The 57,671-nt window shown below is 72.0% G+C and carries 42 protein-coding genes (1 of these 42 running past the window's edge); 19 read left to right on the top strand and 23 right to left on the bottom strand.

Annotated features, from left to right (window positions below):
• Positions 1 to 895: the 5' portion of a polyprenyl synthetase family protein gene (locus VMS22_04435; GenBank protein ID HXJ33267.1), read on the bottom strand. The gene continues 143 nt to the left of window position 1, outside the view; 895 of the gene's 1,038 nt are visible here — the first part of the coding sequence; its start codon is at positions 893 to 895; its stop codon lies beyond the left edge, outside the window.
• Positions 896 to 1,011: 116 nt separating this feature from the next.
• On the opposite strand from VMS22_04435, the gene VMS22_04430 reads away from it, so the two are divergent.
• On the top strand, positions 1,012 to 1,635 hold the full coding sequence (locus tag VMS22_04430) for a sterol desaturase family protein (protein HXJ33266.1): 624 nt from the start codon (positions 1,012 to 1,014) through the stop codon (positions 1,633 to 1,635).
• Here VMS22_04430 and VMS22_04425 read toward each other — a convergent pair.
• Genes VMS22_04425 through VMS22_04405 form a run of 5 tightly spaced genes read right to left on the bottom strand, consistent with a single transcriptional unit; the run spans position 1,613 to position 6,843 of the window.
• A complete protein-coding gene (locus VMS22_04425; protein ID HXJ33265.1) occupies positions 1,613 to 2,185 on the bottom strand; it encodes a hypothetical protein in 573 nt (190 codons plus the stop codon). The two genes, VMS22_04430 and VMS22_04425, sit on opposite strands and share 23 nt — an antisense overlap.
• Positions 2,182 to 3,129, bottom strand: a complete 948-nt coding sequence (locus VMS22_04420) for a phytoene/squalene synthase family protein (protein HXJ33264.1) — start codon at positions 3,127 to 3,129, stop codon at positions 2,182 to 2,184. Before VMS22_04420 ends, VMS22_04425 begins: the two co-directional genes overlap by 4 nt.
• A complete protein-coding gene (locus tag VMS22_04415; protein HXJ33263.1) occupies positions 3,113 to 4,624 on the bottom strand; it encodes a phytoene desaturase in 1,512 nt (503 codons plus the stop codon). Before VMS22_04415 ends, VMS22_04420 begins: the two co-directional genes overlap by 17 nt.
• Before the next feature lie 42 nt (positions 4,625 to 4,666).
• Positions 4,667 to 5,926 carry an ABC transporter permease gene (locus VMS22_04410; protein HXJ33262.1) on the bottom strand — a complete coding sequence of 420 codons (1,260 nt, stop codon included), beginning with the start codon at positions 5,924 to 5,926 and terminating at the stop codon, positions 4,667 to 4,669.
• Complete coding sequence (locus VMS22_04405; GenBank protein ID HXJ33261.1) at positions 5,923 to 6,843, bottom strand: ABC transporter ATP-binding protein; 921 nt, start codon at positions 6,841 to 6,843, stop codon at positions 5,923 to 5,925. The genes VMS22_04410 and VMS22_04405 overlap by 4 nt, the downstream gene beginning before the upstream one ends.
• Positions 6,844 to 7,053: 210 nt before the next feature.
• On the opposite strand from VMS22_04405, the gene VMS22_04400 reads away from it, so the two are divergent.
• The 5 genes from VMS22_04400 (at position 7,054) to VMS22_04380 (ending at position 15,271) form a co-directional block, all read left to right on the top strand.
• Positions 7,054 to 8,373 carry an acetyl-CoA hydrolase/transferase C-terminal domain-containing protein gene (locus VMS22_04400; protein ID HXJ33260.1) on the top strand — a complete coding sequence of 440 codons (1,320 nt, stop codon included), beginning with the start codon at positions 7,054 to 7,056 and terminating at the stop codon, positions 8,371 to 8,373.
• Complete coding sequence (locus VMS22_04395; GenBank protein HXJ33259.1) at positions 8,360 to 9,184, top strand: alpha/beta hydrolase; 825 nt, start codon at positions 8,360 to 8,362, stop codon at positions 9,182 to 9,184. Before VMS22_04400 ends, VMS22_04395 begins: the two co-directional genes overlap by 14 nt.
• 3 nt (positions 9,185 to 9,187) lie before the next feature.
• Complete coding sequence (locus VMS22_04390) at positions 9,188 to 10,612, top strand: wax ester/triacylglycerol synthase domain-containing protein (GenBank protein ID HXJ33258.1); 1,425 nt, start codon at positions 9,188 to 9,190, stop codon at positions 10,610 to 10,612.
• Positions 10,613 to 10,651: 39 nt separating this feature from the next.
• Positions 10,652 to 11,875, top strand: a complete 1,224-nt coding sequence (locus VMS22_04385; protein ID HXJ33257.1) for a hypothetical protein — start codon at positions 10,652 to 10,654, stop codon at positions 11,873 to 11,875.
• 81 nt (positions 11,876 to 11,956) lie between these two features.
• Entirely contained in the window at positions 11,957 to 15,271 is a 3,315-nt protein-coding gene (locus VMS22_04380) for a hypothetical protein (GenBank protein ID HXJ33256.1), read from the top strand.
• 7 nt (positions 15,272 to 15,278) lie between these two features.
• On the opposite strand, the gene VMS22_04375 is transcribed toward VMS22_04380, so the two are convergent.
• From VMS22_04375 to VMS22_04350, 6 genes are read right to left on the bottom strand one after another with little or no spacing between them, the layout of a single operon-like run.
• The gene (locus VMS22_04375) at positions 15,279 to 16,160 is read right to left on the bottom strand and encodes a transglutaminase family protein (protein HXJ33255.1); all 882 of its coding nucleotides are present in this window, start codon (positions 16,158 to 16,160) and stop codon (positions 15,279 to 15,281) included.
• Entirely contained in the window at positions 16,157 to 18,721 is a 2,565-nt protein-coding gene (locus VMS22_04370) for a circularly permuted type 2 ATP-grasp protein (GenBank protein ID HXJ33254.1), read from the bottom strand. The genes VMS22_04375 and VMS22_04370 overlap by 4 nt, the downstream gene beginning before the upstream one ends.
• A 50-nt stretch (positions 18,722 to 18,771) precedes the next feature.
• Entirely contained in the window at positions 18,772 to 21,855 is a 3,084-nt protein-coding gene (locus tag VMS22_04365) for a transglutaminase family protein (GenBank protein HXJ33253.1), read from the bottom strand.
• Positions 21,852 to 25,145: a transglutaminase family protein gene (locus VMS22_04360; GenBank protein HXJ33252.1), complete on the bottom strand. Its 3,294-nt coding sequence runs from the start codon at positions 25,143 to 25,145 to the stop codon at positions 21,852 to 21,854. Before VMS22_04360 ends, VMS22_04365 begins: the two co-directional genes overlap by 4 nt.
• 1 nt (position 25,146) lies before the next feature.
• A complete protein-coding gene (locus tag VMS22_04355) occupies positions 25,147 to 26,109 on the bottom strand; it encodes an alpha-E domain-containing protein (protein HXJ33251.1) in 963 nt (320 codons plus the stop codon).
• Positions 26,109 to 27,557, bottom strand: coding sequence for a circularly permuted type 2 ATP-grasp protein (locus tag VMS22_04350; GenBank protein ID HXJ33250.1), 1,449 nt, complete (start codon positions 27,555 to 27,557; stop codon positions 26,109 to 26,111). Before VMS22_04350 ends, VMS22_04355 begins: the two co-directional genes overlap by 1 nt.
• A 237-nt stretch (positions 27,558 to 27,794) precedes the next feature.
• On the opposite strand from VMS22_04350, the gene VMS22_04345 reads away from it, so the two are divergent.
• Positions 27,795 to 28,193 carry a hypothetical protein gene (locus VMS22_04345; GenBank protein ID HXJ33249.1) on the top strand — a complete coding sequence of 133 codons (399 nt, stop codon included), beginning with the start codon at positions 27,795 to 27,797 and terminating at the stop codon, positions 28,191 to 28,193.
• Between the two features lie 80 nt (positions 28,194 to 28,273).
• Here VMS22_04345 and VMS22_04340 read toward each other — a convergent pair whose 3' ends face one another.
• Positions 28,274 to 28,915, bottom strand: coding sequence for a hypothetical protein (locus VMS22_04340; protein HXJ33248.1), 642 nt, complete (start codon positions 28,913 to 28,915; stop codon positions 28,274 to 28,276).
• 465 nt (positions 28,916 to 29,380) lie between these two features.
• On the opposite strand from VMS22_04340, the gene VMS22_04335 reads away from it, so the two are divergent.
• Complete coding sequence (locus tag VMS22_04335) at positions 29,381 to 29,620, top strand: hypothetical protein (GenBank protein ID HXJ33247.1); 240 nt, start codon at positions 29,381 to 29,383, stop codon at positions 29,618 to 29,620.
• Positions 29,621 to 29,826: 206 nt separating this feature from the next.
• Positions 29,827 to 38,436, top strand: coding sequence for a glucoamylase family protein (locus tag VMS22_04330; protein HXJ33246.1), 8,610 nt, complete (start codon positions 29,827 to 29,829; stop codon positions 38,434 to 38,436).
• Positions 38,437 to 38,442: 6 nt separating this feature from the next.
• On the opposite strand, the gene VMS22_04325 is transcribed toward VMS22_04330, so the two are convergent.
• Together VMS22_04325 and VMS22_04320 are read right to left on the bottom strand one after the other, a co-directional pair.
• Positions 38,443 to 39,237, bottom strand: a complete 795-nt coding sequence (locus tag VMS22_04325) for an ABC transporter ATP-binding protein (GenBank protein HXJ33245.1) — start codon at positions 39,235 to 39,237, stop codon at positions 38,443 to 38,445.
• A gap of 1 nt (position 39,238) precedes the next feature.
• Positions 39,239 to 40,015, bottom strand: a complete 777-nt coding sequence (locus VMS22_04320; GenBank protein HXJ33244.1) for an ABC transporter permease — start codon at positions 40,013 to 40,015, stop codon at positions 39,239 to 39,241.
• Between the two features lie 206 nt (positions 40,016 to 40,221).
• Here VMS22_04320 and VMS22_04315 point away from each other — a divergent pair, with 206 nt between their 5' ends.
• From VMS22_04315 to VMS22_04305, 3 genes are all read left to right on the top strand, one after another.
• Positions 40,222 to 40,902 carry a hypothetical protein gene (locus VMS22_04315; GenBank protein HXJ33243.1) on the top strand — a complete coding sequence of 227 codons (681 nt, stop codon included), beginning with the start codon at positions 40,222 to 40,224 and terminating at the stop codon, positions 40,900 to 40,902.
• Entirely contained in the window at positions 40,890 to 42,284 is a 1,395-nt protein-coding gene (locus VMS22_04310; protein HXJ33242.1) for a glycosyltransferase, read from the top strand. Before VMS22_04315 ends, VMS22_04310 begins: the two co-directional genes overlap by 13 nt.
• 154 nt (positions 42,285 to 42,438) lie before the next feature.
• Positions 42,439 to 44,010 carry a hypothetical protein gene (locus VMS22_04305; GenBank protein ID HXJ33241.1) on the top strand — a complete coding sequence of 524 codons (1,572 nt, stop codon included), beginning with the start codon at positions 42,439 to 42,441 and terminating at the stop codon, positions 44,008 to 44,010.
• Between the two features lie 42 nt (positions 44,011 to 44,052).
• On the opposite strand, the gene VMS22_04300 is transcribed toward VMS22_04305, so the two are convergent.
• Positions 44,053 to 44,364, bottom strand: a complete 312-nt coding sequence (locus VMS22_04300; protein HXJ33240.1) for an RNA-binding protein — start codon at positions 44,362 to 44,364, stop codon at positions 44,053 to 44,055.
• A gap of 214 nt (positions 44,365 to 44,578) precedes the next feature.
• Here VMS22_04300 and epsC point away from each other — a divergent pair, with 214 nt between their 5' ends.
• From epsC to VMS22_04280, 4 genes are read left to right on the top strand one after another with little or no spacing between them, the layout of a single operon-like run.
• Positions 44,579 to 45,511 (top strand): serine O-acetyltransferase EpsC, encoded by a 933-nt coding sequence (gene epsC / locus VMS22_04295; GenBank protein ID HXJ33239.1) that lies wholly within the window; start codon positions 44,579 to 44,581, stop codon positions 45,509 to 45,511.
• A gap of 13 nt (positions 45,512 to 45,524) precedes the next feature.
• Positions 45,525 to 46,466, top strand: a complete 942-nt coding sequence (gene cysK / locus VMS22_04290) for a cysteine synthase A (GenBank protein HXJ33238.1) — start codon at positions 45,525 to 45,527, stop codon at positions 46,464 to 46,466.
• Positions 46,467 to 46,474: 8 nt separating this feature from the next.
• Complete coding sequence (locus VMS22_04285; GenBank protein HXJ33237.1) at positions 46,475 to 47,227, top strand: DUF1232 domain-containing protein; 753 nt, start codon at positions 46,475 to 46,477, stop codon at positions 47,225 to 47,227.
• A complete protein-coding gene (locus tag VMS22_04280; GenBank protein ID HXJ33236.1) occupies positions 47,227 to 48,360 on the top strand; it encodes a serine hydrolase domain-containing protein in 1,134 nt (377 codons plus the stop codon). The genes VMS22_04285 and VMS22_04280 overlap by 1 nt, the downstream gene beginning before the upstream one ends.
• On the opposite strand, the gene VMS22_04275 is transcribed toward VMS22_04280, so the two are convergent.
• The 5 genes from VMS22_04275 to VMS22_04255 are packed head-to-tail and all read right to left on the bottom strand — an operon-like array spanning position 48,345 to position 53,491.
• A complete protein-coding gene (locus VMS22_04275; protein HXJ33235.1) occupies positions 48,345 to 48,857 on the bottom strand; it encodes a copper resistance protein NlpE N-terminal domain-containing protein in 513 nt (170 codons plus the stop codon). The two genes, VMS22_04280 and VMS22_04275, sit on opposite strands and share 16 nt — an antisense overlap.
• Entirely contained in the window at positions 48,823 to 49,599 is a 777-nt protein-coding gene (locus VMS22_04270) for a glucose 1-dehydrogenase (GenBank protein HXJ33234.1), read from the bottom strand. Before VMS22_04270 ends, VMS22_04275 begins: the two co-directional genes overlap by 35 nt.
• Positions 49,600 to 49,630: 31 nt before the next feature.
• A complete protein-coding gene (locus tag VMS22_04265) occupies positions 49,631 to 50,278 on the bottom strand; it encodes a class I SAM-dependent methyltransferase (GenBank protein HXJ33233.1) in 648 nt (215 codons plus the stop codon).
• Between the two features lie 10 nt (positions 50,279 to 50,288).
• On the bottom strand, positions 50,289 to 51,131 hold the full coding sequence (locus VMS22_04260; GenBank protein ID HXJ33232.1) for a peptidylprolyl isomerase: 843 nt from the start codon (positions 51,129 to 51,131) through the stop codon (positions 50,289 to 50,291).
• The gene (locus VMS22_04255; protein HXJ33231.1) at positions 51,131 to 53,491 is read right to left on the bottom strand and encodes a DUF3604 domain-containing protein; all 2,361 of its coding nucleotides are present in this window, start codon (positions 53,489 to 53,491) and stop codon (positions 51,131 to 51,133) included. Before VMS22_04255 ends, VMS22_04260 begins: the two co-directional genes overlap by 1 nt.
• A gap of 64 nt (positions 53,492 to 53,555) precedes the next feature.
• On the opposite strand from VMS22_04255, the gene VMS22_04250 reads away from it, so the two are divergent.
• Positions 53,556 to 54,545 carry a HupE/UreJ family protein gene (locus VMS22_04250; protein ID HXJ33230.1) on the top strand — a complete coding sequence of 330 codons (990 nt, stop codon included), beginning with the start codon at positions 53,556 to 53,558 and terminating at the stop codon, positions 54,543 to 54,545.
• 3 nt (positions 54,546 to 54,548) lie between these two features.
• Here VMS22_04250 and VMS22_04245 read toward each other — a convergent pair whose 3' ends face one another.
• Positions 54,549 to 55,136, bottom strand: a complete 588-nt coding sequence (locus VMS22_04245; protein HXJ33229.1) for an START domain-containing protein — start codon at positions 55,134 to 55,136, stop codon at positions 54,549 to 54,551.
• Between the two features lie 49 nt (positions 55,137 to 55,185).
• Positions 55,186 to 55,368 carry a hypothetical protein gene (locus VMS22_04240; GenBank protein ID HXJ33228.1) on the bottom strand — a complete coding sequence of 61 codons (183 nt, stop codon included), beginning with the start codon at positions 55,366 to 55,368 and terminating at the stop codon, positions 55,186 to 55,188.
• A gap of 168 nt (positions 55,369 to 55,536) precedes the next feature.
• Between VMS22_04240 and VMS22_04235 the strand changes: the two genes are divergently transcribed.
• Together VMS22_04235 and amrA are read left to right on the top strand one after the other, a co-directional pair.
• The gene (locus VMS22_04235; protein HXJ33227.1) at positions 55,537 to 56,937 is read left to right on the top strand and encodes a deoxyribodipyrimidine photo-lyase; all 1,401 of its coding nucleotides are present in this window, start codon (positions 55,537 to 55,539) and stop codon (positions 56,935 to 56,937) included.
• Positions 56,938 to 56,985: 48 nt separating this feature from the next.
• Positions 56,986 to 57,552: an AmmeMemoRadiSam system protein A gene (amrA, locus tag VMS22_04230; protein HXJ33226.1), complete on the top strand. Its 567-nt coding sequence runs from the start codon at positions 56,986 to 56,988 to the stop codon at positions 57,550 to 57,552.
• The last annotated feature ends 119 nt before the right edge of the window (positions 57,553 to 57,671 follow it).

The following is a 57,671-nucleotide window of genomic DNA, read 5'->3' as shown; positions in this document are numbered from 1 at the left end:
GCTCGCGCACGAAGAGGTTGCGCAGCTCACGGATGTCGCCGTCGGCGAGGGTCGGTCGTCCGAGGCGGGCGCTCAGCGTCGCCGCACCGGGGCCGCCCTGCTCGAGGATCAGCAGGAGCGGGTAGGTGGGCCGGCAGGCCATGACGTCCTGCATGTCGGAAGCGAGATCGTCGAGATCGTTGTCGATCTGGTAGGCGACGCCGAGCTCGCTCGCCCACTCGCCGAGCGCGGTCTCGTGGGCGGCCGTCGCGTCGGCCGCGATCGCCCCGAGGCGTGCCGCGATCCGCACGAGAGCCCCGGTCTTCGCACGGGCGAGCACGAAGTAGTGCGCGCTCCGCAACGTCGTGCGACGGAAATGGGGCGCCAGCGCGAGGTCGAGCGCCTGGCCGAGATGCGCCGCAAACAGCTCTTCGGCCAGCATGTCGAGCGCCCGCAGCCGCAGGTCGTCCGGCAGCGCACGGCGCAGGATCTCGAGGGCGCGAAAGTAGGCGGCGTTCGCCGCGTTGAGAGCGGTGGGCATGCCGAAGGCGACGTGCGCCGCAGGGCCCCCGCGCCGCTCGGTGGCGCCGTCCTGGATGTCGTCGACGATGAGGCTCCCCGTGTGCAGGACCTCGGCCACCTGGCAGATCGCTTCCGGGACCGGCGGTGCGCCGCCGACCGCCTGGAATGCGAGCCGGGAGATCGTCGGTCGCCAACGCTTCCCGCCGCGATCGGCGAGACTCCAGATGGGGGCGTTCACCCGGCTGGCGAGGACGTCGCAGAGCGCCTGATCGGCCTCGGCGCCGAGCAGGGCGCGGATCGGATCGAGATCGAATCGCCGGGGCCAGACGGCCTCGAGCTGCGCCGTCTCGACCGCCGGCGCCGCGCCTTCGCGCACGTTCGGGCCCAGCTTCATGCCGCCTGCACCAGCTTCATGCTCTCGACCGCGGGACAGTAGGCGGCGCCCCCGGTTCTGTCGAGGGCATCGACGCCCTTGCTTCGAGCGGGTCGAATCCCTAGCAGGGGAGGTCGGTGGAGCACGACCTGCGTCATTCGATCGTGACGCTCGCCCTCGTGACCGCGACGGGGATGGCCACGACGTTCCTCGTCCTGGGCGGCGTGCTCCACGTCGCCACCGAGTGCCCGACGGGCCTCGCCTTCGCGGGCGAGGTGCTCGGATACGTGCTGCTCTTCGACGTCTATTTCTACGTCCTGCATCGCCTGCTGCACACGCGGGTCCTGTACCGGAGCATTCACGCCGTCCACCATCGCTCCACCGCGCCGACGGTGCTGACCGCGTTCGCGTTCCACCCCCTCGAGGCCCTGCTGATCATCGGCTTCATGCCGGTGGCGATGTCGCTCGTCCCGATCCATCTCGTCTCCCTCGTCGTGGTCAGCGTCTTCCTCTCGGGAAGCATCGTGCTGGCGCATTGCGGCCGCGAGGTGCTCCCCGATTGGTGGCAGCGGGTTCCCGTGCTCAACTGGTACGTCACGCCGCGCATCCACGAGGCGCATCATCGGCGCCGCGACTGCAACTACAGTGCCACCCTGTCGATCTTCGATCGCGCCTTCGGGACCCTGCGCATCGACGTCCCATATCCGAACCGAGTCGTCCCTGGGGCGCCGCCGTCCGTCACGGCGTCGCGGCGGTCGTGATCGCGTCGGCGAGTCGGGTGACCGTCGCGTCCGTCGGCGCGCCGCGCGCATCCACGAGCCGGCGTCGATCCGCCGCCAGCAGCACGACGAGAGCCTCTCCGCGCTCGGCCCCGAAGCGCTCGGCGAGGAGCCCGCTCCAATCGAGCAGCAGTGGCGAGCGCTGGCGTCGCTCGTCCTGGCTGCGACCCGTCTCCTCGTCGCGCACGCGTTCCCGGGCGGAATCGCGCGCGTAATCCGGGACGCGGCGCAGGTCGGCGACCGAGAGCCAGACGACCTTGCCGTGGTCACGCCAGGGAGCCACGGGCAGCGCCCGCGCGGCCAGGCGCTCTCCCCACTGGGTCGCCTGTTCGGGAGCCCTGCGGTCGGCGATGATCAACAGGACGGGCGCGTTCCGAAGCTCGTCCAGATGCCACGAGCGGCCGGTCGTGTCGTCGAGCACGATGCCGGCGAGCGGATCCTCGGCCGCCGCCCCGCTGCCGACCAGCGCGCCGGCCGTCACCACGACGGCGCACACGGCGGCCCGCAGCGCCTGGAAGCGCGGATGTCTCATGGCAACACGCCAGTGCGACGGAGCGATGCATCCAGGTGCGACGCGTCCGGTCGCGTCGTGCGCCGGCGCAGCCGCGGATCGATTGCACAGCGCACCGCCGCGACGGCGATGAGACCGGCCTTCCCGATCCCGCTCACGCGAGCTCGCTCGGTCACGCCGTCGCCGTCGCGAGCGGCGACCCGCCGGCCGATCGCGCGGTAGAGCAGCGCGGCCGACAGGATCGCCGGGCGACACGACGCGGGCAGCATGCCGATGCCCGCGATGCCACTGTCGTAGTAGAGCTCGGCGAGCCCGAGGACCCGGAGCGTCACGCGCCGAACCGCCGGCGTCGCCCGTGCAGCCAACACCTCCGTCTCCGAGCCGCCGGCCTCGGCCAGCCACCCCGACGGCAGATAGATGCGATCGCGCGTCGTGTCCTCGCCGACGTCGCGTGCGATGTTCGTGAGTTGCATGGCGATGCCGAGGTGCGCCGCACGTCCGAGCGCGGCGGCGTCGCTCCTGCCCATGATGCGGCTCATCATGCGCCCGACGACGCCCGCGGCCCGATAGCAATAGAGGAGCAGGGCGTCCTCGTCGGCGATGCGGACGGGGCCCAGGTCCTGGGCCATGCCGGCCAGCAGAGCTTCGGGCTCCTCGCGCGGAATGCGGGCGGCCGCGACGACCAGCGCGAAGGCACGACCCGAAGCGGTGTCCACGGGCTCCCCGCGGTAGATGCGATCGAGCCGTCGGAGGACGGCCGCGTGCCGGATACGCGCGTCGATCGCGCTCCCGGCCTCGTCGACGGCGTCGTCGGCGGCGCGGCAGAACGCATAGGTGGCGACCGCGGCGTCCCGTACCCGCGCGGGCAAGAGCCGCGACGCGGCGTAGAAGCTCCGCGAGTGCCGGTGGATCGCCGCGCGGCAGTGGGCCAGGTCGGCCGCCGCGTTCTCAGCCGGCTGCAGCACGACGCTCGGCCGGTCGCACACGGGCATCCGGGGCCCGCGGTATGAGCGAGTCGGTGACGCGCGCGCTCGACAGCACTCCCGGGAGGCCCGCGCCCGGGTGGGTGCCGGCGCCGACGAAGTAGAGGTTCTGGACGTCGGGGCACCGGTTGTGGCCCCGGAAGTAGGCGCTCTGCATGAGCGTGGGCTCGAAGCTGAACGCCGCACCCAGGTGGCTCCAGAGCTCGCTCCGGAAGTCGTCCGGCGTGAACAGACGCTCGGTCACGACGTGGTTGCGCAGATCCGGGAGGCACGTCCGCTCGAGCCGATCGTACACGGCGTCGCGATAGCGCTCCCTGATCGTCGCCCAGTCCACGTCGGCCGCGAGGTTCGGCACGGGCGAGAGCACGTAGAAGGCCTCACAGCCCGGCGGCGCGAGCGAGGTGTCCGAGCGCGTCGGCGCGTGCAGGTAGAGGCTCATGTCCGCGGCGAGGCGCCGGTGCCGGAAGACGTCGTCCAGGAGCCCTTCGTAGCGCGGCCCGAGCACGATCGTGTGGTGGGCGAGGTCCGGGTACGTCCGGTCGGTTCCGAAGTAGATGAGGAAAAGGCTCATGCTGTAGCGCATGCCCAGCAGTTTGCGATCGCTGTTCGACGGACGATGGCGGGGATCGATCAGGTGTTGGTACGTCCACGACACGTCCCCGTTGCAGACGACGAGATCCGCGTCGATCCGCTCGCCGCCTGCGAGTCGCACACCCCGCGCCCGTCCGGCGGTGATGTCGATCTGTTCGACGGGGGCGCCGAGGCGCAGCACGACGCCGAGCTCCTCCGCGAGCCTCACCAGTGCCTGCACCACGGCCCCCATACCACCCTCCGCGAAGTGCACGCCCCACGTACGCTCGAGGTGGCAGATGAGTGCATAGATTGCCGGCGCGTGCTGCGGGTCGCCGCCCACCAGCAACGGATGGAACGAGAAGACCTGCCGCAGCTTCGGGTTCCGGATGTGCCGTCGCACGAGGCCGAGGACGCTGCGGTAGCATTCCAAGCGAACGAGGCTCGGCACCGCGCGCGCCATCGACCACGGGGTGAGGAACGGCACGTGGCCCAGCTCGAGGTAGCCCTTCTCGAAGATCTGCCGGCTCCGCTCCATGAAGCCTTCGTAGCCGGCCACGTCGTCGGGAGCGACGCGTCGGACCTCGGCCCGCATGCGCTCGGGGTCCCCCGAGTAGACGAAGACCGTCCCGTCGTCGAAACGGATCCGATAGAAGGGATCGACCGGGAACAACCGCACGTAGTCCGCGATCCGCCGCCCCGCGAGCGCGAAGAGATCCTCGAACAGGTACGGCGCCGTGATGATGGTCGGGCCGGCGTCGAAGGTGAAGCCGTCCTGCTCGAAGACGGCTGCGCGGCCGCCGGGGCGGTCGCGCTTCTCGACGATCGTGACCTCGTATCCCTTGATCGCGAGACGCACCGCAGCCGCAAGACCCCCGAAGCCGCTCCCGATGACGATGGCGCGCATCCGGCAGAGATTAGCGATCCGACCACGACGTGGGAAGCGTGCTCAGACCGATTCCCAACGCCGTGCCAAGCGGCGCGCGATGACCAGGCCGACCAACGTCATGGCGGCGAGCATCGAGACCTCGGGCCAGAGCGCGGTCAGGGATGCGTCGCGCCAGAAGACCTTCTCGTACCCTTTGACGGCCCACGCGTTGAACGTCACGAGCGCGAGACGCTGCATCGCTTCGGGCATGAGGTAGCGGGGTACCATGCTGCCGCCGAGGGCGGACATGAGGAGGATGACGACGGTCGCGAGGCCCTGGAGCTGGGCCTGCGTTCGGCACGCCGCGCCGAGCACGAGCCCGAAGGTCGCGGCAGCCGCCGCGGCCGCAACGGTCATCACGACCGCCCCGCCGAGATGCGCGTGCCCGAAGAGATCCAACCCGAAGACGGCCCAGCCCCAGACGAACATGACGGCGAGCTGGACGCAGCCGAGGGCGGTGGCGAACAGCCAGCGCGCAAGCAGAAGCCGGCCCATGGTGAGGTTGGTGCTGAGGAGACGCTCCAGCGTACCGGTCTCCTCCTCGGCGATGAGGCCGCGCATCGCGGTTGTCATCGTGAACAGCAGGAACATGACGCCGATGGCCGCCGCGTAGTACGACACGGCGTCTCTGCCCTCGCGCCCGACCGCTCCCTGCACGTCGGTCACCGCGACGCGGAAGGGCGATGCCACCGTCCTGCCCGCGTCGGGGCCTCCTCCGGCGACGGACTTCGCGACGTCGTCGACGAGCCGGCGCTGCGCCGGCGTCAGCGCTCCTGCCTCGTCCTCGAGCCAATCCGCCACGCCGCGTACGAGCCGGTCCGGCGCCGCCAGCACGAGGGCTCGCTGCAGTAGTCCCCCGACGACGTGGTACGCGACGGGATCTGCGGCGCGGTCGGTGAAGAGCTCGACGGTCAGCGTCTCGGCGGGGAAGCGCGCCAAATGCTTGCCGAAGTCCTCGGGAACGACGATCGCCGCCGGCGCGTCGCCACGCCGCACGATGCCGATGGCCGCCTCGCGGGCGGTGCGAGCGGGATCGCCTGGCCGCAGCTCGGCCGTCAGGCCGGATTCGCTCTGAAGTGCCTCTACGAGGAGCGCGCTTCCGGCCGTTCCATCCTCGTCGACGACGGCGACGCGGATCGGAGCCATCGTGTCACGCCCGAGCCCGCCGAAGACGAGCGCCAGGATCGAGAAGAATGCGACGGGAACGAGGAAGGAGAGAACCAGAGCGTAGCGGTCGCGGACGAGCGCCAACCACGAGACGCGGACGACGGGTCCGATCATTCGCGGAGCTCGCGGCCGGTGAGGTGAAGGAAGACGGCCTGCAGATCGGGCCGGACGACCCGGACGTCGTCGACGCCGTAACCGGCTTCGCGGAGGCGGCCGAGCAGCATTGCCAGGTCGACGGTCAGGTCGTGCATGCTCACGCGCAGCATCCGGCCCTGCGCGTCCACCCCCGTCGGCAGCGAGGCCGGGACCGGGGCACGATCGAGCGTGACCACGACCTCTTGCGCGTGCCCGAGGGTCCGCTCCACGAGCTCGAGCGGTGCTCCCGCCGCGACGACCCGACCGTGATCGATGATCACCACCCGCTCGCAGACGCCCTGCGCCTCGCCGAGCTGGTGCGTCGTGTGCAGGAGCGCCGTTCCGTCGCGGCGGAGCTCGGCCAGCATCGCGAAGATGCGCTCGCGGCTCTGGGGGTCGACGCCGGTGGTGGGCTCGTCGAGCAGTACCAGGCCCGGCCGGTGCAGGACGGCGCACGCGAGGTTCAACCGCCGCTTCATCCCGCCCGAGAACCCGCCCGTACGCTCGTCGGCGCGCTCGGCGAGGCCGGTCCAGCCGAGCGCCCAGGCGACGCGCTCGCCCAATTCGGGTCCGTCGAGCCCGTACAAGCGGCCGAATACTTCGAGGTTCTCGCGGGCGGTGAGGAACGGGTAGAGCGCGTTCTCCTGCGGCGCCAGGCCGACGCGGTGCCCGAGCGCCGTGCGGTCCGACGGGCCCCCCGCGAGCGCGATGCTGCCGGCGTCCAGCCGGACGCGGCCGGCGATGGCGCGCACCAGGGTGGTCTTGCCGGCGCCGTTCGGTCCTAGAAGCCCGACCCATTCACCGCGCTGCACGTCGAGATCGACGCCGTCGAGCGCGATGGCGCCCCCGAAGCGCTTGCACGCTCCGCGCACCTCGAGGATCGCCGGCATCGTCATGCGGCCGGTGGTAGCATCGCGTCCGCTTCGCGTCGAAACGCGGCTGGTCGCCGTCCCATGGGCGGCCGGATCGATTCCGAACCCGCGCGACGGGGGTGCCCGGCGTTCGCACATCTGACATTCCCCGAAAGTCCGGCGTTCGGCCCGGCAGCCTCCGGGGCGGTGTGCGCGCTGGCGCGTCGCTTGCTGGAAGTCCAGAGTCACACGCTCATGCCGCCACGAAACCTCTCTCTGTCCGACGCCATCGGCCTTCTTTGCCCGCGCGACACCCTCGCCCTCGGCTTCGGCCCCGCCGAGCCGACGCCGCTCCTCGAGGTGCTCTCGGTACGCGAGGACTGGACCGACCTCCTCGTCTACGGCGGACTCCTGTCCCAACCGTTCGAGATCTTCACCAAGCCGGGCGTGCGCTTCCGGAGCATCTTCATGGGGGCGGCCGAGCGCACGCTGCGCGACGCCGGGTGCGACGTGCAGTTCGTTCCCGGCGACTTCCGCCGCTTCGCGAAGGCGCTGCGGCGCGTGAACCCGCGCGTGCTGGCGACCAGCGCCACGCCGCCCGACCGCAGTGGATGGATGAGCCTCGGGCTCGTCGCCGCCGAGCAGGCCGACGAGCTGCACCGCTACGCGCGCGATCCCGAGCGCCTGCTCGTCGTGCTGACGAACCCGCTCCTGCCGTGGACGATGGGTCTTCCACCCGAGCACCCGCACGGCATCCACGTCGACGAGGTCGACGTGATCGTCGAGGCGGCGTGGGAGCCGATCGAGAACCGCGAGCTCGAGCCGAACGATGCCGAGCGGCGAATGGCCGAGCACGCGCTCCGTTTCATCCACGACGGCTGTACGCTCCAGACGGGCATCGGCACGGTGCCGGCGATCGTCGCCGACGCGCTCGCCGCGGGGTCCGGCGGCGACTACGGCATCCACAGCGAGCTGTTCACCCCCGGGCTGATGAAGCTGCACGAGGCGGGGAAGGTGACGAACCGCAAGGGGCAGTTCGACGGGCTCTCGATCGCGACCTTCGCGCAGGGCAACCAGGCGCTCTACCGCTGGCTCGACGGGCAGCAGGCGGTGCGCTTCCTGCCGGTCCGGATCGTGAACGACCCGTCCGTGATCGCGCGCAACCGGCAGATGGTGTCGATCAACGGAGCGCTCGGGGTGGATCTGAAGGGCCAGCTGGTCGCCGATCAGCTCGCGACCGGGCAATACTCTGGCATCGGTGGCCACGAAGACTTCGTGACCGGGGCGAGCCTGTGCCGAGACGGCCACTCGCTCATCTGTCTCCCGTCGACGGCGCGGCTCCGCGACGGCCGCCGCACGTCGAAGATCGTCACGTCGATCCCGCGCGGCATCGCGGTGACCACGCCGCGTCACCAGGTCGACGTCGTCATCACCGAATGGGGCGCGGCAGAGCTCGCGGGGCGGACGGAACGCGAGCGTGCGGAGTTGCTCGTCGCGATCGCGCATCCGGCGGTGCGCGAGGCGCTCCGCGCCGGGGCGACCGACCTGTTGGAGGTTCCCGATGGCGAGTCTTGACAACGGCGTCGCTGGCCGCGTCTCGTCGGACGCGATGAGCGAGCCGATCGCGCCGCCCGGTCGGCACCTCCTCTTCCTCGAGGGACGGGCCTTGCTCGAGCTCGCCGCGACCCTGTCGGCCTATCCTTTTCTTCGCCGCGCGCCGCGCGGCGACGGCCATCCCGTGCTCGTCCTCCCGGGTTTCATGGCGAGCGACTTCTCGACCCGTGCCCTGCGCCGCTTCCTGGGAGACCTCGGCTACGCCGCGCACGGCTGGGAGGTCGGCCGCAACCTCGGTCCCTCGCCCGAGCTCGCCGCGCACATGGTCGAGCTCCTCCAGCGCATCCGGGGGCGCTACGGGCGGCGCGTGAGCCTCGTCGGCTGGAGCCTCGGCGGCATCTACGCGCGCGAGCTCGCCCGCCGGTTTCCCGACGACGTCCGGCAGGTGATCACGCTCGCCAGTCCCTTCCGTGACGTCGAGGCGACGAACGTGCCGCGGTTCCTGCGCGACGTGGCACGCCGCCGGCCGCTGCCCGACGAGGCGGACTACCGGCGGATCCTGCATGCGCCCCTTCCGATGCCGACCACGGCGATCTACAGCCGCAGTGATGGGATCGCCGCGTGGCAGAGCTGTCGACTCGACGAGGGACCGCTCAGCGAGAACATCGAAGTCGCGAGCAGCCACCTCGGGATCGGGCACCATCCGGTCGCGCTGCTCACGATCGCCGATCGGCTGACGCAGCCCGAAGGCGCGTGGAAGCGCTTCACGCCGCCGGCGCGGTGGCGCTGGCCGTTCGCCCCGCGTCTCGACACCGAGCCCGGCACGAGCTGACGCATGGCGGTCGATCCGGCGCTGCGCCTGACGGGCGAGGACCTGACGTTCTGGTGGGCCGATTCGCCGATGCAGCCGACCACCATGGCGATGCTGCTCGTGCTCGATCGCCCACCGGCGTGGAGCCGCTTGCGAGCGGCGGTCGAGCGGGCGTTGATCGCCGTGCCGCGCTTGCGACAGCGGGTGGTCGAGGCGCCGCTCGACGTGACGCTCCCGCACTGGGAGACCGATCCGACCTTCGACCTCGACTATCATCTCCGTCGCCACACGCTGAGCGGCGCCCACGACCTCGACGAGCTCTTTTGCGAGATCGCTCCGGCATACGAGACTCCGTTCGACCGCTCGCGGCCGCTCTGGGAGGCGCGGCTCTACGAGGGGCTGGGCGGCGGCCACTCGGCGCTCTTCTTCAAGCTCCACCATGCCGTCGCCGACGGCGTCGGCGGCAACGCCATCTTCGCCGCCATGAGCGACTGGGAGCGCGACCCGGGCGAGGAGCCTGATGCGGGGATGCCCGGGGCGCACAAAGGGCCGTGGGCGGCGTCCGCGCCGCTCGGCCGGCGCTTGGCGGAGGCGGTCCGTGATCGCGTCGCGCTCGATCTCGAGCGCGCGCGGGCATCGGCCAACGTGCTCGCCGACACCGTGATGCACCCGTCGCGCATCCCGCAGGCGCTCGCGGCGCTGCGCTCCCTCGCGCAGGTGTTCGCGTTCGACAGCCACTCGCCGCTCAAACGCCGGGGCGCGTTCGGGCGGGCGCGGCGGCTGGCCGGCATGGACCTGCCGTTCGAGGACGTGCGCCGCATCCGCCACGCCCTGCGCGGTACGATGATCGACGTGATCCTCTCGATCATGGCGGGGGCGATGGGGAAGTGGCATCGCGCACAGGGAATGGCGCAGGTCGTGGAGCTGATGACGCTCGTCCCCGTGAACCTCCGACGCCCCGAGGAGTGGGCCGAGAAGGCCAACGTCGGCAACGTCGCGACGGGACTCCTCGTGCCGCTCCCGATCGGGTTCGACGATCCGATCGCGACGTTCCACGAGGTGCGACGGCGCGTGGAGGAGAAGAAGGCCGACCCCGCAGCCGGCGCGACGCCCGCGCTCGCCGAGGTGCTCGCGGTGCTCGGCCGGCAGCTCGTCACCTGGATGGGCGAGGTCACGTTCGGCGCGGTCGACTTCATCGTGACGAACGTTCCCGGCATCCTCGCGACCCGGTACCTCGCCGGCACGGCGATCCTCGCCGCATACCCGTTCGCCCCCGTCGCGCTCAGGAGCCCGGCGAGCATCGCGCTCTACGGCTACCGCGATCGCCTCTTCATCGGGATCGATGCCGACGAGACGGTCATGCCGGACGTCGACGCGTTCCGGCTGATGATCGACGAGGCGTTCACGGAGCTGGCCGCGGCGGCGGGCGTGGCCCCGTCGACACATTGACGCGCCGGCCAAGCGCGCGTTAGAGCCCGCCTTCAGGTGATGCGATTCGCGCTCACGATCCTCGCGTTCGCGTTCGCGACTCCGGCGGCCGCGGCGACGTGTCGCGACGTCATCACGGCCGAGGCCGGGCGTCACGTCCAGGCCGCCGCCAAGACGCTCGCCACCTGCGCGCGCCGACACGTCGATTGCGACGCCGATCCCGCGTCCGCGGCGAAGCTCGCCAGCGCCGCGGCGCGCCTGCGATCGAAGGTCGCCGACGTCTGCTGCGGTGGCGACCTCACCTGCGGCACGCCCGACGACGTCGCGCTCGCCACCATCGGTTGGACGACGGGCTTCTGCCCGAACCTCGACCATCACGACTGCAACAACCTGATCGACTCTCCGGGCGACGTCGCGACGTGCCTCGTGTGCCTGGGTCGGGCCGCCGCCGAGGATCTGATCGCGCTCGCGGCGCCGCCGTCGAACCCCGCGCTGGCGCGCTGCACGGCCGCGCTCCCGAAGGCAGTCTCGAAGCTCGCCGTCTCGACGTCGAAGGCACTCGCCGCCTGCTGGGCCGCTCGCGGAGCCGGCGCGCACGCGAACCCGTGCCCGGTCCCCGGGGACGGACGCGCCGCGGCGGCGCTCGCGACCGCGAGCGCGCGTGCGGCGAAGGTCGTCTGCCGGGCGTGCGGCGGCGCCGACCATGCGTGCGGCGGCGGCGACGACGTGAGCCCGGCGACGCTCGGCCTCCCGTCCGTTTGCCCGGCGGTCACGGTCCCCGGCGGCGCGGCGTGCGGCGGCCCGGTGACGACGCTCGCGGACCTCGTCGCCTGCGCCGACTGCGTGGCGAGCCATGACGTCGAGTGCGCCGATCATGCGGCGGTCCCGGCGTTCGTCCCCTATCCGGGGGAATGCGCATCGCCCCCTGGCACGTGCGCCCCCGGCGTGGAGTGCACGAGCGCCGCCGACTGCCCAGCCGGCTACGCGTGCCTGGACAACGGCTCGGGCACGACGCGCTACTGCGTCGGGCCCACGTGCGCCGTCGACGGCGAGTGCGACGGTGGTGCGGTTTGCCTCCAGTACTGCACCTTCGCAGGCTGCGCGGCGCGCCGTTGCGTGTGCCCGGGCTTCGCCTGCGGCGCCGAGGAGGTATGCATCGACGACGGCGGGCTCGCCTGCCGGCAGCTCTGCACGGGGGATGCGGACTGTCCGCCGCCGCTCGGCGTCTGCGTCAACTCGACGTTCGCCTCGGGGCTCTGCATCGATTCGCACCCCTGTGATTAGGGCGAGCGCGCGCAGCGGGCAACGAAAAAGGTTGCCGGGGGCGTTCTCCCCGTGGGAGAACATCGCCAACCTGGAGGATCGATGTCGAAATCGTTTTCCACCGCGCTGCTCGGCCTGTCCCTCCTGCTGCCCGCAGGGACGATGGGCGCGACCATCCAGTTCACGCTGCCGGCACTCGACGCGACCCCGTCGACGTTCGGCTCGCTGCCCTTTCCGAACGACCTCTACTTCGATCAGGGCCAGCCGGGCGACGGCGACGGTACGCTGCTCGACAGCGGCGCGTCGATCGGCCTCGCCGCGCAGGTGATCCAGACCAACACCGGCTCGGTCGAGCAGGCGATGGACCTGGTGGACGGCTTCGGCACGACCTCCTCGATCTACTTCTTCTTCGACGGGCCGATCGTGACCGGCGCCCTGCCGCCGTCGCCGCGCCTCACGCCGTCGTTCTCCGATTCCGTCTTCTGCGCCGACGCGACCACGGGCGCGCTCGTGCCGATCGCGATCAAGCCGAACGCGGACTCGCGGATCTCGAACCTGCTCGCGGTGCTGCCGGTGCCCGGACGGCCGCTGGCCCCGAAGACGACGTACACGTGCGTCGTGAAGAGCGCGGTCGGCGATCCTTCGGCCGACTGGCTCTCGGTCCGCGACGGCGCCAGCGCCAATTCCGACGCCGACGCCATCTTCGACCCGGTCGTCGCGATGCTCGGCACGCATGGCGTCGCCGCGGCGTCGATCGCGGGCATGACGGTCTTCACGACCGAGTCGACGACCGCCGATCTCCTGACGATCCGCGACACCGTGCTGCCGTCGCTGCCGGTTCCCACCGCGGACTTCACGAGCCAGCCGAACCTGGTCTTCGCGGGCGACGCGCCCTTGCAGACGCTGCTCGGAAGCAACCCGCACGACCACGTCGGCACGATCGCGACCGGCTACTACGACGCCGCGCGTTTCCAGACCCACGATCCCGACGGCGACGGCCCGTTCGGCGACCTCCCCAACCCCAACGACGGCTTCAAGACCTGCGTCTTCCCGTGCGAGAACACCGACGAGCGCATCACGCGCGATCCCGGCGGGACGCCGGTCGTCGTCGACACGGCGCAGATCCCGTTCACCATCGTCGTCCCCAAGGGCTCGCCACCGCTCGGCGGCTGGCCGGTCATCATCCAGCAGCACGGGCTCGGCGGCCAGCGCGACACGGTGGTCGGGTTCGGCGAGGCCGACGCAGAGCGCGGCTTCGCCTCGATCGGCATCGACGCCGTCGCGCACGGCTACCGCTACTTCGACTGCAAGCCCGGCGCGCCGTGCTCGCAGGACCACGCGAACAACGTCGGCGGCACCGCGGTGCCCGACGGCTTCGTCGACGGCAACTACTTCGGCTTCAGCGTGAGCTTCCTCACCGTGCAGCTCGGCTTCTTCCAGGCCTTCCACAACTTCCTCGGCATCCGCGACAACTTCCGCCAGACGTACGTCGATCTCATGTCGCTCGTCCGGCTGCTGCACGGCCATTCGATCGACGCCGCGCTCGGCACCGTGCTCGACGACACGAAGATCTTCTACATGGGGCACTCGCTCGGCGGCCTCATGGGCTCGGGCTTCACGCCGCTCGAACCCGACTTGAAGGCCATTCTCTTGAACGCCACCGGTGGCGGGCTCAATACGCAGCTCTTCCTCAACTCGTCGATCGGCGCCGGCGCGCAGGCGCAGGTGAACGGCATCCTCGGCCTCGATCCGGCGAACGTGCCGGACCAGTTCAACCTCGCGGCGAACCTGACGCAGGCGATTCTCGATCCGGCCGACGGCCTCAACTCGGCGAGTCTGCTCCTGGCGCCGGCGCTCGGCAGCCCCCGCAACGTGATCCAGCTCGAGGACTACAGCGACGAGGTGGTGCCCAACCCCTCGAACGAGGCGCTCGCGGTCGCGAGCGGACTGCAGATCTTCGATCCGTTCGTGCTGAACCTCCACCAGAGCCCGTTCTCGCTGCCGGTGACGGCGACCGTCGGCACGATCCACGGCAACGCCGCGGGCGGCGCCACGGCTGCGCTCGTCCAGAACGGGCCCGCGACGCACGCGGCCAGCATCGGCACGGGACCCGGCACCCTCACCTTCGTGCCCGACTTCGCGCATCCCGAGGAGTACGCGTTGAACGGCGGCTTCCCCCCGCTCGACCGCCGCATCCGCGTGCCGAACGCAGGCGTCCTGCCGTCGGTGCTCGACTGGTTCGCCGACATCGTGGCGCACGGAACGCCGGGCACGTTCAGCTTCGGTGGCGAGCCGAACTACAATCCCGATCAGAACATCGACGTCCCCGCGGGCGCCTCCGTCAACACGTTCCTGGCACGCACGGTCAACGCCGGCGGCACCATGCCGTTCGGCGAGCCGACGCCCGACGTGACGCTCGCCTTCAGCACGAACGTCGTGGCCTCGCGCGTCACGGTCGGCCGCTCGATCCTCGGCACGACGACGCTCGCCGGCGACGCCGACGTGCCGCCGGGCGGCATCAGCAGCGTGGGAACGCTCGGGTTCCTCCCGTTCTTCGTGGTCGCGCAGCGCGCGATCCCGAGCGTCTTCTCCGCCGACCTGACGATCGCCTACACGACCACCGAGCTCGGCATCGCCGGCATCGCGCCCAACACCCCCGACGAGGCGGCGCTGACGATCGCCTCGTTCCAGAACGGCACCTGCATGGTGGGTGGCGCCGTGTGCTCGGACGACGGCGACTGCGGAGCCAACGGCCCGTGCGTGGGCGCCGGGTACACCGCGCTCCCGACCGTCGTCGACATGGCGACGCACACCGCGACGGCGAGCATCTCGAGCCTCACGACGTGGGCAGTGGTGCATCCTGCGGCGCTCGCCGGCGGGTTCCGGCCTCCGCTCGTGCCGGGCGGCGGCAGCGTCATGACCGACTGCCGCGCGGAGTGGCAGGTCCTCGATTCGACCAACGTGCCGTTCCTCGATCGCAGGGGACGGCCGAACCGGACGCAGACCTGCCGCGACGGCGATCCCGCCTGCGACGCCGACCGCACCGCCGACGGCGTCTGCACCTTCAAGGTCGGCATCTGCTTCGACCAGGTCGACCCGCGGCTGCCCGCCTGCTCGGCGAGCGGGACGACGGGGTACGTCGTCTCCAAGCCGACGCCGGTGGCGGCCGACGCGACCGACGCGGCGAACGCCCAGGCGCTCGTCACCGGACTGGTGGCGCTCGGCGGCACGGCCGGCGGCCCGAAGGCGAACGACGTCCACTTCACGACGCCGCTCGCGGCGCCGACCTGCACGCAGCTGGCGTCGCTCGACGTGCCGCTGCGTCAGGGGCTCAAGGCGTCGCGGAAGCTGAAGGGTTGCGCGGAGCTCGGGCGCTGCACCGACAAGGACAGCCTCACGCTGCGCTGCACACCGTAGGAATCGATCAGTCCGCGACGCGCTCGATGTCCACCGACACCTTCGCGGTGTGGGTCGGGCCGCCGCCGAAGATGATGCCCTTCATGGGCGTCACGTCGGAATATTCCCGGCCCCACGCGGTCGTGATGTGGCGCTCGACCACCAGCTGGTCGTTGGTCGGATCGAAGTTCAGCCAGCCGGCGTCGGGATCGTAGACCGCGAACCAGGCGTGCGAGGCGTCGGCGCCGGCCAGCCGCTCTTTGCCGGGCGGCGGGACGGTCTCGATGTAGCCCGAGACGTAGCTCGCGGCGAGGCCGACCGAGCGCAGGCACGCGATCCCGAGGTGCGCGAAATCCTGACACACGCCGCGCCGCTCCTCGAACGCTTCGGCGAGCGGCGTCGCGATGGTCGTCACGCCTGGCTCGTAGGCGAAGTTGCGATGGATGCGCGACGTGAGATCACGCACCGCGTCCAGGAGCGGCCGTCCCGCCGGGAAGGATTCGCGTGCCCAGGCCGCGATCGCCGGCGTGGCCGCCGCCATCGGCGAGTCGAGGAGGTATTGGCGTACGTCGAGCCCGGCCGGCGTGTCGTCCGTCGCCGTGCGCGCCGCCGCGTCCTCCCACGTCGCGCGCGACAGCTCGGGATGCGCGGCACCATCCTTGCGCTCGACCTGGCTGCGCGCCGTCACCACGAGCCGCGGATGGGCCGACTGCACGGCGAAGTACACGACCGGGTTGCCGAAGAAGTCCTCGCGCCGCGAGAGCACGTCCGGCCGGGGCTCGATCTCCAGGTGGTGCTCGTGCACGCGCTGCGCGGCGGTCGACCGTGGCGTCAGGTGCGTCTCGTTGTGGCAGAGCGTCACCGGCTCGGCGTAGACGTACTCGGTGCGGTGCACCACGCGGTACTTCATCGCCCCGAGCCTCCGGTCATGCGGGCGAGGTGCTGGGGGCCCTGCACGTCGTGGAAGTAGTGGCGCGTGAGCACGTCGGAGGCCTGCGCCAGGAGCGTCGTGACGCGCGCGAGAAGCGCGTCGAGCCCGTGCCGCGCGTCGCCGCCGTTGTCGTAGCCCGAGAGGCGGCCGAGATCGGCCAGGCGAAGGCTCGTCGTCGCGTCGAGGACGAGGCGCTCCTCTTCGCTCAGCTCGACCCGTCCGTCCTCGTGCGCGAGCTCCGTGATGGCGTGTTGGATCTGGCGGAGCTGGAAGCCGAGCGAGCGCGGGTTCGTCTCGTCGAGGAGCAGGAGGGCGAGCACGGGCTCGATCTGCGGCTGCTCGTGGAAGGTGCGGCGATACGCCATGAGGCTCTCGGACGCCCGCAGGACGGCGTCCAGGAGCTGCACCTCGACGTGCGGCTCGTGCCGCGACGTGACGGTGGCGCGCAGGAGCGCTGCGAGGGTCATGGCGCGCTCCACCCGCCGGCCCGTGTCGAGGAACAGCCAGGCCTGGCCCCGCAGCATGCTCTCGTCGGCGAGCGCGAACATGGCGACGAGGTCGGTCACGAGCGCGTCGAGCTCGTCCTCGAGCTCGTTCGCCGCCTCCTGCGGGCGGCCCTGGAGGCGCTCCAGGCGCGCCCGCACGTCGTTCAGGACCCGCCAGGTGTCGCCGGAGAGGCGATCGCGGACGGCGTAGGCGGCGGCCAGGATCGCCTGCACGTCGAACGCGACCGATCCCGCGCGCCCGCCGTCCAGCACGACCGAGAGCAGCTCGGCGATCGGTGTGGCGCGCCGCTCGGCGTCGCCCAGGAACCCCGGATGGGTGGCCGTCACCTGCGTCACGGCATCGAGGATGGTGTCGAGGCACAGGCGGTCGGGGCCCTCGAGCTCGACGGCGTTGCGGTGAGCGCGCAGCGCGGCTCGCACGATGCGGATCGCCTGCTCGGCGCGCTCGGCGTAGCGACCGAGCCAGAAGAGGTTGTCGGCCGCGCCGCCGGGCAGGGCGGGCTGCGTGCCCGACGTCGCCGGCGCGCGCGACGCACCGGAGAGCAGGCTCACCTGCTTCTCGGGCTCGGTGGCGAGGATCCACGTGTCCTTCGAGAGGCCACCCGCCTGGTTCGAGAGCAGGAAGCTCTGCGGTGAGGCGCCGATGCGCGTGAGCGCGCCGGGCATGACGACGTAGCCGTCCTCGCGCGCGACCAGGAAGGTGCGGATGAGGGCCTGGCGTCCTTCGAGCCCCGACTCGACCACCGCCGGCACCGACGACGGCCGGAGCTGCTCCTGGCCCACGTACCATTGCGGTCGCGCGCGGATGCGCTCGGCGAGGACACGCTGCTCGGCGTGCGAGAGCAGGCCGCCCAGCACCGGGATGCTGCGCGGCTGGCGGTAGATCGAGCGCACGACCAGGCGGTCCAGGTTCGCGAGCACGTGCTCGCGACCGTGCGGATCGCCGCACCACCAGGTGGGCACGGACGGGAGCTGCAGCTCGCCGCCGAAGAAGTGCTTGGCGATCGCCGGCAGGAAGGCGTTCAGGGCCGGGTTCTCGAGCACGCTCGCGCCGAGCGGGTTCGCGACCGCGACCGTCCCGCGCCGCACGGCCTCGGTGAGGCCGGGGATCCCGAGCCGCGACTCGGGATACAGCTCGAGCGGATCGCAGTAGTGGTCGTCGACCCGGCGCAGGATCACGTCGACGGGCTCGAGCCGCCGCATGGCGCGCAGCCACACCTGGCCGTCGCGCACGGTGAGATCGGCGCCGCGCGCGAGCGTGTAGCCGAGGTAGCTCGCCAGGTACGTGTGCTCGAAGTACGCTTCGTTGAGGGGGCCGGGCGTGAGCAGCACGACGCGCGGCTCGGTGTGCTTGCGCGGCGAGATGGACGCCAGGCTCGCGCGCAGGTTCTGGAAGAAGAGCGAGAGCCGGTGCACGTGCGAGTCGCGGTACAGGCTCGGCAGCACGCGGCTCATGACGACCCGGTTCTCGAGCGCGTAGCCTGCGCCCGACGGCGCCTGCGTGCGATCGGAGAGCACGCGCACCCGGCCGTCGGGTCCGCGCGCCACGTCGGCGGCGTAGAAGATCAGCGAGTGCGGGCCCGCCGTGCGCATCGGGTGGCAGGGTCGCAGGAAGCCGCCGTGCGCATAGACGAGCTCGAGCGGCAGGAAGCCCTTCTTGATCAGGTCCTGCGGCCCGTAGATGTCGCGCAGGATCAGGTTCAGCAGCTCGGCGCGCTGCATGAGACCCCACTCGATCTCGCGCCACTCGTCGCTCGAGAGGAGCATCGGGATCGGGTCGAGCTGCCACGGGCGCTCCAGCCCCTGCGGGTCGCCGTAGACGTTGTAGGTGGCGCCGCTCTCGCGCAGCAGGCGCCGGGTCTCGCGCCAGCGGTCGTGGAGGGCGGGGAGGCCGAGGGTGCCGAGGGCCTCGGCGACGTAGCGCCAGTGCGGGCGCACCTCGCCGTCGGGGCCGACCATCTCGTCGTAGACCCCCGGCCGGGCGCGGTACCCGGCCACCAGATGGGGGTCGGGCGCTGAGGCCAGCGAATCCATGGGCGCCGTCGATGGATACGATACCGGAGCCCGACTTTCGAGCGTAGGCGTCATGCAGGTGCGGTGAGATCGAGCACGTGCCCTGGCACCATCTCCTCGGGCGGCACGGTCATGGGGCCCTGGCCGCTGCCCTCGGGCTCGAAGCTGCCCGTGCGCGGGCGCTGCCAGACCAGCGGGGATGGCGTGGGGCGGGGAGGGCGGCCGCGCTCGCCGTCCCCGCGCTCGACGACGACCGGCGGCTGCGCCGCCGGTCCCGCCAGGGTCGGACGCGCCGGAAAGAAGCGGCACCCGCCGATCGCGCGTCCGCTCCACGTGTCGATCAGGTCGAAGACGAGGACGCCGACGGCGAACGTCGTCGGATGCAGGGTCGCGGGCGCATTCCAGGCCTTGTAGCGGACGCCCGCGATCCACTCGCCCTGCACGCCGGTCGGACGCAGCGGGACGCGCCGGCCGTTGCAGACGAGCGCATACCGCGACGGCGGCAGCCCGGTCGCCCGCACCTCGAGCCGCTCGTTCGCCGAGTCGACGAAGCGCGCGACGCCGGCGCCCGTGGTCTCCTCGGCGAGGACCGGCCACGGCTCGTGTGCGAGCCGCAGCTCGAGCGCCACGTCGCCCAGGCACACGCCGCCGACGACGGGGAAGTGGAAGGCGAGCAGCGGCGCGAACCACTCGGGCTGCAGCGGATAGCCCGCCTCGTCGAGGTCGCGCAGCACCGCCACCAGGTCGTCCCAGAGTAGCGACGGGAGCAGGAACCGGTCGTGCAGGGCGGGCCCCCAGCGCCGGAGGTCTTGCGGGCGCGGATCGTGCGCGAAGCGGGCGACCAGCGCCATCACGAGCAGCGACTGCAGCGCGGCCAGGCGCGCGTGCGGCGGCGTCTCGAAGCTCCGCAGGACCAACTGGCCGAGCCGGCGCGTCGCGCGCGCAGGATCGAAGAGCGCGTCGGTGCGGATCTCGGCGCGCCGCAGGTCGCCCGCCGGATCGGCGAGCAGGTGGCGCAGCAGGCGGTCTGGAATCCAGGGCAGCGCGTTCTCGCCCCGCGGCATGCGTTCGAGGGCGAGCGCGAGCTCGAAGAGCGCATCGTCCCGGCCCTCGTCGGGTCGCGGCGCGCGGCCGCCGGGACCTACGAACCGCGTGGCGAAGAAGTAGGAGAGGCTCGGATGACGCTGCCAGCACGTGACCAGCGCCCGCAGGATCTCCGGGCGGCGATGAAGCGGGCTCTCGTCGGGCGTCGTCCCGCCGAGCACGACGCCGGCTCCCGCGCCGACCGGCTCGCGGGCGCCGTTCGCGAGCGCGCGCTCGGCATGGAGGCCCAGCTCCGCGGCCTCGTCGTACGCGGTGTCCAGCAGCGCCGCGTGCTCCTCGAAGCTCGCGGTCGACGGCAGCGTCACGCGCAGCACGCCGGCGTCGGGCTCGACCACGACGCGCCGCAGGCGCGGGTCCTCGGCCGGCTCGTAGCCCTCGAGCGCGACCGGGACGCCGATCGCATGCGCAGCGCTCTCGATCGCGCGCGTGAGGTCCAGGTAGTGCTCGACCCGCGGCAGAGGCGGCAGGAAGACGTGGAGCAGCCCGTCGCGCACCTCGATGCAGAGCGCCGTGCGCGGCACCGAGGCATCGTCGTGGGCCGGGAGGCTCTCGAGCGGGAGCCGGAAGCCCATCGGCAGCGTCCCGGGCAGGAGATGGAGCCGCCGGCGGCGGAAGCGCCAGACGCCACTTCGCCAGCGATCTTCGGTGTCGTCGTGCTCGAGCGGCAGCGCGTACCCGGCGGGCGTGCCCGCTTCTGCGAGCCGATCGGCGAGCTCGCGCCGCCGTTCCGGATCGCGCAGGTCTTCGAGCGGAGGCGGGGCGACGGTGCCGCTCCCGCTGCCGCTTCCGCTGCGCGATAGACGATGGAGCGAATCCTCGTAGGCGGGCATCACGCACGCGGGCGCCACGCCGAGCGCGCGCGCGAGGGCGTGGGCCGCCTCCTCGGCCGCGGCGACGGTGATCTGGCTCGCCGGCGACTGGGCCAGCAACGACGGATCGCGCCAGAGCGGCTGCCCGTCGGCGCGCCACAGCGACGTGAGCCGCCACCGCAACGACGGCTCGCCGACGTACCACTCGCCGTACCCCGTCTGCACGAGCGCGCCGGGCCCGAGGCGTGCGCCGAGGGCGCGCAGCAGCGCGCCGCCCGCCCGGCGCTTTGCGTCGCCCAGTACGCCGGTGCTCCACTCGATCGACCCCGCCTCGATCGCCGACGTGAACGCCACCTCGCGGCCGACCGCGAGCGACACGCCGGCGGCGCCGAGGTCGGCGTCGACCTTCGCGCCGAGCGCACGGACATACGCCCACGTGTCGTCGCCCCACGGCCACGACGGCTCGTCCGGCGCGAGGAGGGCGAGGGTGATCGCATCACGTACGGTCTCGTCGCTGGCTTCGCGAAACCCGACCAGCGGCTGCGCCCGCAGCGGCTCGGGCGCGCAGGCGAGCGGGACCCAGGCCTCGGTCGTGAAGAGGCCGGCGCTGGGATCGATCCCGATCCAGCCCGCGCCCGGGAGATAGACCTCGCTCCACGCGTGCACGCTCGCCGCGTCGTCCGCGATCCGGTAGCCGCTCGTGAAGCGCGCCGCGAGGCCGAGCGCACGGTAGGCGAGGGTCAGCAGCCAGGCGAGCTCCGGCGGCGTCCCGGCGAAGCGCTCGCGCATCTTCGTGGCGACGTCGTGGACCCGCTCGACGACGTAGCGTGGCGTGCGCTCGAGCGCGGCGAGCCAGGCGGTCAGCTCGGCGCCCATGTCCTCGACGCGGAGGTAGGGCTCGAGCTCCTTGTGGAGCTGCGGCTCGTAGTCGAACGGATGCCGTGTCGCGCTCTCGTCGACGAGGAAGTCGAGCGGGTTCGTCTCGGTCAGATCGGCGACGAGGGCGACGTCGATCGCGAGCTGCGTCACCGGCTCGGGCAGGTCGAGCCGCGCGACGTGGTTCTCGAACGGATCGCGGAGCCAGTTGAGGAAGTGCGGCTCGGTGCGGACGCGCATCGAGTACGCCGTCGTCCGGGCGCGCGCGTGCGGCGCCGGACGGAGCCGCAGCCAGTGCGTCGAGAGCTGCACGGGCCGCGCGAAGCGCTGCTCGATCGTGTGCGTGAGGGCGATCCGGCGGGTCATGACGGCGGCAGCCTGCGCAGGTCGAGGGTGCAGGGATGCTCGGGATCGGGACGCTCGGGCGCCGGTTCCCACGTCGTGGCGCGACTCCCGCGTGCCACGTGCGCGTCCAGGCGCTCGGCCCACGCCGGCGGCGAGAACGCGCCCGGCGTGTGACCCCACGCCCAGAAGCGCGAGATTCGCCGCGTCTCGGCTTCGTAGGCGTTCACGGGGAACGCCTCGTAGGCGAGCCCGCCCGGATGAGTCACGTGGTAGACGCAGCCTCCGACCGCGCGCCCGAGGCGGCGATCGACCAGGTCGATCACGAGCGGGGCGTGCACGGGCACGGTCGGGTGCAGGCCGAAGGGCGACGGCCACGCCTTGTAGCGCAGCCCCGCGACGTACTCGCCGGCGGGGCCCGTCGCTCGCAGGGGCACGCGCCGGCCGTTGCACGCCAGGAGGAAGCGTTCCGGATCGAAGCCGCGGCACGATACCTGGAGGCGCTCGATCGCGGAGTCGACGGCGCGCGCCTGGCGCTGCGCGGCGGTCTCCTCGCCGAGCACGGGCCAGGGTTCGAGCGCCATCCGCAGCTCCAGCTCGACGCCCTCGTAGGCGGCGCGGCCGTAGAGCGGGAAGCGGAACTCGAAGAAGGGCGCGAACCACTCGCTGCGGAACGGGTAGCCGGCGCCGGCGAGCTCGTCCACGACCGACGTCATGTCGGCCCACACGTAGTGCGGCAGCAGGAAGCGATCGTGGAGCGCCGTGCCCCAGCGCACGAGCGGATGCCGGTACGGCTCCTTCCAGAAGCGCGCGACGAGGGTGCGCAGGAGCAGCATCTGCGCGAGGCTCATGCGGGCGTGCGGCGGCATCTCGAAGGCGCGCAGCTCGACGAGGCCCTGGCGACCCGACGGTCCGTCGGCCGACCACAGCTTGTCGATGCTGAACTCGGTGCGGTGCGTGTTGCCGGTCGGATCGGCGAGGAAGCTCCGCAGCGCGCGGTCGACGACCCACGGCGTCCCCGCGCGCTCGATCTCGGCGAGGCTCCGCTCGAGCTCGTCCAGGCATGCGCTCCCGCCCTCGTCGACGCGCGGGGCCTGCGAGGTGGGGCCGATGAAGAGACCCGAGAAGAGGTAGGAGAGCGCCGGGTGGTGCTGCCAGTACGTGATGAGCGAGCGCAGGAGATCGGGACGGCGCAGGAACGGGCTGTCGGCGGGCGTGGCGCCGCCGAGCGTCACATGGTTCCCGCCTCCCGTGCCGGTGTGGCGGCCGTCGAGCATGAACTTCTCGGTGCCGAGGCGCGACGCGCGCGCGGTCGCGTACAGCAGCACGGTGTCGCGCTCGAGCTCGTCCCACGTCGTCGCGGGATGGACGTTCACCTCGATCACGCCGGGATCGGGCGTCACCTTGATCGTACGCAGCGCCGGCGAGCGCGGCGGCTCGTAGCCCTCGACGAGGACGGGCATTCCGAGCTCCGCCGCCGTCGCCTCGATCGCGGCGAGGAGCGCCGCGTACGTGTCGAGCGCATCGAGCGGTGGCATGAAGGCGTAGAGCCGTCCGCCGCGTGGCTCGAGACAGAGGGCAGTCGGTGGCACGCCGATCCAGCTTCGTCGTCGCCGCCTCGCGTCTCCGGGCGGCAGCGGCGCGCTGCCGGCCCCCGGCACCGGCGCGCCGGCGACCGGCTCCTCGTGCTCGACCTCCGCGGCGCCGGGGAAGTGCGACACGGGAAGGCGCAGCCCCATCGCCGAGCTGCCCGGCGCCAGGTGAATCGGACCGGGCGGCAGCCGGCCCGACGCCCATGTGCCGTGGACCGCATCCCACGCGAGCGGCAGGACCCAGCCGACCGCCTGGTCGAGGCCGCGCGCCAGCGCCACGCTGCAGTCGTCGCGGAACTGCGGCGCCCACGGGATCGCGAGAACGTCGAGGTCGATCGGGCGGCTCGCTTCCCGCCAGAGGTAGTGCGCCCAGTCCTCGAACGCGGGCACGAGACCGCCGGCGCCCACGCCGAGCCGCTCGGCGAGACGGCGGCCGAAGCGCTGTGCGGCGCCCGCGTCGACGCCGTAGTCGCGCGCTTCGTCGGCGACGAGCGTCGCGTCGTGCCAGAGCGGACGCCCGTCGGTGCGCCAATGACAGCCGAGCGCCCAGCGGGGCAGGGGCTCGGCCGGATACCACTTGCCCTCGCCGAAGTGCAGGAGCCCGCCGGGCGCGAAGGCCTCGCGCAGGCCGCGCAGCAGCACACCGGCACGCTCGCGCTTGGCGACACCGAGCGCCTCCGTGTTCCATTCCGCGCCGTCCATGTCGTCGATCGAGACGAAGGTGGGCTCGCCGCCGAGCGTGAGACGCACGTCGAGCGCCGCCAGCTCGGCGTCGACGGCGCGCCCGAGCGCGCCGATCTCGGCCCACTGCGCGTCGGCATACGGCCTGGTCACGCGCGGATCCTCGTGCACGCGCCGGACGACGTTGCGGTGGTGGAACTCGACCTCGCACTCGTCGATGGCGCCGGTGATGGGCGCCGCGCTCACGGGATCGGGCGTGCAGGCGAGGGGGATGTGCCCCTCGCCTGCGAACAGGCCCGAGGTCGGATCGAGCCCGATCCAGCCCGCGCCGGGAACGTACACCTCGGTCCACGCGTGGAGGTCCGTGAAGTCCTGCTCCGGACCGGACGGGCCGTCGAGCGACTTCTGGTCCGGCGCCAGCTGGATCAGGTAGCCGGAGACGAACCGAGCCGCGAGCCCGAGATGGCGCAGGACCTGCACCAGCAGCCACGCCGAGTCGCGACACGACCCGATCCGTCGCTCGAGCGTCTGCTCGCAGGTCTGCACCCCGGGGTCGAGGCGGATCGAATAGTCGACTGCGCGGTGGAGCTGCTGGTTCACGGCGACCAGGAACTCGACCGTCCGCCGGCGCCGCCGCGACACGTCGGCGAGGAACGCCGCGAGGCGCGCCCCGCGCTCGCCGATCTCGCAGTAGGGAACGAGCTCGCGCGCGAGCAGGCTGTCGTAGCGAAACGGGTACTGCTCGGCGTACGCCTCCACGAAGAAGTCGAACGGATTGATGATCGTCATCTCCGCGACGAGATCGACGGTCACGGTGAGCGTGCGCATCGGCTCCGGGAAGACGACGCGCGCGAGCAGGTTCCCGAACGGATCCTCCTGCCAGTAGACGCGGTGCGGCCCGCCGCCGATCGTGAGGCGGTAGTCGTGCACGGGCGTGCGGGTGTGCGGCGCGGGGCGCAGCCGGACGAGGTGCGGCCCGTGCGCGACCGGCCGATCGTACCGGTAGCCGGTCGTGTGCTCGATGCCGACGTGGATCGCCACGTCAGGCGCTCTGCGCCTGCACCTGGAGCTGCGCGGGCTGGTCGAGGGTGAACCACGTCGCCCTGATCTGGTCGTGGACGTCGCCGAGGTCGCTCTGCACCTCGTCGATCAGGCGGTGGAGCCCGTCGAGGCTCATGGTACGGACGTCGGCGTCGGCGACCCGCGCCTGCACGCGCGCGAGGCTCTGCAGCGCGGCGGCGTTGCGCCGGAACGTCGCGAGCGACGCCGCGCTCGCCGCCAGCGTGTGGCAGACCGCGCGCGGGAACTGCGGATCCTTGAGGAGGAAGCGGACCACCTCCTCGGCCACGACGCGGTTGCGCACGTTCTGGCGATACATCTGGTAGGCCGACAGGCTCTTCAGCACGTTCACCCACAGGATGCTGTCGTACTCGCCGGGCTCGGCCTTGCGCGGCATCAGGATGAACACCGCGCTGTCGACGATGCGCGTCGTCATGTCGGCGCGCTCGAGGTTGCGCCCGATGCACACGAACTCGTACGCGGGCCCCTGACTCATGGTGCCGGCGAGCAGCCCGGCGATCTGCTGGCAGCGGAAGATGACGTTCTTCAGGAAGAAGAAGCGGTGCTTGCGGCCGACCGCCTTCTCGACGTTCGCGCGCGCGTAGAGGTAGAGCTCGTTCGCATGCTCCCAGGCCTCGGTCGGCAGTACGTCGCGGGTCGTGCGGACGTTCTCGCGCGCCATCGCGAGCGAGCTCATGATCGAGCCGGCGTGGTCCGGATCGGCGACCAGGAACTCGATCGTGCTGCGCTCGTCGTAGCGGCTGTACGACTGTTCGAACAGGGCGTTGGTGCCGGTGATGTCGACCAGGTGCTTCCAGCCGGGCTCGACGCCGACCGGCAGGTCCATCACCTGCGTCGTGTAGGCGTTCACGAGCCGCGCCGTGCTCTCGGCGCGCTCCAGGTAGCGCCCCATCCAGTAGACCCGCTCGGCGACGCGCGACAGCATCAGATCTCGCCCTCGATGACCCAGGTGTCCTTGCTGCCGCCACCCTGCGAGGAGTTGACGACCGTCGAGCCGCGGCGGAGCGCGACGCGCGTGAGGCCGCCCGGCGTCACGTACATGCGCTCGCCCTGCAGGATGAACGGGCGGAGGTCGACGTGCCGGGGCTCGACGTGGTCCTCGACCACCGTCGGGACGGTCGAGAGCTTCACAAGCGGCTGCGCGATGTAGTTGCGAGGGTCGGCCTCGATGCGCGCCGCGAACTCCGCGTGCACGGCCGCGCTCGCGGCGGGGCCGATCAGCATGCCGTAGCCGCCCGACTCGTTGGCCGGCTTCACGACCAGCTCGGGCAGGTGCTCGAGCACGTACTGCCGGTCGTCGTCGTACAGGCACACGTACGTCGGGACGTTCGGCAGGATCGGCTCCTCGGCGAGGTAGTACTTGATGATCTTCGGCACGAACGCGTAGACGACCTTGTCGTCGGCGACGCCGGCGCCCGGCGCGTTCGCGAGCCCGACGTTGCCCTTGCGCCAGGCGCGCATGAGCCCCCGCACGCCGAGCGCGGAATCGGGATTGAAGGCCTCCGGGTCGAGGAAGAGGTCGTCGATGCGCCGGTAGATCACGTCGACGCGTTGCAGGCCGTCGATGGTGCGCATGTAGACGCAGTCGTCGTCGCCGACGACCAGATCGGAGCCCTCCACCAGCTCGGCGCCCATCTGCTGGGCGAGGAAGCAGTGCTCGAAGTAGGCCGAGTTGTAGATCCCGGGCGTGAGGACCACGACCTCGGGGAAGTCGCCGGGCCGCGGGGAGATCGATCCCAGCATGTCGAAGAGCTGGTTCGGGTAGTCGGCGACCGGCAGGATGCTCGACTCGGCGAACAGCTCGCCGAAGACGCGCTTGGTGAGGATGCGGTTCTCGAGCATGTACGACACGCCCGACGGCACGCGCAGGTTGTCCTCGAGCACGTAGAAGTCGCCGTGGTGGTCGCGGATCAGGTCCGAGCCGCAGATGTTGGCCCAGGCGCCGAAGGGCGGCCGGATGCCGATGCACTGCGGGCGGAAGTTCTTCGAGCCGGCCAGCAGCTCGGCCGGGAAGACCCCGTCGTGCACGATCTTCTGGTCGCCGTAGAGGTCGCCGATGAAGAGGTTGAGCGCTCGCAGGCGCTGGCGGAGCCCCGCCTCGGTGTGGGCCCACTCGCGGGCGGAGATGATGCGCGGGATGATGTCGAACGGCCACGCGCGGTCGATGTTGGAGCCCTCGCTGTAGACCGTGAACGTGATCCCCATCTCCTCGATGGCGGCCTCGGCGGCCTCCTGGCGTGACCGGATCTCCTCGGTGCTGAGCGACGCGAGGTGGCGCGCGACCACCCGCCCGACGTCCCGGGGACGTCCGGGGCCGGTCATCATGTCGTCGTAGAAGCCGTTCGGGTCGTACGACTCCCAGTCGATCGTCATCGTGCGTCCGGTGGGTTGCGGCAGCGAGGTCACCAACTTGCCGGCAAGCCCCGTGCCAGCCCCTCGGCCCACGCCCGAGCGCGACATCGGCCGGAATCACCCGACCCGGTGCATGAAGCGCGCGCACCCCTGCCTCGAACGCGGGCACGCACCGCGCCCGCGGGGAGGGGAGGAGGCCCGGGCCCGGTTGCCCCGCCCCGCCGTGCATAGCCGCGAGGATCTGCTACTGTCCCCCCGATGGCTGACGCCGACGATGTCGACCTCAAGATGGATTCGGCCGAGCTCTATCGGGAGGAGATCTTCACCGACCGCAAGATCGGCACGATCCGCCAGCTGATCCCCGTGAAGAGCGACGGCTCACCCGACCCCAGCCGTACCGTCCTCTTCGCCGGCCAGACGCAGATCCTGACCGCCGGCGGCATGCTCCCCTTGAGCTTCGAGATCGCCGCCAACAACCTCGCCGAAGCCGTCCAGGCCTTCGGCGCCGCCGCCAAGCTCGCCCTGGAGGATACCGTGCGCGAGCTCCAGGAGCTCCGCCGCCAGGCCGCGTCCCAACTGGTCATCCCCGAACCCGGCGCCGCCGCCTCGATCCTCTCAGGCCCAGGACCCGCCGGCCGCGGCAAGATCCTTCGGTAGCGCCAAACCCATCCAGCGTCGCGGCGACCCGCGAGGCGCCAGCGAGCGGGACCCGCGGACCCACCCCCGACCCCCGCGACCTACGACGTCACCGGGATCGACAGCGACCAGCACACGATCCAGCTCGCGAACCCCACCAGCAGCGGAATCGTCAGGTTGTCGTCGATCCGTAGCGGCAGCATCTCGAGGACGGCGCCGGCGAGGCCGATCGCCAGCGCCGCCGCGGCGATGGACGTCGCGGGCGCTTCGGTCATCGTCGAGAGCGCGACCACCGCGACCACGAACGTCGCGCCGAGAAACGCGAGCGATCCTTCGATCGTCTTGTCCGCGACCAGGTGCCGCCGTCCCCACGTGATGCCGACCACCGCCGAGAGCGGGTCGCTGATGGCGAGCGTGTAGATCGCGATCAAGGCGATCACCTTCGGGAAGGTGAGGATCGTGAGGAGCACCGCGATCGCGTACGGGATCATCGCCGACTCCTTCAGCTGCTCCTCGGCGCGGAAGAAGGCGGCGTTCACCTGCGGGATCTTCTGCACCAGCTCGGGGTAGTGGATCCGCACGCGGTCGACGATGTACGCCACGCACGCGATCACGCCGAAGATGTGCACCACCTGCTCGTGGGTGAAGAGCCACGCGTAGGCCGTCGCGATCGCGACGCCGTTCGCCATGTGGATCGAGCGTCGCCCGAGGTGAATGTCCTTGCGCGTCGCCGACGCCGTCATGGTGTGCCACGGGTTATCCGCCGCGTACGACGTCGCACAAGGGCCGGGGCGTACACCTTGCGCCGTCGTCACTCCTCCGATACTCTGCATCTCGAGCCCGTTTTGAGCCCCGCAGCGCGTTCCGTGCAGGGGCCGTGTCCCTCCCCCACGTGTGCTCGGCGCGGACTCCGGAAGGAGAATCGTGCATGGCCACGGACGACGCCGATGACCTCGTGGCGTTTCGCAACGTCAGAGTCGTCAGCTCCACTTCCCCAGCGCTGTTCTGCGCAATCGGGGGCAAGCGTGTCTGGCTTCCACGCCGGCACATCAGCGGTCGCCTCTGGAGCAGGGGCGATTGTGGCGATCTGCTGATCCGGCGCTGGGTCGCGGTCGACCGCCACCTGCTGGACCCAGGCGAGCCGTCGGTCCCGCGACCGTCGCGGCTGAGTCCGCTGCGGTTGCTGCAGCGGGCGCGGGAGACGGGTCTTGGCAACTAAGGGCAGCGCATTTCGCGCCGAGGCCAACGTCTCGTTGCGGACCGTGTGCGCGGGGTGCGGCAAGTCCATCCCGACGGAGGTCGGGCACGCGCATCCACTCGATCAGGAGGTGCGGCGCGAGACCTGGGGACTCGTCGGCCACGAGGGCGGTCGGCGAACGGTGTTCGCGACCTGTGACGCCTGCCGCGGGGCCGGGTGGCGGCCGCCCGACTTCGAACAGGTGGAGTAGGATGCGAAACGGCTTGCGCCAGGTCCTGGGACACCACTGGAGACGGCTGCGACGCCGGGTGTTCGGTTCGGTCGTTGCTAAGAAGGAGCACGACGGTGAGAGTCGCGTTGCGGCGCGCGCCCGCTTCTGGGCCGAGCTACGCGAGGGGCAGCGCGAGGCCGAGGCCCGCTGTTCACGGCAGCAGCTCTGATTCGCCCCGCGCGCCCATGCTGAGGAGCACCCTGGCGGCGCCGAGCCCGGAGCTCGAGCCGCCGATCCGCGACGAGCTCCTCGGCGTCGAGCGCCTCGAGCAGCAAGCCGAGAGCCTCGCTGCCGAGCCCACCTCCGCCGCCGCCCCGAAGGCCCCGGCGCTGTCGTCACGGCTTCGCGACAACGGGCGGGTCCTGCTGCGGTGCTACCGGATGATCGCCGAGGTCATCCGCAACGAGGGTGCGATCACTCCGGCCGCGGAATGGTTCGTCGACAACTTCCACATCGTCGACGAGGGGCTTCGGGACGTTCGCAACGATCTGCCCGAGGGCTTCTACCGCCAGCTCCCCAAACTGGCCGGTGGTCCGTCGGCAGGTCAGCCACGCGTGTTCGCTCTCGCATGGTCGTTCGTCGCGCATACCGACAGTCACGTCGACCCCGAGACGCTTCGCCGCTTCGTCACCGCGTTCCAGCGCGTCGAGCCGCTGACCATCGGCGAGCTCTGGGCTGTCCCCATCGCGCTGCGCATGGTGCTGCTCGAGAACCTCCGGCGTCTGGCAGAGCACATGGTGAAGAGCCGGGCCGCCCGCCAGGAGGCCGACGCCCTCGCCGACGATCTCCTCGGAACGGGCGGCCACGCGACCGACCCGACGGCCTTCCGGCGTGTCGAGGACCAACCCCTGCCGACGGCGTTCACGGTCGAGCTCGTCCAGCGGCTGCGGAATCAGGACCCCGAGCTGACGCCGGCGCTCGCCTGGCTGAACGAGCGCTTGTCGGCGGGCGGGACGTCGGCCGACGAGGTCGTTCGCGGCGAGCACCAGATTCAAGGAGCGATGAACGTCACGGTGCGCAACGTCATCACCAGCATGCGCACGATGTCGACGTTCGATTGGACCGAGTTCTTCGAGCGCGTCAGCCTGGTCGACGAGGCGCTCCGCGCCGCCAGCGACTACGCGGCCATGGACTTCGCGACCCGGGACGCGTACCGGCACGCGATCGAGGATCTCTCGCGCGGCTCGGATCGTCCCGAGCTCGAGGTCGCGCGCGGCGCGATCGCCTGCGCGGCCCGCTTCGCGCGCGAGGCCGGGGGCGCGGGCATACGACCGGGGGATCGGCGGGAGGATCCGGGCTTCTACCTGATCGCGAGCGGGCGGCCGCTCCTCGAGAAGGAGATCGGCTACCGGCCTTCCGCGAGGCTGCGGCTCGTGCGAGCGTATGCGTCCGCGGCGACGGCCAACTACCTGGGAAGCATCGCCATCCTCACCGCGCTGGTCCTCGCCCTGCCGCTCGTCCACGCGCACGGGTCCGGCCTGGGGACCGGGTGGCTCGCAGTGCTCGGCTGCCTCGCCCTCGTGCCGGCCTCCGATCTCGCCGTCGCGCTCGTCAACCGAGCGGTGACCGAGCTCGTCGGTCCGCGACGTCTGCCACGCCTCGCGCTCCGCGACGGCGTGCCGCCGGACCTGCGCACCATGGTCGTCGTGCCGACCCTGCTGACGACCAACGCCGACATCGAGGAGCAACTGGGTCGGCTCGAGGTCCATTTCCTCGCCAACCCGGACGGCGATCTGCGCTTCGCGTTGCTGTCCGACTGGTCCGACGCCGCGGCCGAGACGATGCCGGGCGACGACGCGCTCCTCGCCACGGCGTCCGAGGGGATCCGGCGTCTCAACGAGCAGTATCCGCTCGAGCACGGCGAGGGCGAACGGTTCTTCCTGCTGCATCGACGCCGGGTCTGGAACGCGGGCGAGCGCAAGTGGATGGGTTGGGAGCGCAAGCGGGGCAAGCTGCACGAGCTGAACCGTCTTCTCCGCGGAGCGGGCGACACGAGTTTTCTGGGGACCGCCGGCGCGTCGCCCACGGCGCCCTCCGGCGTCCGCTACGTCGTCACGCTCGACGCCGACACCCGACTGCCGCGGGCCGCCGTCTATCGGCTCGTCGGGACGATCGCGCATCCGCTGAATCGTGCGACGTTCGATCCTCGCCTGGGTCGCGTGGTCGAAGGATACGGCGTCCTGCAGCCGCGCGTGACGCCGACCCTGCCGACCGAGCGAGAGGGCTCGAGGTTCCAGCGCATCTTCTCGGGGCCTGCCGGGGTCGATCCCTACGCGGCGGCGGTATCGGACGTCTACCAAGACCTGTTCGGCGAAGGCTCGTACATCGGCAAGGGCATCTACGACGTCGACGCCTTCGAAGCGGCGCTCGCAGGGCGCGCGCCCGAGAACACGCTGCTCAGCCACGATCTCTTCGAGGGCCTCTTTGCCCGGACCGCGCTCGTCACGGACGTCGAGCTCTTCGAGGAGTTCCCTTCGTCCTACGAGGTCGCGGCCTCGCGGCAGCACCGCTGGGCACGCGGCGACTGGCAGCTGCTGCCGTGGATCCTCCGCGGGCGCGCGCACGGCACGATTCCGACCCGGATTCCGGCGATCGCGCGCTGGAAGATGATCGATAACCTCCGGCGCACGCTCTCGGCACCTGCCACCCTCCTGACGCTGGTCGCCGGCTGGACGATCGCGGGCGCCTCACCGGTCGTCTGGACCGGTTTCGTCCTGCTCGCCATGGCGGTGCCGGCGCTGCTGCCGGCACTCTCCGACCTCGTGCTGCCACGCGCCGGCGTTTCCAAGCGGGTTTACGCCCGGACGGTTGCGCACAGCCTCGCGCTCGGCGGATCGCAGCTCGGCTGCCACGTCGCGTTCCTCGCGCATCAGGCGTGGCTCATGAGCGACGCCATCTGGCGGACGCTCGTTCGCCTCGCGGTGACGCGCCGGACGATGCTCGAATGGGTCACCGCCGCACGCGCGAAAGCCCGGCTCGGCCGCGATCTCGGCGGCGCCTACCGCCGGATGCACGGTGCCGTCGCCTTGCCCGTCGCGGTCGCCGTGCTCGTGACGATCGCCGCGCCCGAGCGCTGGCCGTTCGCGGCGCCATTCGTCGTCCTGTGGCTCCTCTCTCCCCTCGGAGCCCGGTGGCTCAGCCGTCCGGCGCAGAGCCATCCCGTCCAGCGCCTCTCGGCGCCCGAGGCGCGCACGCTGCGCGCCACGGCCCGCCGCACGTGGCGCTTCTTCGAGACGCTCGTCGGAGAGACCGACAACTACCTGCCGCCCGACAATCTGCAGGAGGACCCGAAGGCGGTCGTGGCGCACCGGACCTCTCCCACCAACCTGGGCCTCTACCTCCTGTCGACGATCGCGGCGCGCGACTTCGGATGGGTCGGCACGCTCGACACCGTCGAGCGCCTCGAAGGGACGCTGGCGAGCATGGCGCGCCTCGAGCGCTTTCGAGGCCACTTCTACAACTGGTACGAGACGCGCGACCGGCGGCCGCTCGAGCCCCGGTACGTGTCGACGGTCGACAGCGGCAACCTCGCCGGTCACCTGATCGCCCTCGGCAACGCGTGCCGGGAGATGATCGAACGACCGGTCGATGGCGACGAGGCACTGCGTGGCATCGAAGACGCGTTGCTGCTCACGCGCGAGGCGGTGAGCCAGCTTCCCGACGACCGCCGCAGTCAGACCGTCACGCAGACGGATCTCGACGAGGCAATCGACGCGGTCGCGGCGGCGCTCGTGCCCTCTCCGGGCGACCTCGAGGACTGGGGCGCGCGCCTCGGAGTCCTCGGCCCGCTCACCGAGACCCTGGTCGACGTCGCGCGAGCGTTCGCCGCCGAGCGCGGGGACGGCAAGGACGCCGGCGTGGTCGTCTGGGCTCGCGCGACGTGCGCAGCGGTCGCCAGCCACCGCCGGGATCTCGACGCCCGTATCCCCGGGTCCGCGGCCTCCCTCGCGCTCGAGCGCCGCCTCGGCGAGCTCCGTCGCGTGTCCCACGAGATGTTCGAGGCGATGGAGTTCGGGTTCCTCTTCGAAGGGAGGCGCAAGGTCTTCTCGATCGGCTACCGCGTGAACGACGGGAGCCTCGATCCGTCGGCGTACGATCTGCTCGCCTCCGAAGCCCGCCTGGCGAGCTTCATCGCCATCGCCAAGGGTGAGGTCCCGGCGTCGCATTGGTTCCGGCTCGGGCGGCCCATGACGCCCGTCGAGCTGGGCGCCGCGCTCGTGTCCTGGTCGGGGTCGATGTTCGAGTACCTCATGCCGGCGCTGGTCATGGAGTCGCCGCCGGCGAGCCTGCTGGATCAGACGGCACGCCTGGTGGTGCACCGGCAGGTGGCATACGGCGCCACGCACGGCGTTCCGTGGGGGATCTCCGAGTCCGCCTACAACGTGCGCGATCTCGATCTCACGTATCAGTACTCGAGCTTCGGGGTCCCCGGCCTCGGGCTCGAGCGGGGACTCGGCGAGGACCTCGTCATCGCGCCGTACGCCACCGGGCTGGCGGCGATGGTCGATCCGGGGGCGGCGGCCCGCAACTTCATCGAGCTCGCACGCGCTGGCGCCCTGGGACCTCTCGGGTTCTACGAGGCGCTCGACTACACGCGGGATCGCCTCCCCGAAGGGGCGAAGGTGGCCGTAGTGTACGCCTACATGGCCCACCATCAGGGGATGACGCTGGTCGCCCTGACCAACGTCCTGCGCGCCGGCGCGATGCGCGCACGCTTTCACGCCGAGCCCATCATTCAGGCGACCGAGCTGCTCCTGCAGGAGCGTGCCCCGCGGGGCGTCATGGTGACGCGCCCCCGGGTCGACGAGGTGAGAGCGCCGGCGCACGTGCGCGAGTACGTCGAGCCGGTCTATCGGCAGTTCGGGTCGCCGCACGACCCGACGCCGCGCACGCACGTGCTCTCCAACGGACGCTACGCGGTCATGCTGACGGCCGCGGGATCGGGCTACAGCCAGTGCGCCGGTCTCGCGGTCACCCGGTGGCACGAGGACGTCACGCGCGATCACTGGGGCACGTATGTCTTCCTGCGCGACACGAGGAGCGGAGCCGTGTGGTCGGCGACCTACCAGCCGACCTGCGTCGAGGCGGATTCGTACGGCGTCACCTTCGTCGAGGACCGCGCGGAGTTCCACCGGCGCGACGGCAGCATCGCGACGACCCTCGAGGTCTTCGTCTCACCCGAGGACGACGCGGAGATTCGGCGACTCTCGCTCACCAACCTCGGAACGCGCCCGCGAGAGATCGAGGTGACGTCCTACGCCGAGCTCGTGCTGGCGCCGGCGGCGGCCGACACGGCGCACCCGGCATTCTCGAACCTCTTCATCGAGACCGAATCGGCCCCCGAGCTCGATGCGCTGCTCGCCACCCGGAGGTCGCGCTCGGGCGGCGAAGCGCAGGTGTGGGCGGCGCACGTCGCCATCGTCGAGGACCAGCGCGGCGGCGGGACGCAGCACGAGACCGATCGCGGGCGATTCCTCGGCCGTGGGCGCGGGACCCGCAACCCGATCTCGGTCGTCGACGGCCGGCCGCTCTCCGACACGACCGGCGCGGTGCTCGATCCGATCTTCAGCCTGCGCCGGCGGGTCCGCATCGCACCGGGCGCCAGCGCCCGGGTCGTCTTCTCGACGATCGTGGCGTCCTCACGGGAGCAGGCGCTCACCCTCGCCGACAAGTATCGCGATCCCGGCACGTACGAGCGTGCGACCACGCTGGCGTGGACCCAGGCGCAGGTGCAACTCCATCATCTCGGCATCGAGCGTGACGAGGCCCACCTGTTCCAGCACCTCGCGAACCGCATCCTGTACTCCGATCCGACGCTGCGTCCGTCGGCCGAAGTGCTGCGCCGCAACGCCGCCGGACCGGCGACGCTCTGGGCGCACCGGATCTCGGGCGACCTCCCGATCGTTCTCGTCCGGATCGACGAGCCCGAAGACACGGCGATCGTCCGCCAGCTCCTGCGCGCCCACGAGTACTGGCGTCTGAAGGGGCTCGCCGTCGATCTCGTCATCCTCAACGAGAAGGCCACTTCCTATGACCAGGACCTGCAGGGCGCGCTCGACGCGCTCGTGCGGACGAGTCAGTCGACCGTTCGCCATCCGCAGGCGACGCAAGGCAACGTCTTCATCCTGCGGGGCGATCTGCTGTCCCCCAGGGACCGCGACCTGCTGCAGACGGCTGCGCGCGCGGTCCTGCTGAGCCGCCATGGGACGCTCGCGGAGCAGGTCATGCGCGCCGAGCGGTCGGAATTGCCGCCACCGTCGCCGCGACAAGCACCCCGGCCCGCGCCATCGACGGACGTACCGAGAGCCCGCCCCGAGCTCGAATTCTTCAACGGGCTCGGCGGCTTCGCCGACGACGGCCGCGAGTACGTGACGTTCCTCGGCGAGGGCCAATGGACGCCGGCGCCCTGGATCAACGTCGTCGCGAACCGCGACTTCGGCTTTCAGGTCTCGGAGTCCGGTGCCGGCTACACCTGGTCGAGCAACAGCCGGGAGAATCAGCTGACGCCGTGGTCGAACGACCCGGTCGGGGACACCCCGGGCGAGGCGCTCTACGTCCGCGACGACGAGACCGGCGCGCTGTGGGGGCCGACGCTGCTCCCGATCCGTGAAGATGCCCAACCGTACGTCGCGCGCCACGGGCAGGGCTACAGCCGCTTCGAGCATGCGTCGAACGGCATCGCCCTCGACCTGCTGCAGTTCGTGCCGGTGGACGACCCGGTGAAGATCTCGCGGCTGCGGATCGAGAACCGCTCGGGCCGCCCGCGGCGCCTCTCCGTCACCGGGTATGCCGAGTGGGTTCTCGGCGTCTCGCGCAGCGCCGCCGCGCCTTTCATCGTGACCGAGCTCGACGAGACGACGGGCGCGCTCCTGGCGCGCAACCCCTGGAGCATGGACTTCGGTAGTCGGGTCGCCTTCGCCGACCTCCGGGGACGACAGACGGCGTGGACCTGTGATCGCACCGAGGTGCTGGGCCGGCACGGCGCTCCGGATCGTCCCGCCGCGGTCGAGCGGGGTGAGCGGCTGTCCGGTCGGACCGGCGCCGGCCTCGACCCGTGCGCCGCGCTGCGGGCGTCGCTCGAGGTGCCCGCCGGGGGCAGCGCGGAGATCGTGTTCCTTCTCGGCGAGGCCGCGACGAAGGAGGACGCGCGCGCGCTCGTCACGCGCTACCGGACGGCCGACCTCGAGCGCGCGTTCCGCGAGGTGACCGCGCGGTGGGACGACGTTCTCGGGGCGGTCCAGGTAAGAACGCCCGACCGCGCCATGGATCTGCTCGTCAACCGGTGGCTCCTCTATCAGACGCTCGTCTGCCGCGTCTGGGCACGCTCGGCCTTCTATCAGGCCGGCGGCGCCTACGGCTTCCGCGATCAGCTTCAGGACGTGATGGCGCTGACCGCGACCAGGCCCGACGTCACGCGCGAGCACTTGCTGCGAGCCGCGTCCCGCCAGTTCGTCGAGGGCGACGTGCAGCACTGGTGGCATCCTCCGTCGGGCCGCGGCGTACGAACCAGGATCTCCGACGACGCGATCTGGCTGCCCTATGCCGCCGTGCACTACGTCGAGACCACCGGCGACGCCGCGGTCCTGGACGAGGTGATCCCCTTCCTCGAAGGTGCTCCGCTCGAGCCGGATCAGTCCGAGTCCTACTTCCAGCCCCGCGTCTCGGAGCAGCACGCCACGCTCTTCGAGCATTGTGCGCGGGCGCTCGAGCGCAGCCTCGAGTGCGGAAGCCACGGGCTTCCGCTGATCGGCACCGGCGACTGGAACGACGGGATGAATCGCGTCGGCCACGAGGGGCGCGGCGAGAGCGTCTGGCTCGGCTGGTTTCTCCACACGACGCTGCGGGAGTTCGCTCGCGTGGCCGAGGAGCGCGGTGAGCTTCGACGCGCGGCGCGCTGGCGGCAGCACGCCGGCGCCCTCGAGGGCTCGCTCGAGGAGCAGGCCTGGGACGGCAACTGGTACCGCCGGGCCTACTTCGACGACGGGACGCCTCTCGGGTCGGCCGAGAACGTCGAATGTCGCATCGACTCGATCGCGCAGTCGTGGGCGGTGCTCTCACGCGCCGATCCCGCGCGCGGTGCTCGCGCGATGGCGGCGGTCGAGGAGCATCTCGTCCGCCGGGACGAGAGGCTGGTCCTGCTCTTCACGCCGCCATTCGACCGTGCGCCGCTCGATCCCGGTTACGTGAAGGGCTACCCGCCTGGCGTTCGGGAGAACGGGGGACAGTACACGCACGCAGCCGCATGGTCGGTGATGGCCTTCGCTGCGTTGGGCGACGGCGACAAGGCCGTCGAGCTCTTCTCGATGCTGAACCCCGTGAACCATGCCAACACGCGCACGGGCGTCTCACGGTACAAGGTCGAGCCGTACGTGGTCGCCGCCGACGTCTACGCCGAGCCCCGGCACGTCGGGCGCGGGGGATGGACGTGGTACACCGGCTCGGCCGGGTGGATGTATCGCGCCGCGACCGAGTCGATCCTCGGGCTGCGATTCCGCGGTGCGACCCTGCATCTGGATCCGTGCATTCCGCGATCGTGGCCGTCCTACGAGGTCACCGTTCGACATCGCTCCGCACGGTACGCGATCCGCGTCGAGAACCCCGATCGGGCGACGCGCGGGATCTCGTCGGTGGAGGTCGACGGTGTGCGGCTCCCCGTCGGGACGGCGGTCATCCCACTTGCCGACGACGGGCGGATCCACCACGTCCGGGCGGTCTTGGGAGAGACCCCGGAAGCGATTCCCGAGGGCGCCCCGAGCGCGTCGAGCGGGTCGTCACCGCGGCCAGCCTCCGGTTGACCGCCCTCAGTGCGACGCGAGCGCGTCGGCGGGAGGAGCGGCCGGCGCTGCGCCGCCCGTGAACGCGTCGATCACCGCGCCGGCCGGCCCATCGGCGACGATCCGCCCGCCCTCGACCCAGATCGCGCGCTGGCAGAGCTGGCGGACGACGTCGGGCGAGTGCGAGACGAGCAGGAACGTCGCCCCGCCGCCCAGGAACGACGTGATGCGGTCGTACGACTTCTTCTGGAAGGCGAAGTCGCCGACCGAGAGAACCTCGTCGAGGAGCAGCACGTCCGCCTCGACGTCGGTGGCGACGGCGAAGCCGAGCCGAGCGACCATGCCGGTCGAGTACGTGCGCAGGGGCGCGTCGATGAACTCCTCGAGCTCGGCGAACTCGACGATGCGCGCGAAGCGCTCCCGCATCTCGCGCCGCGAGCGGCCGAGGAGGGCCCCGTTCAGGAACACGTTCTCGCGCCCCGACAGCTCGGGGTCGAAGCCCGCGCCGAGCTCGAGCAGGGGCGCCACGCGCCCGCGGACTGCCACCGTGCCGCGGCTCGGGCGGAGCACGCGCGCGATGACCTTCAGGAGCGTCGTCTTCCCGGCGCCGTTGCGGCCGACGATGCCGACCGACTCGCCGCCGCGGATCGAGAACGTCACCGCCGAGAGCGCGAGGAACTCCTGGTAGACGAGCCGGCGGCGCATCCAGCGGATCGCGAACTCCTTGAAGGTCGGCACCCGCTCGTGTGGCACGCGGTAGCGCACCGTGACGTCGCGCACGTCGACGACGGGGCGCTCCGGCGCGGGTCTGACGGGAGCCATCCTAGACGTGGTAGGCGACGCGATCGCTGTAGCGGTCGAACACGGTCCATCCCAGCACGAGCGCGGCGAGCGCGAAGGCGCTGGCGGCGCCGAGCGTCGACGCGCTGGGAACGTGCCCGTGGAAGATCGGCGCGCGGAACAGCTCCACGAAATACGTCATGGGGTTCCAGTCGACCAGCGGGCGATAGCGGGCCGGCACCAGCTCCACCGTGTACATGACCGGCGTCAGGTAGAGCCAGGCCGTCAGCACGATCTGGTAGATCGGCACGATGTCGGCGAACAGGATCGAGAGCGGCGCGAGCAGGAGCGAGACGCCGAGCGCGAACACGGCCGCGAGCAGCATCGAGACGGGCAGGAAGGCGAGCGAGGGCCGCATCGGGTGGTGCACCACCAGCATGAGGATCGCGAGCGGCACGAGCGAGATGACGAGGTTCACGAGCCCGGCGGCGACCGTGGCGATCACGAACACGGCCTTCGGCACGTACACCTTGCGCATGAGCGGCGCGTAGCCGAGCAGCCCCCCGGCCGACCACGAGGTCGTCTGGGCGACGAAGTTCCACAGGAGGTAGGCCGACATGAAGAAGACCGTGAAGTGCTCGACCGGCACCTTCAGCACCTCGGCGAACACGAGCGTGAACACGAGCATCATCATGAGCGGATGGAGCATGGTCCAGGCGATGCCGAAGAACGAGCGCTTGTAGCGGACCTTCAGCTCGCGGGCGACGAGGGCGCGCAGCAGGCTCCGATAGCGGATGATCTCTCGCAACGAGGTGAGCATCGGAGGCCCGCGTCCGGTTACCAGGCAGGGATATCGCCCGCAACCGAACGCATTTGCGCCGTTGACAGTCGAAACGCGGCGGCCGTACAAGCGCCTCCATCCCGTCCACCGCCCACGCTCTCGCACCGGGTCGATTCCCGGGGCCGCGCGCCGCGCTCGTCGTCGCCCACCCCGGGCACGAGCTGCGCGTGCACGGCTGGCTCGCCATGAGCGCGCCGACGGTGTGCTGTCTCACCGACGGCTCGGGAGCGTCCGCCGAGCCGCGGATCCACGAGACCCGCCGGCTGCTGGCGCGCGCCGGGGCGAGGCCGGGCGCGATCTTCGGCGCGGTGGCCGATCGGGCGATCTACGACGCCATGCTGGCGCGCGACGTCGAGCTGTTCCGCCATCTCGTGGGCGAGCTGACCGTGGTGCTCTCCGGCGTCGACTACGTCGTCGGCGACGCCAGCGAGGGCTACAACCCGGCCCACGACGTCTGCCGTCTCGTGATCGACGCCGCCGTCCGGCGCGCCCGCGAGCGATCCGGCCGGCCGATCGCGAGCTACGCCTTTCCCCTCGTCGGACCGCCACGGCCCTGGACCGAATCGGGACCGGACGACGTCGACCTCCTGCTCGACGACGGCGCGCTCGCGCGCAAGCTCGAAGCGGCGCGCAACTACGTCGCGCTGGACGCCGAGGTCGCGCTCGCGCTCGGCCAGCTCGGGCCGGAGGCGTTTCGCTGTGAGGCGTTCGCACACGTCGCGGACGGCGGCACCGTCGCCGGCGACGAGCAGCCGTTCTACGAACGCTACGGCGAGCAGCGCGTCAGCGAGGGCGCGTACGCGCGTGTCGTCCGGCTCCGCGAGCACGTCCTGCCGATCGCCGAGGCGCTGCGATGCGGGTTCTGATCACCAACATCACGCTCGGGAGCCGCACCGGCACCGAGATCAACGTGCGCGACGTGGCGCTGGGACTCCTCGGTCGCGGCCACACGCCCATCGTGTACTCGCCCGAGCTGGGCCCGCTCGCGGACGAGCTCCGCCGGCGCACGGTCGCGGTGGTCGACGACCTCGACGACGTCGGCGCCACGCCCGACGTGATCCACGGCCACCATCATCCCGAGACGATGATGGCGCTGCAGCGCTTCCCCGGGGTGCCCGCCGTCTACTTCTCGCACGACTTCACGGCCTGGCACGACGCCGCCCCGCACTTCCCGCGCATTCTGCGCTACGTCGCGGTCGACGAAGCGAACCGCGATCGCCTGGCCCTCCAGCACGGCGTGCCGGAGGCGCGCATCCGGATCGTGCTGAACGCGGTCGACACCGATCGCTTCCGCCCGCGCGGGCCGCTGCCGCCGCGGCCGCGCCGCGCGCTCGTCTTCAGCCACTACGCGAGCGAGCGCACGCACGCGCTCGCCGTGCGCGAGGCCTGCCGGCGGATGCAGCTCCCGCTCGACATCGTCGGCGCCGACGCGGGCGCGCCGACCCCGGCGCCGGAGGACGTCCTCGGCGCCTACGACCTCGTCTTCGCCAAGGGGCGCTGCGCGCTCGAGGCCCTGGCCGTCGGCGCCGCCGTCGTCCTGCTCGACCGCGGCGGGCTCGGTGCGATGGTGACGAGCGCCGACGTCGATCGGCTGCGTCGCGACAACTTCGGGCGCCGGCTGCTCCGTCGCGCGCTCGATCCGGCGCTCATCGTCGAGGAAGCGGGGCGCTACGACGCCGCCGACGCGGCGAAGGCGTCCGCCCGCATTCGCGCAACCGCCGACCTGCAGACGCAGCTCGACCAGCTCCTCGCGCTCTACGGCGAGGTGGTCGCCGAGAACGCGGGCCGCGGCCCCGATGTCGTCGAGGAGGGTCGCGCAGCCGCGACGTACTACCGCGCCTGGGGCCCGCGCTTCCGCGACGGCGAGCTGCGCACCGAGTGCGATCGCCGCGCTGCCGAGATCGCGCGGCTGTCGGCCGAACGTGACGAGCTCCAGCGCGAAGTCGAACGGCTCGCGGCCGCGCTCGAGCGGGGCCAGGCCGCGCACGCGGCGGCGGCGCGCCTGCAGACCGAGCACGACACCCTGCGAGCGCAGCACAGGCACCTGGAGAGTCGCGCTGCATCGCTCGCGACCGAGCGCGATCGCCTGGCCGGCGAGCTCGGGTACGTCAACGCGACCGCGACGTGGCGCCTGCACCAGGCGCTGCTCCGCTCGCGCGCCGTCGTGTGGGCCTACCGCGGCGTGCGCGCGGTCGCCGCGCCCGCGTCGCGGTGGGCGGCGCGTCTCGCCCCGCGGCGGGATCCCTAGCGTCGCGGTCATGTCGACGCCGCCGCCACGCCCGCCGGGTCCGGGCGGGGCTCACCCCGCGCGTCGCCGCCGTCGCCGTCGCGGCGGGGGCGGGGGACGGCGCGACGATCGGGAGCAGCAGCGCGCCCGCGCCCCGCAGCCGGTGCTCCCGGCCGTGAGCCCGCTCGCGGCCGATGCCCGCTCGGCCGACGCACCGCTGTCGCCGGCCGAGGTCGCGGAGATGAGACAGCACCTGGCGTTCCTGCGGCGCTACAAGGACCAGCTCCGCATGAAGCTCAACTCGCAGGAGGATCTGCTCGTGAACGGCCAGCGCGAGCCCAGCGATCGCGGCGTATGCCGGCACCTGCTGGGAAAGCTCGACCGCGCGACGATCGACGCCGCGCTGCTGCGCGAGCCGCTCCACTCCGACGCGGCGGCGCGGGCGCGCATGCTCGCCGGCGCCGTGCGCGTCACGGCCGACCTCGGGACGCTGCTCAGCTACCTCGAGGCGCTGGCGCAGGTGCGCTCGCACGCCGAGGCGGCGCAGGCGTTCGGCGAGGTCGTCGCGCGCATCGACTTCGAGAGCCTGTCGGCGACGCGCGTCGTGCGCCTCCTGCAGGTCCTGATCCAGACCTTCGCCGATCACGAGCGCATCCAGGTGCTCTTCAGCCTGCTCGCGATGCCGGGCTTCCGGCGCGCCTTCGACGCGGCGACGCCGCTTCCGCCGGAGGTGGCCGACGCCGTGCTGCCGCTCCGCGCGGTCCACCGCCGCCTGCTCGAGGGCGGGGGCACCGAGCCGCCGGCGCTCGTCGTCGACGGGATGCAACGCGTGCTGAATGCGCCCGACCCGGTGCTCCGAAGCTACGTCGAGCCGCTGCGCGCCGCGATGCTCGAGCTGGCGCTCGATCCGACCGTCCCGGCGGCGCTCGCCGATCGCGCGACGGGCGTCCTGCTCCCGAGCCTGCCGCGCGACGGTCGCCTGTACGCCGACCTGGCCATGCGGCGCGCCGCACAGCTCCTCGGCCGCCACGCCGACGACCGGGCACGGTCGGTGCTGGAGGAGCTGCGGCGGGCGCAGCCCGGCCTCCGGCGCGCGGAGCGGCTCCTTGCCGCGCTCGATGCTCGACGCCTCGGCCGCATCGCCCTCGGCGTCGCGCCGTCCGAGCGCGGGCGTCTGGCGGACGCGTTCTGGCTCGACGGCCAACGTCCCGTGTGGCTCCGCACCGCGACCGCGGCCGACACGGATCGTCTGGCGGCGGAGGCGCGCCTCCAGGAAGGTCTCGCGCTTCCCGGCGTAGCGGCGGTCGTCGAGCACGGCGTGGCGAGTGGCATCCCGTACGTGGCCGTCGCCGGCGCGGGCCGGCCGTGGTTGCCGGACGGCCCGCTCGATCTGCCCGCGGCGCTCGGCAGCGCGGCGCACGTCGCGCGGCTGCTCCGCGCGCTCGCCCTAGGCGGCGTGCTGCTGCCCGACGTCGAGCCCGAGCGATTCCTGACGGCACCGGGCGGCGGTCCGGCACTCGTGCTCGCGGACTTCGACGGCGCGGATGTCGCCGAGCCACCCGCCGCGGCCCAGGGACACGTGCGGCTCGCCGCGGCGCTCGCGCGCCGACTCCTTCCCGCCGACGCGCAGCGGCGTCTCGATCCGGTCACCGGTGCGGCGCTGGCGCGCGCGCTCGATGCGCCGACGGATCTGGCGTCGCTCGTGGGTGCGCTCGACCGCGCGCTCCTGCACGCCGAGCGACGCTGAGCTGTGCGCGCGGGGGGCGCTGCCCCCCGCGCGCCCAGGTGGTTAGTAGCGGTTGCGGCCGCCGAAGCCGCCGGAGCGCCCGCCACCGCCGCCGCCGCCCCGCGGCGCGCGCTCGTTGGCTTCGCTCACGTTGATCTGGCGCCCGCCGACGTCGCGGCCGTTCAGCTCCGCGATGGCCTTGCTGGCCTCGTTCGACGTGCTCATCTCGACGAAGCCGAAACCGCGCGAGCGACCGCTCTCACGGTCGTTCACGACGGTTGCCGACTCGACCGTCCCGGCGGCTGCGAACAGCGACTCGAGGTCCGCGCCGGTGGTCGAGAACGAAAGGTTTCCTACGAACAGCTTCTTGCCCATGGCATTCTCCTGCCCCTACGGGGGCGATAGTTGGTTTGGTCGCGGTTGCCTGAGCGAGAAGCCGAGATCGCCACCAAAACGATGCGCGCGAGTCGCGCGCTAACGAAACACGAGGATCGCGCCCTTATCCGCCAAATTCCGGATTGAGGCAACCGGGGGTCCACGGAGGCGGGGCGCTGTGGACGCACGTCCGGCACGCGCCTAGAGTCCCCGCATGAGCACCGATCACGATCGCCGGCTCGGCGAGATCGCGGCGTCGATCCTCGCGAGCTACCGTGCGCGCGGCGAGTTGAGCCACCTCCAGGGCGGACAGCTTCCGAGCCGCGAGATCCTCTGGGGCGTGGTGGAGGACCTCCTGCGCATCCTCTTTCCGGGCTTCCTCGAGCCCGCGGGGCTCGATCCCGCCGAGCTCGGAGAGCGCACGCGCGCCCGCGTGCGCGGCGTCGCGGCGCGCCTGCGCGGCGAGCTCGAGAAGGGCCTCCGCTTCCGGGGCGGTGTCGCCGTGTCGGCGGCGGATTGCGACGAGTGCGGGCCGAAGGCCGAGGCGGCGACGATGAGCCTCCTCACGCGGATTCCCGCCATCCGCGACGTGCTCGCGACCGACATCCAGGCGGCGTACGACGGCGATCCCGCCGCGCACTCGATCGAGGAGATCGTGCTCGCCTATCCCGGATTGCAGGCGATAGCCGTGTACCGGATGGCGCACGTGCTCCACCGCGACGACGTGCCGATCGTCCCGCGGGTCATGACCGAGTACGCCCACTCGCGTACCGGCATCGACATCCACCCCGGCGCCGAGATCGGCCGCCGCTTCTTCATCGACCACGGCACGGGTGTCGTCATCGGCGAGACGTGCGTCATCGGCGAGGGTGTCCGCATCTACCAGGGCGTGACGCTCGGCGCGCGCAGCATTCCGCACGATGCGCAGGGGCGTGCGATCAAGGGCGCGAAGCGCCACCCGGACATCGAGGACGGCGTCACGATCTACTCCGGCGCGACGATTCTCGGACCCGTGCGCATCGGGCGCGGCTCGGTCGTCGGCGGCAACGTGTGGCTGACGCAGTCGGTGCCGCCGGAGACCCGCATCGTCGTGCGCACGCCGCAGCAGATGCAGGCCGACCAGTTGGCGGACGACTACCAAATCTGACAGGAAGGCCCCCATGGCGCGCATCTTCGAGGACAATTCCCGATCGATCGGCGGGACGCCGCTGGTGCACCTGCGGCGGATCGGTGCGGGCACGACGGCGCGGATCCTCGGCAAGATCGAAGGTCGCAATCCGGCATACTCGGTCAAGTGCCGGATCGGGGCCGCCATGATCTGGGACGCCGAGGAGCGCGGCGTGTTGAAGAAGGGCATCGAGGTCGTCGAGCCGACCAGCGGCAACACCGGCATCGCGCTCGCGTTCGTGTGCGCGTCGCGCGGCTATCCGCTGACCCTCACCATGCCGGAGACCATGAGCCTCGAGCGGCGCAAGGTGCTGGCGGCGTTCGGCGCGAACCTCGTCCTCACGCCGGGCCCCGAGGGCATGACCGGCGCCATCCGCAAGGCCGAGGAGATCGTCGCGACCGATCCGGCGAAGTTCTTCATGCCGCAGCAGTTCCGCAATCCGGCCAACCCGGCCATCCACGAGCGCACGACGGGTCCCGAGATCTGGGCGGACACCGACGGCGCGATCGACGTCTTCGTCTCGGGCGTCGGCACCGGCGGGACCATCACGGGCGTCTCGCGCTACATCAAGAAGCGCAAGCCGATCCTGTCGGTCGCCGTCGAGCCGGCCAAGAGCCCCGTCATCGGCCAGACGCGCGCGGGGGAGAAGCTGACGCCGTCGCCGCACAAGATCCAGGGCATTGGGGCCGGCTTCGTTCCGGACAACCTCGACCTCTCGCTGGTCGACCGCATCGAGACCGTGACCGACGAGGAGTCGATCGAGATGGCGCATCGCCTCGCGCGCGAGGAGGGCATCCTCTCGGGGATCTCGTGCGGCGCCGCGGCCGTGGTCGCGCTCCGCATCGCCAAGGAGCGCGAGTTCGCCGGCAAGACCATCGTGACCGTGCTGCCGGATTCCGGCGAGCGCTACCTCTCGTCGGCGCTCTTCGCGTGAGGGGCGTCGTGGCGCGCGCGTCCGGGGAGGACCCGAACCTGCCGATCCCCTCGTGGGCGATCGACGAAGCCGAGCGGCCCGACGCGAAAGCGCGCGTCGACGCGCGGCTCGGCGGCGTCCTCGGGAAGCTCCGCGACACGAACCTCATCGCGCGGGTGAAGGAGCTCTACGGCTACGTCACCGACCCGCGCGTGCCCGCGAAGTACAAGGTGATCGTGCTGGCGGGGCTCGTCTATCTCGTGAATCCGTTCGACGTCATCCCGGACGCCATCCCGGGCGCGGGATTCATCGACGACGCGGCGGTCGTCTTCGCCATCCTCGAAGCCGTGCGGCGGATCATCGGGTCGGTCGAGGACTCGGCCAAGCGCGTCGTCACGCACGCGGTCGCCGAGACCGAGGAGGCGTTCGCACGCCGCGGCGTGCAGCAGGTGGGTCTCTCGCTGTGGGCGGTGACGCTCGCCTCGTGCGTGGGGCTCGTCTTCGCCGCCGCACGCGACGCGCTGATCCCGGGCGGACACGGCCTCGGCGATCCGTTCGTGTTCGCGGCCATGGTGGTGGGCCTGGTCGGCTTCGCGACCAGCGCCGCGCTCGCGCGCCGCGTCTGGCGAACCTACCGCTCGGCGCCGCCCATGGTCCGCGATCCGCTCGCGTACGCGATCCTTTCGGTGATGGGCGTGCGGCAGATCGTCCTCCTGACGCTGCCGGTCGTCGTCCTGCTCCTGCTCGTCGGCATCAAGCTCGGCATCGCGGCGCGCGGCTGATGCCGGCCGTCCACGGCTGGTGCGCCCGCGGATGGGAGAGGGTCCGCGACGCCTTCGCCGCGAACTTCCTGCACCACGGCGATGTCGGGGCCGCGTGCGCCGTCTACCGCCGGGGCGTGCCGGTCGTCGACCTGTGGGCGGGCCTCGCCGATCACGTCGCGGGGCGGTCCTGGGAGGAGGACACGGTGCAGATCGTGTTCTCGGCGACCAAGGGCATCACCGCGGCGTGCGTGAACCTGCTCGTCGAGCGCGGCCTCCTCGACGTCGCCGCGCCGGTCGCCACCTGGTGGCCCGAGTTCGCCGCCGCGGGCAAGGGGGCGATCCCGCTGCGTTGGGTGCTCTGCCACAAGGCGGGGCTCGCCGCCGTCGAGGGCGACTTCACGCTCGCCCAGGTGCTCGCGTGGGAGCCCGTCGTCGCGGCCATCGCCGCGCAGGCGCCCAACTGGGAGCCGGGGACGGCGCACGGCTACCACGCGCGCTCGTTCGGCTGGATCCTGGGCGAGGTCGTGCGGCGGGTGACGGGGCGGTCGCTCGGCCGCTTCTTCGCGGACGAGATTCGGCGCCCGTTCGGCCTCGACTTCCGCATCGGGACCCGCGAGCCGGATCTCGCGCGCTGTGCGCGTATGATCCCGCCCGATCCGCTGGTGTCCCTGGCCGACGTGTTCGGCGCCGGCTCGCTCATGGCGCGGGTCATGAACGGACCCTCGGGCCTGTTCGCGTACGACGAGATGTGGAACCGCCCCGACGTGCTCGCGGCCGAGATGCCGTCGTCGAACGGGGTCGGCAGCGCGCGGGCGCTGGCGCGCTTCTACGCGGCGCTCGTCGGCGACGTCGACGGCGCGCGCATCCTCGAGCCGAGCACGGTCGCGGCCGCATGCGTCGTGCAGTCCGAGGGACCCGATCGCGTGATTCTGCTTCCGACCGCGTTCGGCCTCGGCTTCTCGCTCCAGCCGATCATCTCCCCCGGCGCGGGCGCGCGCGCGTTCGGGCACCACGGCGCGGGCGGGTCGCTCGGCTTCGCCGATCCGGAACGCGACCTCGCGTTCGGCTACGTCTCGACGCGCATGAAGTTCGATCCTGCGGGCGACGATCGGACGACGGGGCTGGTCGCCGCGGTCTACGGCTCGCTCTGATCCGCGGGCGGCGTCTCGACGCGCGTGAGCGTGTAGTCGTCCAGCGGCTCGAGCGTGCGCAGGTCGCGGCCGAGCAGCGCGATCCGCTGCGAGTCGAGCACGCGGAAGCTTCGCTGCATCGTCGGCTTGTCGGGCTCGAGCTGGAAGATCGTGACCTCGGGGTCGGCCGCGCCGCCGCGCACGAGCGTCCACGGCCCCTCGGCGCGGAACCGCTGCAGGCCCATCTGCGTGCCGATGTAGGTCTCGACGAGCGAATAGGTGGGACGCGTGAAGTCGTCGGGGCCGCTCGTCCAGAGCGTGAGGTGCGTGCGGATGCCGTCGCAGTTCCGACAGGGAAGGGTGCCCTCGAAGACCCCGAGCAGAAAGCGGCCCTCGCCGACCGGGACCTCGGGCGCAGACTTCCGGCACGCGGCGAACGCGAGCGCGACGAGGAGCGCCGCCGCGAGCGCGCGTGCCGGTGCGTCAATCGAACGGCCAGTTCGTCGCTTCGGTGCCACCGTCGACCTCGATCACCTTCCCGGTGACCCACCCGCCGGCCGGCGAGCAGAGCCAGAGGGCCGCCAGCGCGATGTCCTCGACCGAGCCGATGCGCTTCATGGGCGTCATCGACTCCATCTGGGCGCGCAGCTCGGGGGTGAGGAAGGGCGCCAGCGCCGAGGTCGCGACCGCGCCGACGGCGAGGGCGTTCAGACGCACCTTGGGCGCGAACTCCGCGGCGAGCTGTCGGGTCATGAAGGAGAGGGCGGCCTTGGCCGTGCCGTAGGCCGTGAAGCCGCCGCGCACGATGCGGCCCGCCGCCGACGAGATGTTCAGCACCGCGCCGCCGTCCGCGGCGAGCATGTGAGGGAGGCACGAGCGCGTCAGCAGGTACGCCGACGTGAGGTTGAAGCGGAAGCACCACTCCCAGGACGGCAGGTCGGTGTCGAGGAAGGCCATGGGCGGGAAGCCACCCGCGTTGTTGACCAGCAGGTCGATGCGCCCGAGCTCGCGCATCGTGCGCGCGACCAGGGCCTCGAGCTGTGCGGCGTCCGTGACGTCGCACGGAAACGCGATGGCGCGCCGCCCGAAGGCGCGCACCTTGGCGGCCGTCGCCTCGATCTCCGCCTCCGTCCGCGCCGCGCACACGACGTCGGCGCCCTGCTCCGCGAAGGCGAGGGCGATGCCCTGGCCGATGCCGCGACCGCCACCGGTCACGATCGCGACCTTGTCGGTCAGCTTGAACTTGTCGGTGAGTGCCACACGGGCGGCATATCGGTCGGACGCCCGGGGTTCAATCGCGGGGTGTCGCAGGTCGCGTCCCGATCGTGAGCACGGGCGGGAGGAGGATGCCGGCGGGCAGTCGATAGACGCGGCGTTGCGCCGCGACGTGGAGGCCGGCCGCCTCGAAGAGGACCCGCATCTGGCGCGATGTGGGCCAGTCGAACGGCTGGCCGAAGGTCCGCGACGCGGCGCGGACGAGGGTGCGCACGGTCTCGTGCGGCGTGTTGACGATCGCGATCAGCGCGTGGCCGCCGGGGACGAGGACGCGTCGCATCTCGGCGAGCGCCAGCGGCTGATCGGGGAACCAGTGGAAGGCTTCGGTCGAGACGATCGCGTCGAAGGCGGCATCGCGAAACGGGAGGCGAAGGGCGTCGCCGCGCACCCAGGGCACCCCGGGCTCGTGGGCGTGCGCGTGACGGAGCATGCCGTCCGAGAAGTCGCAGCCGACGACGGTCGTGGCCGGAAACGCGCCCCGCAGGCGCGCCGTGAGGAGCCCCGTGCCGCATCCCAGGTCGAGCACGCACCGGGGGCGCAGCGGCTGCAACGCCGCGACGACGGCGTCTTGCACCGGACGATAGGTGAGGCGCTGGATGGCCGGCTGATCGTAGAAGGTCGACCACGCGTCGAAGAGCCAGCGGGCCGGCCCTCGTGCGGTCATCGCCGCGGGCTCACTCGCCGTCCCCGCGGGCGTCGCGTGCCCGCAGGGCGGCGACCCGGGTCCGAGCGCGTTCCTCGCTCCGCTCGCGCAGGAGCCGGTGCAGCACCTGGCTGCGGACGGCACCCAGCGACGGCACGCGCGCGGGCTCGCGCTCGTGCACCCATACGAGGTGGAGCCCGTACGGCGACGGCACCGGCCCGATCCAGTGGTCCGGCGGCGCGCCGGCGACGCTGCGCGCGAGCTCGGGGCCGAAGATGCGCTCGAGCTCGGCCGGGGACGCGGGACCGATGGTCGCACCGGCGAGGAACGCGTCGCCGCGCGCGGCGGCGACGTCCGGTGGAACGCTGCTCCGGCGCAGCTCGCGCAGGAGCAGCGCCGCCTCGGCGTCGAGCGCCGCGCCGCAACGATCGCGGCTCAAATACACGTGCGTCAATCGAATGCGCGGGGGCTGCGCGAACGCCTGCGCGTGCGCGTCGAGGTAGGCCTGCAGCTCGGCCTCGGTCGGCATGTCGGCGGGCCCGAGCTTGCCGGCTGCGAGGTGCATCATCTGTACGAGATGCCGCTGCACGACGACGTCGCTGCGCTCGAGGCCGAGGCGTCGCGCCTCCGCTTCGAGCTCGGCCTCGCTCCGCGCGTCCTCGCCGACGAATCGCCCGAGCCGCGCGAGGCGCTCGCGCACCGCGGGGTCGGCGCGATCGATCCCCCGGTCGAGCGCCTCGCGACGCAGCAGCTCGTCGTCGGTCGTCGCGGCGACCGCGTGGCGCGGCGTCGCCTGCCGCTCCCACCACGGCCGCGCGACGAACAGCACGGCGCCGATGGCGAGGAAGTGCAGCGCCGGGCTCCGCCAGCCCACTAGCGTCCTCCGAAGGCGAGCTGTCGCGCCGAGCCCGCCCACATGCGTGTCTGGGCGGCGCGGAAGAGGCCGCTCGCGAGCGACACGGTGACGATCTGATCCTCGCGGGCGACGGCCGCGAGATCGCGCGACGACGCGCGGACCAGCAGGACGGCGTCGCCCTTGCGGCCGAGCGTGAGCGAGACGGTGGCGGGGCTTGCGTCCTTGTAGACGAAGCGCCGGCCCTTGCGACGGACGGCGCCGGGTGCGGCGACGAGCGCGAGAAGGTCGTCGCCGTTGGTGACGCGTACCGTGAGCCCGTTCGCGACCGGATCGAAATCCTTCGGCAGGCCGCCCAACGTCGCGCGCAGCGCGACGGTGTCGCTCCCCCCGCGCTGGGCGAACCTCACGCGCCCGTGCGCTTTGGTGAAGGTCTCCGGGCGGTACCAGATCGGCGACGTCCACGCGCGTTCCTGGATCGTCGGGTCGAGGAACGCGTCGTTCGTCTTGCCGAGACAGCAGTCGGCGAACTCGGGCGGGGCCGCGGCCGCCTGCGCCGCGCAATCTGCGGCGAACGGGTCCACCCCGGCCTGCTGGCAGATGCGCGTGCTCCAGCGACAGGTCGGGTTCTCGACCACACGCGCGTAGTAGAAGGCGTGCTGGGCCGGGTCGAAGTCGGGATCGGTCCACACGGCGCAGAGGTCGGCCGCGCCCGTGCCCGTCGGTGCGCAGGTCGTCGGATCGACGCCGGCACCGTTCGCCGCATTGCCCGCGACGTCGAAGGTCTGGTCGTGCGTCGTTCCGTCGGCGTCGGCCCAGCCCTTCACGATCTGGACGCGCTGGAGGTCAGTGCCCTGCGGATCCTTCATCGCCCACAGGGCGAAGCGCGGGCTCTTCTTGCCGCGCACCGGGCCCACGTCACCGCCCATCGGCGTGCCCGTCGTGTAGGCGCGCGCGACGAAGTCGGCCTTGCCGCACTCGACGCCCGAGAGGTCGCCGCCGAAGAAGCGGACGATCGGACGCGTCCCGCTCGTCGCGTAGGTCTCGCGGCGCTGGAGCGCCGAGAAGATGGCGTCGCGCGAGTTCTCCTCCGCCCAGACCACGGTCAGGCCGCCGGGGTTGTTGCGCATGTTGTCCGAGATCATGCGCGCGGGCGACGCGTCGTCCTGGCCCTGGATGCCTCCCCAACCTTGCTCTTCGGTGTCGCCGGCGGTGGCGTTGTGGGTATCGGTGCTGCCGACGAAGCCGAAGCGGAACGGATTCACGCCGAGCGTGCGCTCGAAGCCGAGGCCGTCCTCGAGCGTCGGGCGTACGAGGTTTCGCCGCGGATACTTGTCGATCGACACCGCGGTCCCGTCCGGTCCCTCGAACGGCGTCTCGCGCTGCTCGAACGTGCAGAGCTCGTCGGCCGTTCCCACTCCCGCGCCGGCGAGGCGATCGAAGCGGCACTCCGAGTTGCCCTTCACCTGATGGATCTCGACCAGCGGCTCGAGCGTCTGGCGGCGGAACGCGTCGGCCGCGTCGAGCGGGTCGATGAACTGCTCGCCCCCGCTCAGGTTCGAGTTGTGCGGGATGATGACGGCCTCGCAGCCCGTCCCGGCGCCCGTGCAGCCCGATTCGATCGCGGTCCACAGGCCCTGGAGCGCGTTCTCCTGGATCGTGTCGAGCGCGCTCGCGGCGAACGCCGGCACGTGCTCGTTGCGGAAGATGACGTTGCGGTGCAGGTGGCGGCCGAGCGGGCTCGGCGTGTGCTCGTAGCCGATGAAGCTCGTGAACCCGCAGCTGGAGGTACGGTCGTACGCCTCCTCCGCCGCGGCCTGGATCTCCTGCCAGACGGAGACGGCGGCCGCGTCGCAGTCGACCCCCGGCGTCTCGGAGCAGAACGCCTCCGAGGTCGGACGGTTGGGCGTCAGGTCCGGGACGCCGAGCGGGAAGAGCCACCTGATCGTGGTGAAGAGCTCGTCGACGGGCGTGGCTTCGTGCAGGCGCAGGATCTGGCAGAACTCGATGTCGAAGACGGGCGAGCCCGGCGTCGTGCACAGATTGACCTCGCCGAACAGCTCCGCGTGGTCGGTGACGGCCGCGAAGTCGAGCGGGCGATCGATCGTCGCGCTGCGGGTCTGCTCCTCCATCGCGTCCGCGACGGGGATGGTCGTGCCGCGCGCGAAGTCGTAGGCGTCGCGCGGGCCGACGCGCGTGCCGAAGATGTACGCGTCGGCCGAGAACGCGGTATGGATGTGGAGGTCGCCGACGTAGGGAGCCCGCAGCCGGTCGTAGCGCGCGCACGGCTCGCGGGTCTCGGTTCGCTTCCACGGCGGCGCCTCGGCCCCGGCGATCGCAGGAAGGAGGACGAGGAGCGCGGCGGCAGCGATGGGATGCACGGTATCGGCTTAACGCGAGCGCACTCGGCTGTCGAGGTGCGCTCGTGTCGGGGTAGGATGCAGCGTGTCGCGAACGCTCGCCGTGGCCGTGCTTTCCGTTGCCCTCGCGGGCGGCGCATCGGCCCATCCGCTCGCCCCGTCGCTGCTCGAGGTGCGCGAGCTGGGCGCCGGCCGCGTCGGCGTGCGGTGGAAGGTGCCCGTCCTGGGCGTTCCCGGAGCGCGGGTCGTCCCCGAGCTGCCGGAGGGCTGTCGTGACCTCGGACCCCGCAGATCCGCGACCGACGCGTCGGCGGTCGAGGTCGCCTGGACGGCGGAGTGCGGGGAGCAGGGGCTCGTCGGTGCGCGGATCGCCGTCGGGGGCCTCACGCCCTTCTCGCCGCCCGCGGTCGTGCGCGTGGTCATGGCCGACGGCCGCGTCGCGCAGGCCCTCGTGACGGCGGACCAACCCTTTCTCGTCGTTCCGGCCCGCTCGCGCCCGCTCGACGTGGCGTGGGGCTACGCCCGCCTCGGTGTCGAGCACATCCTGTCGGGACCCGACCACCTCCTGTTCGTGCTCGGGCTCGTGCTGCTCACCACGACCACCTGGCAGCTCCTCGGCACCGTCACCGCGTTCACCCTCGGGCACAGCGTGACGCTGACGGCGGCCGTGCTCGGGCTGGTGGCGCTGCCGGTACGGCCGATCGAGGCCGCCATCGCGGCGAGCGTCTTCCTCCTCGCCGTGGAGGTCGCGCGCGATCCCGGCTCCCGCTCGGCGATCCGGCGCCGGCCGTGGGTGATGGCCGCGCTCTTCGGCCTGCTGCACGGCTTCGGGTTCGCCGCCGCCCTGACGCAGGCCGGGCTGCCGCAGGACGAGGTGCCGCTGGCGCTGCTCGCCTTCAACATCGGCATCGAGATCGGTCAGGCGTTCTTCGTCGTCGTGGTGGTCGCGCTGCGTGCGCTGGCCGGCCCGCTCGTCGCGCGCGTGCCGCGCTGGGTCACGCGCGTGCCCGTCTACGCCATGGGATCGCTCGCCGCCTTCTGGTGGATGGAGCGGACGGCGGCGCTCTTTCGCTGACGCTCAGGGCGGAGCCGACGCGGCGCGATCCAGCACCGCGCGCACGAGCTTCGGCACCGCGTCCTTCTGCGCGGCGTTGACGATCCAGCCCGGCACGATGCCGCCGCCGTCGGTCTTGACGGTGTACGTGACGTCGGTCCCGCCGTCGGCCGGGACCAGGTGCCAGGCCGCCGTGCTGCGCGTCACGCGGACGTGATCGGGGTCCGGCGGTGGGCCCTCGTCCGTCACGGCGATGATCGTGAGGTCGCAGGTGCCGCTCGCCGCGTCGGTCGTGCGCGTCACGCGCACGACGCGGTCGCGGTCCCTCAGGACCGGAATGCCGAACTGCTCGTAGACGAGCTTCGTGTCGCCGTCGTCACGCAACACCTCGAGCCGCTTCAGGTACGGCACGAACTGCGCGTACTCCTCGTGGCGCCAGAGCGTGGCGAGGATTGCCGCCGGCGTCGTCGCCGCATGCGCGGTCGCGCGGATCTCGTGCACCGGACCCTCGACGTCGCGCGTCGCGATCGTGATGCCGTCGCGCGTACCCGCGCTGCGCCAGCCCCCGTCGGCGAGGGTGGGCGCGGCGGTCGTGACGAGGACGACGAGCAGGGCGAGACCGGCCAGAAGCGCGACGCTTACGGCCGGCGCTCGCGAGCTGTCAACCGGCGCGGCTCGTCATCACGTCGCGCGCCCAGTAGGCGGCGACGATCGCGACGTAGCCGAGGAAGACGCCCGCATTCGCGTCGCCGTCGAGCGTCGAGGGCGCGTTCTGCCCGCGGGCGAGGAAGGAGGCGCCCGCGAGCAGAACGGCCATGGCGAAGAGGAGAGGACGAACGCGCATCGACGACCCAGCGGAGCAACGGGCGTGCCCGTCTCGACCGGCCGTCCCGCCGCGCGGCGGCTCGGGCGCAAGGGCGCTCGTGACACAGGTGTGCCACGCCGGCACGCGCAGGCGCGGCACGGCGGGCGGCCCTGGTCGCAACGGGGCGTGGCGGCTATGGCGGCCCGTGTGACGAGGATCTGGTGGATTCGCCGCGATCTGCGCCTCGCGGACAACCAGGCGCTTGCCGCGGCGTTGCGGGGCGGCGGCGTGATTCCGGTCTTCGTTCTCGATCCCGCCCTCGCCGCCGCTCGCCAGCATCGGGACGCCGGCCGCCGCCGCAGCTTCCTCCTTGCCGGTCTGCGTGCGCTCGACGCCGAGCTGCGGGCGCGCGGATCGCGTCTCGTCGTACGCACGGGGCCGCCAGCCGAGGTGCTGGCGGCACTCGTCGCGGCATCGCGTGCCGGAGCGGTCGTCGCCGAGGCGGACGTGAGCCCATACGCCCGGCGGCGCGACGCGGCCGTCGGGCGCCGCGTGGCGCTCGAGATGGTGGGGGCGCCCGGCATTCGGCATCCCGCGGACGTCGTGAAGGACGACGGCACGCCCTACACGGTGTTCACCCCGTTCAGGAAGGCGTGGCTCGCGCGGCCGCTGCCGTCGCGTCGCGACCTCGTGGCAGCGCCCGATCGCCTTCCTGCGGTGCCGGCCGCGCTCGCCTCCGAGCCGATCCCTGCCGGCGAAGCACCGAGCGCATTCCCCGCCGGCGAGACCGAAGCGCGGCGCCGGCTGGACGCCTTCGCGCGCGGCCGCTCCGCGCCCATCGACCGATATGCCGCCGAGCGCGATCGCGTCGATCGCGACGGCACGTCGGCGCTGTCGCCGTACCTTCGCTTCGGAATGGTCTCCGCGCGCGACGCCGCGGTCGCCGCGCTGGGTCGCGACGGCGGCGCGCGATCGGGAGCGGACGTCTGGCTCTCCGAGCTGCTCTGGCGCGAGTTCTACCTGGCGATCCTCTTCCACTTCCCCTCGGTGTTGCGCGAGGCGTTCAACCCGGGCCTGCGGGACGTGCCTTGGCGCAGGGCCCCGGGCGATCTGGGCGCGTGGCAGGAGGGGCGGACGGGCTACCCGATCGTCGACGCCGCCATGCGACAGCTGGCGGCGACCGGATGGATGCACAACCGCGCGCGCATGATCGTCGCGTCGTTCCTCACCAAGGACCTGCTGGTCGATTGGCGCCACGGCGAGGCATGGTTCATGCGCATGCTCGTCGACGGCGATCCCGCGGCGAACAACGGCGGGTGGCAGTGGACGGCGGGCGTCGGCACCGACGCCGCGCCGTACTTCCGCATCTTCAATCCGGTGCTGCAGGCCAGGAAGTTCGACCCGGACGGCGCCTACGTGCGGCGCTGGGTGCCCGAGGTCGCGCGCGTTCGGGGCTCGCTCGTGCACGAGCCGTGGGCGCTGGCCCCGCTCGAGCAGCAGGCCGCCGGCTGCCGCGTCGGACGCGACTACCCGGCGCCGATCGTCGACCACCACGCGGCTCGCGATCGCGCCCTCGCCGCCTACCGTCGCTCGCAGGGGAGGGCGTAGCGGGATCCCCTTGCGGTTGCGGGCGGAAGGTCGCACGCTGGACGCGCCATGGCGGGGGCCGAGCAGGGCGCGATTCTCGCCCGCTTCGCACGCGGGAGCGTCCGGGCTGCGCTCGGCGGTCCGCCGCCGCACGTCCCGTCGGGCGAGTGGACCCGCGAACGGGCGGCCACCTTCGTCTCGCTGCACTGGCACGACGGCCGGCTGCAAGGCTGCATCGGGAGCCTCGAGCCGCGCCGCACGATCGTCGAGGACGTGGCGGCCAACGCCCTCGCCGCCGCCTTCGACGACCCGCGTGCGGCGGGCCTCGCGCCCGCCGACGTCGATCGCCTGGACGTCGAAGTGTCGATCCTTTCGCCGCTCGAGCGCGTCTCCTGCGCCGACGAGGCGGGCGCCTGCGTCGTGCTCCGCCCCCACGTCGACGGCGTCGTCCTGCGCTGGCGCGACAGCCGCGCCACCTTCCTGCCGCAGGTCTGGGCGCACGTGCCCGATCCACGCGATTTCCTCCTCGAGCTCAAGCGCAAGGCAGGGCTCGCCGACGACCTGTGGGACGACGAGGTGCAGCTCTTCCGCTACGTCGTGTCGGTCGGGTGCGATCGGGCGGCGCGGGGCGAGTAGGTCGCGACGGGCGGGCGGCGAGGTCGGGGGACAAGGCTTCGGCTTCGGCTCCGCCGCGCGAGAAGACATTCGGCGCGTCTCGGCCCGGGCGTCTCGTCGCGCCGCTTCGCAGGCGCCTC

It is taken from the genome of Candidatus Eisenbacteria bacterium, assembly GCA_035577985.1.
Lineage (GTDB): Bacteria > Desulfobacterota > Binatia > DP-6 > DP-6 > DATJZY01.
This window is presented reverse-complemented; position numbering and strand designations above follow the sequence as displayed.

What these genes read in the sequence shown, in the direction of transcription:
- VMS22_04300 (HXJ33240.1), bottom strand. Translation starts at nt 44,364, where the DNA reads ATGGGCAAGAAGCTGTTCGTAGGAAACCTTTCGTTCTCGACCACCGGC.
- epsC (HXJ33239.1), top strand. Translation starts at nt 44,579, where the DNA reads ATGAGCACCGATCACGATCGCCGGCTCGGCGAGATCGCGGCGTCGATC.
- VMS22_04370 (HXJ33254.1), bottom strand. Translation starts at nt 18,721, where the DNA reads ATGGATTCGCTGGCCTCAGCGCCCGACCCCCATCTGGTGGCCGGGTAC.
- cysK (HXJ33238.1), top strand. Translation starts at nt 45,525, where the DNA reads ATGGCGCGCATCTTCGAGGACAATTCCCGATCGATCGGCGGGACGCCG.
- VMS22_04400 (HXJ33260.1), top strand. Translation starts at nt 7,054, where the DNA reads ATGCCGCCACGAAACCTCTCTCTGTCCGACGCCATCGGCCTTCTTTGC.
- amrA (HXJ33226.1), top strand. Translation starts at nt 56,986, where the DNA reads ATGGCGGGGGCCGAGCAGGGCGCGATTCTCGCCCGCTTCGCACGCGGG.
- VMS22_04355 (HXJ33251.1), bottom strand. Translation starts at nt 26,109, where the DNA reads ATGCTGTCGCGCGTCGCCGAGCGGGTCTACTGGATGGGGCGCTACCTG.
- VMS22_04385 (HXJ33257.1), top strand. Translation starts at nt 10,652, where the DNA reads ATGCGATTCGCGCTCACGATCCTCGCGTTCGCGTTCGCGACTCCGGCG.
- VMS22_04350 (HXJ33250.1), bottom strand. Translation starts at nt 27,557, where the DNA reads ATGACGATCGACTGGGAGTCGTACGACCCGAACGGCTTCTACGACGAC.
- VMS22_04340 (HXJ33248.1), bottom strand. Translation starts at nt 28,915, where the DNA reads ATGACGGCGTCGGCGACGCGCAAGGACATTCACCTCGGGCGACGCTCG.
- VMS22_04410 (HXJ33262.1), bottom strand. Translation starts at nt 5,926, where the DNA reads ATGATCGGACCCGTCGTCCGCGTCTCGTGGTTGGCGCTCGTCCGCGAC.
- VMS22_04415 (HXJ33263.1), bottom strand. Translation starts at nt 4,624, where the DNA reads ATGCGCGCCATCGTCATCGGGAGCGGCTTCGGGGGTCTTGCGGCTGCG.
- VMS22_04375 (HXJ33255.1), bottom strand. Translation starts at nt 16,160, where the DNA reads ATGAAGTACCGCGTGGTGCACCGCACCGAGTACGTCTACGCCGAGCCG.
- VMS22_04280 (HXJ33236.1), top strand. Translation starts at nt 47,227, where the DNA reads ATGCCGGCCGTCCACGGCTGGTGCGCCCGCGGATGGGAGAGGGTCCGC.
- VMS22_04315 (HXJ33243.1), top strand. Translation starts at nt 40,222, where the DNA reads ATGAGCGCGCCGACGGTGTGCTGTCTCACCGACGGCTCGGGAGCGTCC.
- VMS22_04380 (HXJ33256.1), top strand. Translation starts at nt 11,957, where the DNA reads ATGTCGAAATCGTTTTCCACCGCGCTGCTCGGCCTGTCCCTCCTGCTG.
- VMS22_04405 (HXJ33261.1), bottom strand. Translation starts at nt 6,843, where the DNA reads ATGACGATGCCGGCGATCCTCGAGGTGCGCGGAGCGTGCAAGCGCTTC.
- VMS22_04330 (HXJ33246.1), top strand. Translation starts at nt 29,827, where the DNA reads ATGCTGAGGAGCACCCTGGCGGCGCCGAGCCCGGAGCTCGAGCCGCCG.
- VMS22_04345 (HXJ33249.1), top strand. Translation starts at nt 27,795, where the DNA reads ATGGCTGACGCCGACGATGTCGACCTCAAGATGGATTCGGCCGAGCTC.
- VMS22_04240 (HXJ33228.1), bottom strand. Translation starts at nt 55,368, where the DNA reads ATGCGCGTTCGTCCTCTCCTCTTCGCCATGGCCGTTCTGCTCGCGGGC.
- VMS22_04425 (HXJ33265.1), bottom strand. Translation starts at nt 2,185, where the DNA reads ATGAGACATCCGCGCTTCCAGGCGCTGCGGGCCGCCGTGTGCGCCGTC.
- VMS22_04310 (HXJ33242.1), top strand. Translation starts at nt 40,890, where the DNA reads ATGCGGGTTCTGATCACCAACATCACGCTCGGGAGCCGCACCGGCACC.
- VMS22_04365 (HXJ33253.1), bottom strand. Translation starts at nt 21,855, where the DNA reads ATGACCCGCCGGATCGCCCTCACGCACACGATCGAGCAGCGCTTCGCG.
- VMS22_04320 (HXJ33244.1), bottom strand. Translation starts at nt 40,015, where the DNA reads ATGCTCACCTCGTTGCGAGAGATCATCCGCTATCGGAGCCTGCTGCGC.
- VMS22_04395 (HXJ33259.1), top strand. Translation starts at nt 8,360, where the DNA reads ATGGCGAGTCTTGACAACGGCGTCGCTGGCCGCGTCTCGTCGGACGCG.
- VMS22_04325 (HXJ33245.1), bottom strand. Translation starts at nt 39,237, where the DNA reads ATGGCTCCCGTCAGACCCGCGCCGGAGCGCCCCGTCGTCGACGTGCGC.
- VMS22_04390 (HXJ33258.1), top strand. Translation starts at nt 9,188, where the DNA reads ATGGCGGTCGATCCGGCGCTGCGCCTGACGGGCGAGGACCTGACGTTC.
- VMS22_04265 (HXJ33233.1), bottom strand. Translation starts at nt 50,278, where the DNA reads ATGACCGCACGAGGGCCGGCCCGCTGGCTCTTCGACGCGTGGTCGACC.